Below are 46444 nucleotides of genomic sequence, written 5' to 3' on the forward strand. Positions count from 1 at the left end.
ATGTATAATGCCCATGGAGTAGGGTTGGCAGCTCCACAGATAGGGCTTTCGATTCGCTTATTTATTGTAGATGCAGCGCCTTTTTCAGACGATGAGGAATTATCAGAAGAGGAACAAAGGCAACTAAAATCTTTAAAAAAGGTATTTATAAACCCTGTAATTATTGAAGAAACAGGAGAAGAATGGGCTTTTTCAGAAGGGTGTCTCAGTATCCCTGATGTAAGAGAAGATGTTTTTAGAAAAGAGAAAATAAAGATTCGTTATTACGATGAAAACTTTAATGAGATCACAGAAGAATATGACGGCCTCGGAGCAAGGGTTATTCAGCATGAATATGACCATATCGAAGGAATTTTATTTACGGATAAACTATCTAGCCTAAAAAAGCGTTTAATAAAAAGTAAGCTGACAAATATTTCTAAAGGAAAAGTGGGAGCAGATTATAAGATGAAATTTCCTTTACTAAAGAAGAAACGATAATAAGAAATAAACCATTTGGTATGGTATTTAAGTAGTAAGATGTTTGAATTTTTAAAAGGAACTACAGATATTTGCCAAGGTTGAAAACAAAATATATGAGTTTAGATAAAATATTAGCTATTTCTGGAAAACCAGGATTGTACGAATTAAAAGCTCAAACCCGAAGTGGTTTTGTTGCAGAGTCCCTAGCAGATGGAAAAAAATTATCTGTCAATATGAGACATAATGTAAGTGTACTTAGTGAAATAGCAATCTATACAATGACAGAAGAAGTCCCGTTAAAAGAAATTTTCAGAAGAATTCAAGAAAAAGAAAATGGGGAACAAGCGATTAGTCATAAAGAATCCAAAAAAGCAATAGAAGCTTATTTTAGAGAAGTTCTTCCTGATTATGATGAAGACAGAGTATATGCCAGTGATATGAAAAAAGTGATTAGCTGGTATAATATTGTACAATCGAAAGGAATAACAGACTTTTCCGAAAAGGAAGCAGAAGCTTCGGAAGAAGAATAGAAGAAGAAAAAAAATATTGTATGAATCCTGCCATAAGGCAGGATTTGTTTTTTCTATTCTATTTGGAGTTAATTCTTACGGGAAATAAATATTGACTCAAATTTCAATAAATTGTTTCACTACTTCTTCGTACTTTTGCGCAAATTTAAAAAGACAACCCTACAAATTTTTAGTATACATGGCTAATACAAAGTATGTTTTTGTTACTGGAGGAGTATCTTCTTCTTTGGGAAAAGGAATTATTGCGGCTTCATTGGCGAAACTTTTGCAAGCAAGAGGATATAGAGTGACTATTCAGAAATTTGATCCGTATATTAATGTAGATCCGGGGACATTAAATCCTTATGAACACGGAGAATGTTATGTCACTGACGATGGAGCTGAAACAGATCTTGATTTAGGGCATTATGAACGATTTCTTAATACACCGACTTCACAAGCGAATAATGTTACTACAGGAAGGATTTATCAGAGTGTAATTGAGAAAGAAAGAAGAGGAGAATTTTTAGGAAAAACAGTACAGGTGGTTCCTCATATTACAAATGAGATTAAAGAGAGAATCCAGATTTTGGGTAAAACTGGGGATTATGATATCGTTATTACCGAAATAGGAGGAACTGTTGGAGATATTGAATCATTACCATACATAGAAGCAGTACGACAGCTAAAATGGGAATTAGGAGATACCAATGCATTGGTCATTCACCTGACCTTAATTCCATATTTATCAGCAGCAGGAGAGCTCAAAACAAAACCGACGCAGCATAGTGTAAAAACACTAATGGAAAGTGGAATTAAAGCTGATATTTTAGTGTGTAGAACAGAGCATGAATTGTCAGACGATTTAAGACGTAAATTAGCACTATTCTGTAATGTTAAAAAAGAAGCTGTAATTCAGTCAATAGACGCATCTACTATTTATGATGTGCCAAACCTTATGTTAGAAGAAGGGCTGGACACAGTGGTATTAAAACAATTAGTCCTTAGGGATGACGACCAACCGAATCTGGATAAATGGAATAATTTCCTCAAAAGACATAAAAATCCAACTTGCGAAGTGACGATAGGATTGATAGGGAAATATGTGGAATTACAGGATTCTTATAAGTCAATTTTAGAAGCATTTATTCACGCAGGAGCACATAATGAAGTAAAAGTAAAAGTAGAAAGTATTCATTCGGAATATATAGATGATCAAACCATCAGTGAAAAAATAGCCCATTTGGATGGGATTCTGGTTGCTCCCGGTTTTGGAGAACGAGGGATTGAAGGAAAGATAAAGGCAGTTCAGTTTGCAAGAGAGCACAAGTTACCGTTTTTTGGAATCTGTTTAGGGATGCAGATGGCAGTGATAGAATACGCTAGGAATGTTCTAAAACTGGAAGGGGCAATTTCCGTGGAGATGAATGAAAATACAGCACATCCTGTTATAAACCTGATGGAAGAGCAAAAAAACATTACGGATATGGGAGGAACGATGCGTTTAGGTGCTTGGGATTGTGAATTGATAAAAGATAGTAAAGTATATGAAGCCTATCAGACAAACCTGATAACAGAACGTCATAGACATAGATACGAATATAATAATGCTTATAAAGAACAATTAGAAGCAGCTGGATTAAAAACAACAGGGATAAACCCTAAAACAGGTTTGGTGGAAATTATAGAATTACCTGAACACCCTTGGTTTGTCGGAGTGCAATATCATCCAGAATATAAGAGTACCGTAGCAAATCCACATCCTCTTTTTGTAGCGTTTGTAAAAGCAGCGGTCGCATATGCTAAATCCAAATAATGTCAATCTGACATAGTTTTGGGGAATGGCTAGATAATTGACATTAAAACAATAAAAAATAATGAAGAGAGTCTTTCTTGCTATAAAAAGAAGACTCTTTTATACTTACATCAATGGAAGAAAATAAATTTGATTTAAAATCTATAATTGGATTTGTCCTGATTGGAATTATTTTAGTTTGGATGCTTTATAATAATGCTCCTACACAAGAAGAAATAGATGCAGAAAAAGCAAAACAAGAACAAGTAGATAAAAATACGGATACAGATAAGCAAACAGTCGAAACCGATTTTGTTTCAAATTCTGAAGCGATTGTAGCTACTGATTCTCTAGCACTGGAACAAGCAAAATCTCAATTAGGAGCCTTTGCTTATTCAGCATCACTTCCTTCTGCTAAGAATGCCACTACTACAATAGAAAATGAAGTGCTTCGCCTTAAAGTTAATAACAGAGGAGGGTATATTGAAGAGGCATTGCTTAAGAATTTTAAGACATACGATTCTGTTCCGGTATATTTAATAAAAGATGGTAAAAATGCCTCGTTGAATATTAATTTTGCAACTACAGATAACAGAACCCTTAATACAAAAGATTTATTTTTTGAGCCGGAACTATCTAAAAATGGAGAGAATCAAGTGCTGTCAATGAAATTGAAAGTTTCTCAAGATAAATTTTTAGAATACAGATATGAGCTGAAGCCAGGTGAATACATGGTTGATTTTGCGATTCGATCTCAGGGAATGGGAAATGTATTTAATAGTAGTCAAAAAATAACACTGGATTGGAAACTTCAGGGAATCAGACATGCTAAGAGTGCATCTTACGAAAATCGTTATACCGAATTATTATATGAGTATGAAGGAGGAAAAGATGATTATTTAGGACATAGTGAATTTACTGATGATCAGGAAGAAGATGTTAGTTGGATAGCTTTTAAACAACATTTCTTTACATCAATTTTGCTGACAGATACTCCTTTCAAAGAAGCTTCTTTTTCGTCTAAAAATATAATGCAGGCTAATAAAGAGATAGAAGATAAGGATGTGAAAGTAACCAAGGAATTTGCCGCTTCTATGCCATTAGAATTACAAGGAGGAGATCTTAATTATGGAATGGATTGGTATTACGGACCAACAGATTTTAAGATCCTTAATGGGTATGATAGAAACCTTGATGAAGTGGTACCTCTTGGATGGGGAATTTTTGGGTGGATTAATAGGTATCTCTTTATTCCATTATTCGGATTCTTAAGCAGTTTTATATCATCTTATGGGGTGGTTATCATCTTGATGACTGTATTAGTGAAATTATTACTGTCTCCCGTTCAATACAAACAGTATGTATCGCAGGCTAAAATGAAAGTATTACGCCCTGAGATCAATGAAATTAACGAAAAGTATAAGGATAATGCCATGAAAAAGCAGCAAGAAACTATGGCATTGTATAACAAAGCAGGAGCGAATCCGATGAGTGGATGTTTACCTTCATTAATGCAGATTCCTGTATTCTATGCATTGTTTAACTTTTTCCCAAGTGCATTCCAATTACGACAAAAAAGCTTTTTATGGGCAGATGACCTGTCTAGTTATGATGTAATAGCAGAATTACCATTTACTATTCCTTTCTATGGAGATCATGTGAGCTTATTCCCATTACTAGCATCTGTAGCTATATTTATTTATATGACAATGACTACAGGACAGACTATGCAAGCGCAGCAGCCAGGAATGCCAAATATGAAATTTATCATGTATTTATCTCCATTGATGATGCTATTCTTCTTTAATAATTATGCGAGTGGATTATCACTATATTATTTTGTGTCGAATTTGATTACTATAGGGATTATGTTAGTCATTAAAAATGTAATCATCGATGACGATAAAATCCATGCAAAAATTCAAGAGAATAAGAAAAAGCCTAAAAAACAAGGACGTTTTCAGAAGAAAATGAAAGAAATCATGGAACAGGCAGAACAACAGCAGAAAGCAAGAAATAAGTAGAAGCTGTTGAGATATTAAACAAAAAAGCCTCATCCTTTGATAAGAATGAGGCTTTTTTGTCAAATTAAAATATTTTAAAAAATTAATTGTTCTTGTAACATAAGAGTTCTATTTTAGATAGAAATAATTAATGGTATATTTCTTGGTAATATACTTTTACCAAAGCTACATAAGTGATGAAGTATAATTTTATTTTTTTTGTATTTATAATGATTCCGTTAGTATCCTTAGCTCAAAAGTATAATGCTTATGACCAGGAAGGGAAACGACATGGGAAATGGCTGAAGAAATATGAGAATTCAGATCAAATCCGATATGAAGGAACATTTGAACATGGTAGAGAAGTAGGAGAGTTTAAGTTTTATAAACCCACTAGTGGAAATAAACCTACTGCTATTAAGGTGTTTTCTAAAGAGAATGATACCGTAAAAGTGTCTTATTTTACATCGACAGGAAATGTGATAAGTAAAGGAGGAATGATCGGAAAAAAACGAGTAGGAGTTTGGAAGTATTATCACAAGAATTCGACAAAGATTATGATGACAGAAGTATATAAAAATGGGAAACTGAACGGAAAGCAGCTAACTTATTTTTTAAATGGTCAGTTGACAGAGAAAACAAACTATGTCGAAGGGAAAATAGAAGGAATCAGAATTGTATATGCAGAAGATGGAACCAAACTTAAAGAGTATACTTATGAAAAAGACCAGTTACACGGATCTACCAAATATTATGATGCAGAAGGTAAAATAAGTATAGAAGGGAATTATAAAAGAGATAAAAAAGATGGTATCTGGAATTATTACAAGGATGGTAAGCTATCTGAACAAAAATTATTTCCGGTAAAGAACAGAGGAATGTAAAGTACATTGCTGTATAATAGATAATATATAAAGCAATACATTAGTGTTGCTTTTTTTATTTGTTACTTTTGCCCTAGCAAAATAGAGGCTTTATAACAAGAAAATACGAGTCAAAAAGAATTGTAAATGAAGCGAGTAATTGTAGGACTATCTGGAGGAGTTGATTCCAGCGTAACAGCCTATTTATTAAAAGAACAAGGATACGAGGTGATCGGATTATTCATGAAAAACTGGCATGATGATTCTGTTACTATTTCAGATGAATGTCCCTGGTTGGATGATAGTAATGATGCACTATTGGTAGCAGAGAAATTAGGGATTCCTTTTCAGACAGTAGATTTGAGCGAAGACTATAAAGAACGTATAGTTGATTATATGTTTAATGAATATGAAAAAGGGAGAACACCAAATCCAGATGTATTGTGTAATAGAGAGATTAAGTTTGATGTCTTTTTAAAAATAGCACTGTCGCTTGGAGCAGATTATGTAGCTACAGGTCATTATTGTAGAAAAGATACCATACTTTCTGAAGGAAAGGAAGTACATCGCTTGTTAGCAGGAAAAGATGGCAATAAAGACCAATCCTATTTCTTATGTCAGTTGTCTCAGGATCAATTGTCAAAAACCTTATTTCCTATTGGAGAGTTATTAAAATCAGAAGTAAGAGAGATTGCTAAAGAGCAAAACCTGATTACAGCCGATAAGAAAGACTCTCAGGGATTGTGTTTCATCGGAAAAGTAAGATTACCTGAGTTTTTACAACAAAAATTAAAGCCTAAAAAAGGTAAAATAGTTGAAATTCCAGCATCAATAGCAAAGTATAAAAAAACAATTCCTTCTTTCGTATCCAAAGAAGAAGAATTATTGTTTAAGTCTTCTAAGTATGAATATCAGCTATCCGATGGACATGTTGTAGGAGAACATCAGGGAGCACATTATTTTACAAAAGGTCAACGAAAAGGATTGGGGGTTGGAGGAACCCCAGAACCATTATTTGTGATAGAAACAGATGTAGATACTAATATCATTTATACGGGGCAGGGAAAAAGCCACCCTGGATTATATCGAAATGTGTTGTTTATTCGTAATGATGAATTGCATTGGGTAAGAGAAGATTTGCAATTAAAAGAAGGAGAGAAGATGAATGTTCTTGCTAGAATTCGATATAGACAGCCTTTAGATATAGCTGTTTTGCATAAAACAAAAGAAGGAATGTATGTAGAGTTTGAGACAGATCAAAGTGCTATAACAGAAGGGCAATTCGTAGCCTGGTATCAGGAGGATGAATTAATTGGTTCCGGAGTTATTTCTTAAGAAGTTATATGACAATAAAATATCCTAACCAGATAAAAAATATTCATGAATAAAATAAAAGAACTTTTCAAAATACAATACCCGATTATTCAAGGAGGAATGATATGGGCAAGTGGATGGAAATTAGCAAGTGCAGTAAGTAATGCAGGTGGATTAGGGCTGATAGGCGCAGGATCGATGTATCCGGAGGTTTTGAGGGAGCATATCCAGAAATGTAAAAAAGCAACTCAACGCCCTTTTGGAGTTAATATTCCTATGTTGTATCCGGATTTAGATCAAATCATAAATATTATTCTGGAAGAAAATGTAAAAATTGTTTTTACATCAGCAGGAAATCCTAAAACATATACAGCTTTTCTGAAAGAAAAAGGAGTAACAGTTGTTCATGTTGTGAGTAGCTTAAAATTTGCGTTAAAAGCGCAGGATGCCGGAGTAGACGCTGTGGTAGTAGAAGGGTTTGAGGCAGGAGGTCATAATGGAAGAGATGAGACGACTACGTTGACGTTAATCCCCATGGTACGAGGGCAGGTACATATTCCGGTAATAGCAGCAGGAGGAATTGCTACGGGAGCTGCCATGTATGCAGTGATGGCATTAGGTGCAGATGGAGTACAGATAGGAAGTCGTTTTGTAGCTAGTGAAGAAGCTTCTTCTCATGATCTTTTTAAACAAAAAATCGTAGCAGCAAAAGAAGGAGATACTCAATTGACATTAAAAGAATTAGCACCGGTAAGACTGCTGAAAAACAAGTTTTACCAAGATGTACAAGAATTATATGGTAGAGGGACTACGGTAGATGAGTTAAAAGAATTACTAGGAAGAGGGAGAGCGAAAAAAGGGATGTTTGAAGGAGATCTAGTAGAGGGAGAATTGGAGATAGGACAAGTATCTGGACTGATTCATGATATAAAGCCTGTTTCAGAAATTGTAGAAAATCTGGTAAGTTCTTTTCAGGAAACAAAAGAGCGAATGTATCAAATAGAAATATAAAAACGGGACAGAGATATGAATTCCAGAACAGATCAATTAAAAGCAATTGACAGGTTGTTGACGATAATGGATGAGCTGAGAGAACAATGCCCTTGGGATAAAAAACAAACGATTCAATCTTTACGACACCTGACAATAGAAGAGACTTATGAGCTCGGTGACGCTATCCTGGATAATGATCTTGATGAAGTGAAGAAGGAATTAGGGGATCTCTTGTTGCACATTGTTTTTTATGCAAAAATAGGAAGCGAAACAAAAGACTTTGATATAGCAGATGTAGCTAATGAAATTTGTGAAAAGTTAATTCACAGACACCCTCATATATACGGAGATGTCAAAGTAGAAAGTGAGGAAGATGTCAAACGTAACTGGGAAGCATTAAAGCTAAAAGAAGGAAAAAAAAGTGTTTTGGAAGGTGTGCCGAGATCTTTACCAGCTTTGGTAAAGGCAAGTCGAATACAAGATAAAGTGGCCGGAGTAGGTTTTGACTGGGAAGAACCACAACAGGTTTTCGAAAAATTACAGGAAGAACTTAGTGAATTGCAAGAAGAAGTAGCAAAACAAGATACAGATAAGATAGAAGCAGAATTCGGAGATGTTTTATTTTCAATGATCAATTATGCTCGTTTTCTAAAAGTAAATCCAGAGAATGCATTGGAAAGAACCAATAAGAAATTCATAAAAAGATTTCAATTCCTAGAAGAAAAAGCAAAATCACTGGATAAGAGCCTAAAAGAAATGACACTTGCAGAGATGGACGTTTTTTGGGAAGAAGCTAAAAAACTATGATTTTTTTGTGAATAACGGCTGTTTTTTTTATATAAAAATAGAACAGAGGTTGTTTTTTAAGATTTTATTAAGAAGTGTAAGTAGTTGATTTATAGTTTTTTTAAAGGTTTTGTGTGTAATAAAATGCTTTTTTTGTAGTTAAAACACAAACACATAACTCATTAACTAATGTATTATATCATTAGTAACTAAAACTTTAACTAACAATGTACACAAACTCAACGCACCGATTAACACGGATCGGTTATCTGTGTACTCTTATTTTTTTATGTTGCACATTTCTTATAAATGCACAGGAAAAACATTACAGAGTACAAATCTATGCAGATAAAACTCAATTGACATCTTTTCACGATCAAGGTTTTGAAGCAGATCATTTTCATTTCGAAAATGGTGCTGTAATTACAGAAATTTCCGCTAAGGATTTGCAGTTTTTAAAAAAAAATAAAATAAAGCACAAAATCCTGATTCGTAATCTGGAAAAAAGAATTCCCAGAAGAAATAAAAAAATAGATAGAAAAAATGCAAAACAAAAGAATAAGGTAGCAGCCCAACAAGTTCCTACACCCTCTAATTTTTCATTGGGAAGCATTGCTGGTTTTCATTCTCATGATGAGGCAGTAGCGATGTTGGATAAGATGAGACAACTGTATCCAAACCTGATAACAGCTAAGTCTTCTATAGGAACCTCTATAGAGGGACGATCCATTTATATGGTAAAAATCAGTGACAATCCTACCCAGGATGAAAATGAGGATGAAATGCTTTTTACTTCTATTCATCATGCCAGAGAGCCAATAGGGTTATCACAGACATTATTTTATATGTGGTATTTGTTAGAAAACTATGAAACAAACGATGAAATAAAAACGCTGGTAGATAATATGGAACTGTATTTTATTCCTATTGTTAATCCGGATGGATACATTCACAATCAGAACACAAATCCTAATGGAGGAGGGTACTGGAGAAAAAATAGAAGACGCAATTCTGGAGGATCCTATGGGGTAGACCTTAATCGTAATTATGGATATAAATGGGGAACTCAATCTTCTAGTAACCCCAGAAGTGATACTTATCACGGAACATCCGGGTTTTCTGAACCTGAAACAAAAGCTCTGAGAGATTTTAGTAATCAACATAACTTTATAGCAGCATTGAACTATCATTCTTACGGGAACTTATTAATCCACCCCTGGGGATATAAAGCAAATACGTTTACTCCAGATCAGGATACCTTTGTAGCGATGTGTAAGTATATGACGGAAGAAAATAATTATAAATATGGAACACCTAACCAAACGGTTAATTATTCTGGGTCCGGAAGCTCGGATGATTGGATGTATGGGGAACAAACTTCCAAGTCTAAAATGATGGCTATGACACCTGAAGTTGGAAGTGGTAATGATGGATTCTGGCCTGCTTCCAGTAGGATTATACCTTTGTGTAACCAGGCATTTCCGTTGAATATTAAAGTAATGAGAATGGTCGCTAGGTATGCAGTAATCACTCCATCTACTACCTCTCAAACAATAACTACTTTATCCGGAAATATTGATTTTTCTATAAAACGTTATAGTCTGAAACAAGCAAATTGGAAAGTAAGCTTGGCATCAGATTCACCATATATCAGCTCCTTAGGGCAACCTAAAGAATATAGTAACCTTACGCTTTTAGGAACATCAACAGGAAGTATATCTTATCAATTGAAAGCAAATACTCCCAAAGGAACAAAAATTCCAATTCAGGTAGTAGTGTCAAATGGAAGTTGGGAATATACTAAAGAAGTGATCATTACTTATAATGGTGATGGTGGAGGAGATACACAATCACCTACTATTCCTGCGGGGTTAGAAGTAACCAATGTTACAGCTACTTCAGTTGGGTTATCCTGGAATCCTTCTACGGATAATGTTGGCGTTACGGGATATGATGTATATCAGGGGAATTCTCTGGCAACCTCAGTAACTCAGACAACAGCAGTTATAAATGGATTGTCGCCGAATACCACGTATACATTTAAAGTTAGAGGAAAAGATGCTGCAGGAAATGTATCCGATTTTAGCACAGAAGTTAGAACGACTACTACTGGAGGAGGAGCTACTTACTGTGAGGCAAAATCCAATAATGCAACTGACGAGTATATTGGGAGAGTTCAATTAGGAGATATTGATAATACTACCGCTGCAGGTAGTGGTTATAATGATCATACTGCTTTGCAAACCAATCTGACGAAAAATAATTCATATACGATTACCATCACACCAAAGTGGAAAGGAACCCAATATAGAGAAGCCTATTCAGTATGGATTGATTATAATAAAGATGGAGATTTTAAAGATCAGGGAGAGCAGGTGTGGACTAAAAATGCGAGCACTACCAGCCCCGTTAGTGGAGATTTTGTAGTGCCATCCAATGCCACAGACGGAGCAACGAGAATGCGGGTCATAATGCGCTATAGTAAACTACCTTCTTCTTGTGGAGTGTTTGATTATGGAGAGGTAGAAGATTATACAGTAGTTATAACTGGTATTGTAGGTAATGACACTCAGGCTCCTTCAATTCCTAAAAGTCTGATTGCGAATAATGTGACAGAGAGTTCCCTGTCATTATCATGGGATGCATCAACTGACAATGTTGGAGTTACAGCATATGAGGTATTTCAGGGGAATTCTTTAGTAAAAACAGAGACAACTACTACCTCTGATATTACAGGATTAACAGCTGCAACAGCATATCAGTTTAAGGTTAGAGCTAAGGATGCTGCAGGTAATATTTCTGATTTTAGTACGGCTCTTGCAGTTACAACCCAAGGAAATTCAGGAGATCCCTGTGCAGGAGTAGCCCCATATGATAGTAGTCAAACTTACCAGGTAGGAGAGCGAGTAGTTTATTTTGGAAGATTATATGAAAAAACAGCGACTAGCTGGAAATTTATAGCACTATGTGGAGCAGCTTCTAAATCGCACGCTAAAGAAATATCAGACCTTTCTTCGTTAGCAGATGAAATTATATTGTTTCCTTCTCCTACTAAGAATAAATTATTCGTAATGTTACCTTATTTGGATAAAGAAACACCGTATAAAATACTGGATCTGAAAGGGAAAGTTGTTAAAAAAGGATTTGTAAAAGAATATATAGAGTTAGAAGCAATTGCTTCCGGAACATATGTTATACAAATTAAAACAGAAACAAAAACTGTTAATAAACGATTTATAAAAGTTGATTGATAATTCAATTAGTGAAAAAGAGGCTGTAAGGGCGCAATACTTACGGCCTCTATTTATTTATTGTAAGTTAAGTTGCATAATATACTGGTCACCTATAGGACCTGTAGCAGTTTTTTGAGTATCTGAAAAACCGCATTTTAAGTAAAAATGATAAGCATCGATATTTCTTTTGTTAACAACCAAAAATACGTTCTTGATATTTTCAAAATAAGAATTGATAAACTCGGGCAATTCTAGCATGGCTTTTTTTGTAAACCCTTTTCCCTGAAAAGAAGGATTAACCGATAAAGCTCTAAGAAGTAGTACATTCTTTTGATCCGTATAGGATTTAATATCATTTCCACTATCCAAAATAAAAAGCCCGATAGCCGTACCCTTATAAAGTATAGAAATAAGCTTCTTTTGAGGGGCATTCACTATAGCGGCATCAGTTAGGAGATCACTTGGTAATGCAGTGAACTGAAGTTGCTCCTCATTCAATGTATATGTTTTTAAATCAGTATCGTGTTTTGGAGAATAGAGTTGTAAGGTAATCATTTGTCATTGGGGTTAATACAATGTTTTTTTAGAAAATTAGAAAATAATGCCTCTATAGAAGTAATTGCGTCAGTCAATCTGTGGTCTCCATTAATAAGATGTAAATCACAATGAAGTGATTGAGCAAACCGAAGTGAATGGTTAGGAGAGATAACAGTATCTTTCCACCCATGAACAATCTCAATATGTTTTGTTTTTGGTATAAAATGTTGTTTTTGATACCCGTTAATATACAAAGCAGGAGCCATCAAAAAAATAGCTTTGGGAGAAATCGTTTCAGAAGCAGCTAAGGATACATATCCCCCCATGCTGGAACCAACTAATATGTAAGGTGTTCCTTTCTCCTGTAATTGAATATACTTAATCAGAAGATCAGCTCTCTTTTCAGGGCATGAAATAGCAGTATAATCAATACTGTAGATGCCACACCCCATATCTTTTGCAATAGCAGAAAGCCTCTTTATTTTATATCCTTTCGGACCACTTTCCTTACCGTGAGAGAAATAGATATTCATTAATTAAAGAATGATAAATGTTATAGAAGAGTAACAAATTTAAGGTGTTTTTTTAATAGAGAAAACAATATTATGAATATTATCAGCATCTTTTTTATCAGTAATCAACGAGAAATTATTTTTAGTTAATAACCTCTTGGAAGCAATATTTTCTCGATGCGTATAAGCTTCTATTTTCTGAAGATTCAAAACCTGAAAACCATATGTAAGTATAGTCTGTAGGGCTTCTGTCATAATACCTTTGTTTTGATAAGTAGGGAAAAGATCATATCCAACCTCTGCGGTAGTGTAATCTTTTGAGAAATTCCATAGACAGATAGAACCGATCATTTTATTTTGCTCATCTTTCGAGGTAATCCCCCAATAGATATTCTTTTTTTGCTTAAAACCAGTTGATATTTTATAAATAAATAACTGTGCTTCTTTTTTGTTTGTAGCAGCAGGTCGAATTACATACTTATTTACCTCCTTATCAGATCGCAAACCGATAAGAGCTTCATAATCGTCAAAGGTTGTCTGTTTTAATAATAATCGTTCGGTACTTAATGTGGGGAAAGATGTAGGGATCATTTCAAATGATTGATATATTTTAATTAATGATTTTTATTGTTGTTAAGGAAACGTAGATAATAGCTATTTCTTTTGGTTTTATAGAGTTTTTTTTAAGTGTTAATTTTTTTAAGAATATTTAATATTAATGAGTAATTGACTTAATTATTGGTTAAAAACTAATGATTGTGTTTGAATTGTGTTATAAGTATTATTTTTTTGTTAAAAAAGTATGTATGCCTTCTTTGGAATGGAAGAGGGAATAAGAGATGTGAAATTAACTTTTGTTTCAAAAGTGTAATTAACAGTTGTTAGTTTTGGAAGCTTTTAGCGTCTATTTTTAGAAAAAGGTAATTGATCTAAAGTGTTATAGATACATAACCAGGGAAAATAAAACTTCAATTAAGGGCTAGGGAAGGGCTATTAAAGGAAGCAAAAAGGTAATTGTAATATTAATATATCGATGATTCAGTGGGGGAGCAAAATTTTCAATTTAAAGAAAGCGTACTGTAATATGCTATTTCTTTTAATTTTTGTAGTTTTTAGTGGTTTTAGATATGTATATAGTCAAGAAAATAAAAATACATATTCTTTTGTTTCTTCTGAAGCAGTGGTAGTTGAAAAGAATAATTTTTCATTAGACTCATTAGCTTTTTTAAAGAATATGGCATTGTATTATGCAGACAAACAAAGAGATGTTTTAGCGAGTAAGTATATAGATAAATATATTAAAAGGAGTTTAGACGTTTCTTTTCTCTCAGAGAAAAAAATTTTGAAAATAAAAAATTCCGAGAAATTTATAGAATTAGAAAAACTGTATTCAAAAAGAATAGATATATGGTCTTTACTCTGTTTTTATGTTGGTTTTGTAGGAATGTTTATAGCTATTGTATTAAATTTTAGAAAAAAAACAGATAAAGTCGCTAATTTATTGATTAGTATAATAGTACTTCAACATTCTTTAAGTATAATATATATAGGTTTTGTGTTGACTAATTATAATTTTGAATCTCCTCATTCCCTTTATGTTACTACCTGGTTTTCTATGTTGTACGGACCAATTCTTTATTTGTATTTTAAGAGAATAACAATAGGCTATACCTTGCAAAAAAAAGATATGTTACATGGTATTCCTACCATTATGTGTATTTTGTTTTTGTTACCTGTATATGGGTTATCTCCAGAAGAAAAACTACGGATTTTAATAACTAGAGATTTACCTTATAGTGGTGTACTTTCTTTATTAAAATGGGCTTCTATTACTATTTATGGAGTTATGGCAATTCAACTTTTTATAACTTTTGAAAAAAGAATAGGAGAGAACGTGAATAAAATCTGCAAATGGAAAAGGTATATTATCTTTTTTTGGGGAACATATATCGTTTCTTATACCATTTATGCGGTTCTGTTAGAAACAGATTTAGTAACAGAAGTATTGTATTATGCACAGATTGTATCAATTACTTTATTAGTAATGTACATAGGATATATGACATATATATATCCAGATATATTCGGAAAGGTGAAGCTTGAAGAGGTATCTGGAACAGGAATTAAACAAAAAGAAAAAAGCAAGTCGATAAAGAAATACAAAAATTCAGGGCTTACTAAAAATTACTCAATAGAGTTGAAAAACAGATTATTGTTTTTGTTAAATGAAGATAAAGTATTTAAAAGAAATGATTTAACTCTTCAGAAGTTATCAGAGATGTTAGGTACTAGCAGACATAATACCTCACAAATTATTAATGAGCATTTTAGACTTAATTTTTTTGAATTGATAAATTCATATCGAATAAAAGAAGCAAAGGAAATTCTTAGAAACGAAGGGTATAAAAATATAAATATTATTGATGTAGCTTATGAAGTGGGGTTTAATAATAAAGTTACATTTAATAAATCCTTTAAAAAATACAATAAGATTACCCCTTCCGAATATATAAAATCATCAGCTATTAAAAGAGTGGCGGATATGAATTCACTTTCTTAAAAACAAACATTTTTAGTTTTTAATGTAAAAAGATCAAAATAAATTATCTCGATGCCAAGTATAAGAATTGAATGTTACTTCAAAGCTTACTTCTAATAATTTACAACCTACTTGATGATCGAAAAATACACTATCCTTTATCTTAGAATTAAGTTCTGATAAGGTAGTTTAGCTCTCATTTTTTTTAATTAAAATATTACGAAACTACCTGTTTTTTCTGCAATCTAATTAAAATACTTTCTTGAAAAGAGAAATCACATAGGTATAAGTGTATACAAATTATTTGAAAAAATGAATTTTAACTTCTAGTAGGATTTTTCTTGGTTTATTTTCAGATAATAGAGTAACGATTCTTCGGGATAGGTAAAACCTGATAAGGATTCCCTTGATTATTAGTGCTTATCTTTTTTTTTGTAGCGATAGATATAAAAAAGGATTGATGAGATTGAGATAGAACACAAGACTTTGTTCTTGTTTTATCGATTTGTTTTAGTTAGCCAAAAAGAAACAACTTGTCGTCCTTATTTTATCTATCTATATACGAAAACAATAAAATGTAACTTAATTTTTTGAATTTTTTATTTATGAGAGTACATCATTACAAAATGTTGGTGCTAGCATTGTTTATGTCATGCATAACTTTTGCTCAACAGAAAAAGATTTCAGGAACAGTAACTGATGATAAAGGTCTGCCGTTACCTGGGGTCAATATCCTTATAAAAAATGTAAATAAGGGAACTCAAACAGATTTTGATGGTAATTATTCTATAGAAGTTAATAAAGGAGCGGTAATATCTTTTAGCTTTATAGGGTTTAATGAACAAGAAATTGTTGTTGGAGATCAAAATGTAATTAATATTCAATTGTCTACTGCTGCTGCAGAATTAGATGAGGTAGTTGTGGTAGGTTTTGGTTCTGTTATAGAAAAAAAACTAGTGCAAAGTGTAGGAACAGTTAGAAATTCTGCGATTGAAAATATTCCTGCAGTTACAGCACAAGAATTACTTCAGGGACAAACTAGTGGAGTTCAATTTACTCAAAGTTCAGGAATATTAGGAGCTGCCAATGTAATTCGAGTAAGGGGAGTTTCTTCTTTAAATGGAGGATCGCAACCGTTAATTGTTATTGATGGAGTACCATTAAGTGATGATAATAACACCTTTGATTTAGGAGGTAATACAGGCTTAAATCCAATTGCAGATCTTAACCCGCAAGATATAGAATCCTTTTCTGTGCTCAAGGATGCTGCAGCAACTGCAATATGGGGTTCTAGAGGAGCAAATGGAGTTATTTTAATTAAAACAAAACAAGGAATACGAAATACAGATACCCGGGTAAACTTGGATATATGGTCATCCTTTACTAATGTAACCGATGTGGTAGATATATTCTCTACAGAACAGTATACAAATTATAGATTACAAAGAGGGGTGGCAGGAGCTTCTGGAGGGATAGCAGATGTATCTGAAATTCCAACTGGAGGAACAGATTTTGTTGAGGTAGCTACACCAACAGGGTTTTCTCAAAACTATAATATTTCAGCTACCGGGGGGGGAGAAAAAACATCTTTTTTCTTAGGAGCTGGATATGCAGACTTAGAAGGAGGGGTTCTTGGTAATGAGTTAAAAAGAATTAATACAAGAGTAAATGTTGATCATAAAGCGAATTCGTGGTTAAATTTAGGAGTAAATTTATCAGTAACAAATACGATAAATGATAGAATTAATACTGAGAATTCTGTTTTTGCCCCTCTTACCTCTTCGTATTTGATATTGCCGTTTTTGGAATCAAGGGATGATGAGGGGAACTTTAATACTTTTGGATTTGTTCAAAATGTGGAAGCGATAGAGGCATTGCAAAAGAATAGAGTAAAAAACACAAGGGTTCTTGGGAATATTAAAGCAGATATCCATATAGCAAAAGATTTAGTATATCGTCCTTCTTTTGGAATTGATAGATCACAAATAGATAACTTTTTGAGAACACCGGAGGTATTAGATGCCTCGCCAGATGGAGGGATCACTCCGGGAGGATCAGCAAGGAATTTTATAGCTAATGATAATCGATTTATAACAGATCATACATTGAGTTTTAATAAAAACCTTGCTGATATACATACAATTGGTGCTATTGTGGGGATTTCATATCAAGAAACAACTTTTAATAATATTGATGTAAGATCAGAAAGCTTTTTGTCTGATGATTTAATTAATGTAGGGAATGGAGCAGTGCCTACAATTACAGACCAAAACCGAGCAAGAAGAAGTATTTATGGAGCATTTGGTAGAGTGAATTATGATTATAAAGGAAAATATTTAATAGAAGGTTCTTATAGAAGAGATGGGTTTTCAAGATTTGGAGAAAATCAACGTTTTGGGAACTTTTTTTCTGTAGCTACAGGTTGGATTGTATCTGAAGAAAGTTTTTTACAAGAAGTAGATGAAATAAACTTGTTAAAACTAAGAGCAAGTTACGGGACAACAGGAAATGACAGAATTGGAGGATCATTTCCTTCTCTTGGGTTGTTTGGAGATTTTAATTATAACGGAAATGGAGGGTTAGCACCTGTTCAACCTTCTAATCCAGACCTTACTTTTGAAAAAAGTGCTACATTGGATTTAGGATTGGAATTGGGGGTTTTTAATAATAGTATCAGTTTAAACCTTAACTACTTTGTAAAAGAAACAACTAATTTACTACTTCCTGTTCCTGTTACCCAAATTACAGGTTTTAATGCAATTAACCAAAACGCAGGAGAACTAGAAAACAAAGGATGGGAAATTGGGTTAAATACCAGGAATATTAATACGAAAAACTTTAGCTGGAATACTGATTTTAATATCTCCTTTATCGATACAAAAGTTAAATCATTACCTGGAGCAGCCTTGTCTAATGAAGGTCGTTTTATTGAAGGTAGTAATGCTCAACGTGCGATTGAAGGGTTGTCTACAAATAATTTTTATTTAGTTCGTTATCATGGAGTTAATCCGGATACTGGAGAAGCTGAATTTTTAGATAAGGAGGGAAATGTAACTACTACTCCTAATTTTACAGATGATCGAGTGGTAGTAGGTGATGCATTACCAGATTTTTATGGAGGAATTACGAATACTTTTAAGTATAAAAATTTTGATCTTAACTTTTTAATGTCTTTTACTTATGGAAATGACATTTTCTTAAGAGGGCTGCAATTTTTAGAAGCACCAAGTGCTGTAGGATCGTTTAATCAATCCCTTAATGTTTTGAATTATTGGAGACAACCAGGGGATAATGCAGATTTTCCTAGGCTGGGTAGTGCTACAGAAGCTAATTTGAGACAAAACTCTACTAGGCAATTAAAAGATGGGTCATTTTTACGTATGAGAAATCTTACTTTTGGATATACATTCCCTAAAAACCTATTTAAGAAAAGTGTATTTAATAAGATTAGAGTGTATGCGACAGCCAATAATTTATTCGTACTTAAAGGAGAAAAAGATTTTGATGGTTTTGATCCAGAAGTAACAAATAATATAGCGCCACTTCAACAGGGAGAAACATTTTTTACAGCGCCTCAAGCTAGACAATTTTTAATTGGAACAAGAATTACTTTTTAGAAAAAATAGTACAGAATTATGAATACAAATTTTAGACAATACAATATATTTTTCTTCACATGTATACTAGCATTTTTTTCTGGTTGCAATGATGAATTAGAAATTAACCCGGAAGATAACCTTACAGGAGACGTTGTTTTTTCATCAGAATTTGCCATTCGGGGAGCAGTAACGGGTTTATATGGGCAAGCTCTGGAAGGGGATGCACTAAATGGAAATAGATACGCTTATACAGGAATTCAATCTGATGAGCTTTCTTTTGTAGGTTCTTTTCCTACTTTGATTAATGTTTTTAACTATGATACACAGGCTGTAAATGGAAGTACAGCAGCATTGTGGAGTGAAGGGTATGAGATTATTAATAATGCTAATTTTATCATAACAAAAATTCCTGATATTAATATTCAGGATTTTACTGAAGAGGAAAAAGGACAGGCTATTGCAGAAGCAAAATTTATGAGGGCTATGATGTACTTTGAACTTTCTAGAATATATGGACAACCATTTCAATTTGATAATGGAAATAGCTTAGGAGTCCCTATTTCTACAATACCATTTGATGATACGGCAACTCCGGATCAATTTAATATTGCTCGTAGCTCATTAAATGAAGTGCATGGTTTCATAAAAAACGATTTAGAAGATGCAATTCAGGGATTAGCAGAATCGTCTGATAATACAAGAGCTTCTAAAGGAGCAGCTCAAGCGCTGTTAGCCAGATTACATTTATATAGAGAAGAGTGGAATGAGGCAGCAGATTTGGCAAATGAAGTGATAAATTCAGGGGAGTATGCTTTAGCTCAGGATTATACATTTTATAAATCATTATCTAATGAAAATATATTTGTATTAGCAAATAACTCTAATAATAATGCAACAAATACAGGAAATGGAGCTAGTTTGATAAATTTTGCGAATCCAACCCCGCTTCCTGGGAGAGGAGATATGTACTATTCAGATTTTTTAGTGAGTAGTTTTGAAAGTGGAGATATAGCTGCTTCTAATTCGGAAGGAAGAGATCTGAGGTTAGTGCAAGCTTCCAGAGTAGGAAATAATGCAATTGAAGAAGAACGAATCTTCCAAGATAAAGTAGCTCCGTCAGGGCTCAACCCTTTGCCTGTCATTAGAATTGCAGAGATGTATCTCATAAGAGCAGAAGCTAATTTAAGAGGAGGAACTTCTATAGGTGATACGCCGGTGAATGACATCAATAGAATAAAAGAAAGAGCTGGTTTGGAAACAATAGCAACGATTACCCTTGATGATATACTAGAAGAAAGGTTAAAAGAATTCGCAGTAGAAGGACATAGAAGAATGGATTTGTTAAGAAATAGAAGAGCTCTTAGACAACCTGGTGATGCTCAGTTTACAGTATCTCAGTTTGGAGCAGATAAAACAATATTCCCTATTCCTGCTGCACAAGTTAATATAACTCCTTTATTGGAACAAAATACAGGGTATTAAGAAGTATACGAATCATACTTTGTACAATAAAAGATTTATGTAATCACTTATTTAAACTAATTTTCATTTTAAAATAAGGTGACTCTACTGAGTCACCTTATTTTTTGTGATATACTACAGAAAGTCGATTGGAGGGAAAAGGAAAATACTATATATTATAATAAAACTCTTATGAATCTATTTTAGAAAGGTAATAAGATTTTTTGTCAGAAATAGCTCAGAAAACCCTATGTTTTTTTGTATCCATAGTAAGGTATTCTCTGAATAAAAAAAGACATGAGTAGGGTCGTTTTTATACCACCAGGTTTCGAATTTTACACCCGGTTGATAGAGAGTTGTTTTACAGAATAAGCGACCACCGGGAACTAATAAAGAATGGAGCATATTAAATTCCTTAAAAGGGGTATAAAAATGCTCCATTACTTCACAGCATACAATATAGTCGTAATTACCGGATAAAGCGTTTTGGTTTGGATCAAAATAAGGGTCATAGGTCGTAATATCATACTTAGAATCTCTAAGTAAACTTGTAATCACCGGACCACTTCCACTTCCATAGTCTAATCCTTTGTGTTGTTTTGAATAATGTGTACGTACGTCTTCTACTATAGGGCTAACAAATTTCTGGTAGCCTATATTATGGATATCATTATTATGTAATTCATACCGGGCTTTTTCTTCCTCAGCAGATAAAAAATAGATAGCATCTAAGAATACCCCATTGCATGTAGGGCAATTATAATATGTTTTTTGCTGAATTTTGGAAAAAATATCAAGACAAGCTGTATTACATAATGGACAGCACGGCATAGATATTTATAACGCTTTTAGCTTATTTAGCTTCGTTTTCCAAACCTCAAGACTTTCTCGGTGTTTCGCAATGTTTTTCTTAACATCTAATACCATAGGATTGTCATCCTTAGCATTTTTGAAGAACTGTAAGTTGTTTTCTAACTGCCGGATCTCATTGTGTACTTCTTCGATTTTTTTACGAATGAAGTTTTGTTCATTTCTAATAGCACGCTCGTCATTCTGATTAGAAAGTGCATTTAGCTTGTTTTCATACTTAATAAGTTCAGTTTCCTTTCGGCTCATATTCAGTTGACCAAATAAATCATCCAGGATTTTATTATAATCGTTCTCAATACTTTTTTTGTTAAAAGGAACTCTTCCTATTTCTTTCCAAGCAGCAATATTTTCTTTTATAGTAGCCAGATCGCTTTCAGGATTACCAGATAAAGTAAGGTCTTTTAAAGCTTCTATATGTTGCTTCTTTTTCTCATAAGCAGCAGTTTCTTCTTTATTAGCTTCGTCTCTTTCTGCATGAATACGGTCGAAATAAAAGTTACAAGCATCTTTAAAGCGTTTCCATATTTTATCACTCTCTTTTCTGGGAACATGTCCGATTTTCTTCCAGTCAGACTGGATTTTTTTCATTAGAGGAGTAGTAGAGGAGAAATCATCATTATCCTTATTGTCCTCTGCAATTTTGATCAGCTCTAATTTTTTATTTAGATTCTCGAATTGATCTTTCTTTAAATTTTTATAAAAAGCATTTTTCTCTCGGTTAAAATCCCGAATGGATGTTTTGAAGAGCGTCCAGGTTTCTTCATTGACATTACTAGGGACTTTTCCAGCTTTAAAAAACGCTTCTCTGAGAGCCTCTATTTCCTTAATTTTTTGTTGCCAATCATTATGACTTTTAGAAGGTTTAGCCGCAATTTCCTTTATTGAATTGATGATCTCAGTTTTAACTTCCAGGTTTTTTTCATAGACTTTATCCTGTTCTCTGAAATAGCCTTGTCTGTTCTCATGGATTTGTTTGGTAAGAGCACTAAATTTCTCCCAGATAGGTTCTCGGTATTCTTTTGCCACAGGACCAAGATCTTCTTTCCACATTTTATGTAAGAGCTGTAATTCTCTAAAAGCGCGATTTACATCTGTTTCCTGAGCTAATTCAGTAGCCCTTTCTATAATTTTTAATTTCTGATCCAGATTGTGTTTAAAATCTAAATCGCGAAATTCTCTGTTGAGGTGTAAGAAGTCATAAAAGTTCTCAGTATGGTGATGATACGTATTCCAGACTGTGTTATACTTATCTCTTGGGATTGCTCCGGCATTACGCCATCTTTCCTGTATACTTTTGAAATGATTATAGGTAGAATTGATATTCTCATCAGCATTGAGTAGCCCTTTTAATTCTTCTATGAGGTCAAGTCTCTTTTGTAAGTTAGCCTGAAGATCTTTTTTGAGATTTTGATAAAATGCATTTCGCTTTTCTTTATAATCAAAATACACAGAATTAAATTCTTTCTTTACAGGGGTAGAATAATAGAAATCAATCAAATTTCCACCATCAGCAATAAATTCCTCTCTTTTTTGTTCGAATTCTTCATTGAATTTATTGTTGAATTCCAGTTTTATTTCTTCTACATGTTCTTTTATTGCCTGAACCTTTTCATTTTTGATTAAAAGCCTAAGCTCTTTAATCAATTCTTCTTTGCTCATGGCATGATAATCCTTTTTTTCGATGTCATGTTTTTCGGAAATTCCTTCATCTTCACTTTCTTCAGCAACAGCATTATCCATTTGCGCTTGAATCTCATCGTTGTTTTTGTCCACTTTTTCCATTTCCTCGTCATTTGTAGGAGAAACTGCTTCAGGAGCGGTATTGTCAATATTGTCAGTTTGTTCTGCATTTGCAGAAGAAATCTCATTAGCTGAATTATCGACAGTAGCTTCTATTGTTTCTACCTTATTATCCTTATTTCCATCTGCTTCAGGCAGGTTATCATGTGTTGACATCGCTTAAAATGTTTATTGTTTGTCTTAACTTACTGATTGACTAAGATACTAACATCTGCTAAAAACTCAAAAGGAATTCTTTTATTTGGCATTTGTATCTTTTTGATTTTTATGTTCTAAAGAGGTTTTGAAGAGCTATTCTGTTACGAATTCCAGATTTCCCAACCTTTTTGTGCTTGTAAAATTAACATTTGCAAACCATTAGAGGTTGTGGCTCCCCTTTCTTTCCCTTTTTTCATGAATTCAGTCTCTTCAGGGTTGTAGATGAGATCGTATAAAACGTGTTTTTCAGAAATGAATTCATAAGGTATATCCGGGTAATTATAAATGTTAGGGTGTGTTCCCAAAGGGGTGCAATTTATAATGAGTTTGTATGCCCGAATAATATCTTCATCCAGATCTTTGTAATGAAGTTCTTTAAAATCGGGATTTCTGGAAACAAAGGAGTATTGAATGTTTAATTGTTCCAAAGCATAGGCAATCGCTTTGGAAGCTCCTCCAGTACCTAGGATTAATGCTTTTTTTATTTCGCTATGGAGTAATGGTTTTAGCGATTCGGTAAAACCATAATGATCACTATTATAGCCGATAAGCTTGTTGTCAGCAGTAAATTTGATCACATTTACAGCTCCTATTTCCTTTGCTGTCGGATCGAGGGCATCCAGAAAATGAATAATTTCCTCCTTGTAGGGAATTGTTACATTAAGACCTTTTATTTCATCCGAGTCTAATATTTCTTTTACATCATTAATTTGAGCGATATCAAAATTTCTATACTCGCATGATAAATTTTCGTTTTTGAATTTTTCAGAAAAAAAACTCCGAGAGAAAGAATACCCTATGTTCTTACCCAATAAACCAAATGTTTTCATTTTTTAGAAGATTTACGCGTTTGTTGCCCATACCATTCCAAGTATATAACGATACCAATACCGAATATGATGAAAAAGAGAGCGATATATGTTTGAAGAATTGAAAAATCTGGGAGATAACGATTGTAGTTATCCAGAATTGGGTTGCCATTCGCATCCAAGATATGAGAATTGGTAGCATCCATTTTGAAAACTTTTGTTTTCCAGGGCCATACAACACCTAAAGAGCCCGTTATGAAACCAATAATGATGGCAAAAGTAGCATTTTTATAACGTTTCAATACATATCCCAGAATATGAGAGAGTGAGACTAGACCTGTTATAGATCCCAGGCTAAATACAATAAGAACTTTGAGGAGTCGAATGCGTTCCCCGTCTTCCAAAAAAGAAGTATCCGCATTTATTAAGTCTTTGATAGTATCAAAAAGGGCATTGACAGAGTCAACGAGCAATAGTACATAGTTGCCTAGCAAAATAAGGATAAAAGAACCGGAGAGTCCAGGTAATGTCATTCCAGAAACTCCTATAATCCCGCAAATAAATACAAACCATAAATTGTCATTTTCTTTGGCAGGTTCTAATAAACTAATGCTAACTCCTACAATAACCCCTACCAGAATAAAACAAATATTTTGCTTACTCCAGTCGTTAAAATCTTTAATGATATAATAGATTGATCCGATAATCATCCCAAAAAATGAAGACCAGACAAATAATTCATAGTGAACAATTAGGTAATCTAACAGCTTAGAGACACTAAAATAACTAATCAGCATTCCTAAGATTAATAAACCTAGAAATTTTCCGTTTATATACCGCCAAAAACTGGAAAATCTAAAATTGATTAGAAGTTTAAAAGCTTTTAGGTTTATTTTTTGCAAAGAGTAAATAAACTCTTCGTAAAAACCAGCCACAAAAGCAACAACCCCTCCGGATACCCCAGGCACTTTATTAGCAGCACCCATTAATAATCCTTTTATCACTAAGAAAAATTTATCCCGAAGCGTACGAGTATCCTGTGGCATAGTAATGAGTTATTGTTCTTTTTTTACGGCAAGGCGTTCCAGTGTAAAAATTAATAAAAAACCTAAAGAAACTAGTAGAATAACCAGAAATATTTTAGGATCTCCTTCATATGTTGTAGGAAGAATACTTTTCTCTATAAATGGAACTTTAATTCCTTCTGAATTTACTCTCCAGGAAAGTACTTTTTTCCAGGGCCATAATTTATTCAGAGAACCGATCATAAAACCTGTAAGAATTGCTAATGTAATGTTCTTGTGGTTCTTAAACATCCAGTTTAGGATTTTGGAGAATAGTTTTAACCCTATAAGGGCTCCAATACCGATAATGATAATTTTACTTAGCGATTGGTAAACGGCATCAAAGTCTAGGTTGATAATCCCATTTCTCAATTGATTTAATATATCGATAAATGTTTGATAAGCCCCAAGTATTAAGAGAATAAAAGCTCCGGATACTCCCGGTAAAATCATAGCAATAATTGCTATAAACCCACAAAATAATAAATACCAGTTATTTTCAGGGGAACTTAGCGGTTCTGCAACTGTTAGAAAATAAGATAGAACTGCTGCTACAATAACACTGATTATCGTTTTTGGACTCCAGGAATTTATTTGTTTTCCTATATATAAAATACTAGCGATAACTAAACCAAAAAAGAAAGCCCATAAGAGTAAAGGCTGATGATGTAACAACCATTTTATAAGTTTAGCAAGAGACAATATACTAATCACTATCCCTAAAAATAAGGCGACTAAAAATGATAAGTTATAGGATTCCCAGGCAGAGAATAGCCCGTCTTTTCTCCAGGTTTTGAAAAATTTAATGTCCAGTCTATGAATGGTTTCTATAAGTTCTTCATAAATTCCGGAAATAAAAGCGATGGTACCTCCAGATACTCCAGGAACCACATCGGCAGCTCCCATGGCTAGTCCCTTTAATGTAATTATAAGGTAGTCCTTAAGACTTCGTTGCATTCTCTTTGTTTTTAAAGATTAAATGTCAAACAAATGTATGCAATTTTCAGGGGAAACCTCTGATGAAAAAAGAGGCTTTTTATTGAGGAGGTAAGATTTTTATACCAGAAAACTGAGGGAACGATTTACTACAGGTTTTAGCAGTATGTTTACTATGCGTAATCTTTATCTAGTTATGAGATAATTGGTATATAAACAGCTTGTGAGCTGATTCGGGTTGATACTATTTTTAATATTTGTCTATAAGATGTTTACTGATATTCAGAAATTATATTTTTTACTAATGATAGGTTGTAAACTGTTTCGAATAATTCTTCAAGAACAATGGTGTACTCTCTATCCAGGCGCAACGCTTTTCTCAAATGGGATTCTCCTTTGGACAGTTCTTGCGTTTCATAGTACATACCGGCTAATCGATAGTGGATTTCTGCGTTATCAGGATAAAACTCGATCGCTTGCTTTAGGTTGATAATAGCAGCGTTAGATTCCCCCAGAAATCGTAAAATATCAGAGCGATTGAGCCAGGTATCTAATTCATAATTTCCAAGTTCAATTGCTTTTTGGTAACCCGTTTCTGCTTCTTCAAAGAATGCGAGTCGATTATTGATCTTAGCATATCTTTTCCAATACAACACATTTTCACTATCAATACTAATAGCCTTATTTATATAATAGAGTGCTTTTTGATAATTGCGCTTTCTCATATAAAAATCAGTAATTGCAATCCAACCTTTATCCAGTAGGGGGTCTTCATGAACCGTTTTGGAATAATGCTGTATAGCCAGGTCATCACTTCCCAGTTTTTCAAAACACTTTCCTATACGCAATAAAGCAAAAGAGGTAGGGTCATCTAGTTCGAGTGTGATTCTATAGTTTTCAATAGCTTCGTTATAGCGTTTTAATTTTTCCAGTACTTTTCCTTTTTCCAGATAGGCACCGATAAAGTATTCATCACTGATGATGGCAAAATCAAAAGCTGCTAATGCTTTTTTGAACATTCCCAGGTCATAGTATTGCTTTCCTATTTGATGCCATGCGACTTCGCAATATGGGTTTTTGTCGAGAAATCGATTCAGGTATTCTATAGCTTCTTCATGTTGTTCGAGGAAATCAAAGCAATAGATGATATTGTATAAGGCAGAGTAATCTTCTCCATCAGCCTCCAGGCATTTCATGAAGTTAATTTTGGCATTCTCAAAATCATCCATAAAAAGATATTCCATTCCTAATAAAGAAAATACATCGGCTTCATTAGAAGTGTAACTCAGCGCCATAAATAATAAATCAATGGCTTCTTTATGTTTGTTTTGTTTGGAAAGGATATTTGCTTTTTGGATATAAATTTCTTCGTTTTCAGGCTCAATAGCATGGAGTTGAGCAAGTAAGGTATCTGCTTTTTCCAAGCGATCCTCAAATACCAATACCTCTACCTGTAAGAGTTTTAAATTAACGGATGAAGGATGTTGAGAAAGACTTAAGGAAATAGCTTTTTTAGCTTTGGCTATTTTTCCGTTTTCTAAATAATGATGAATAATTGATTCAAATTCATTAGAGTCAAAGAATTTGACATCATTCGATCGTAACATGGATTCGTATCGTGTAAGTGATAAGTTATCCTCTTCTTCGTGGTTAAATTTCATACATCTTAAGTATTAGGTCATTATCTAAGATGAATAGTGAAATAAAATGACTTTTAACCGTTAGGAAAAATCTAGCCCCTGTAAATATTCCTTATTAAGTTACTATTTTTATTTCGCTTTCCAAAATAAATTTTGGTGATACTGCTCTATTTCTTATTTAAAATTACAAATGATTTTTATTGAAAAATCAGCTGAATACTAATTGTTTTTAACAAACTAATTAACAAAAGATATACCACAGTTAGTCGATGTCAGTATGTATTTCATCTAAAATACTGAGAATGATATCACATCCCATTTTTATTTCCTCTTCACTTATTGTCAGCGGAGGGGTTATTCGAATTGCTTTGGGCTCGAAAAGAAGCCAGAAAAGTATGACTCCGGCTTCCTGGCATCTAAGGATAGCCTTAGAAGTAATGTCTTCGGATGGGGTCATTATTGCCAGCATAAGACCAGTGCCTCTTATTTCCTTGATTAAAGGATGGATTAGTAAGGATCGGAATAGTTTTTCTTTTTCAAGTGAAGCTGCCATTACGTCACTTTCGGTTATCTCTTGTAAAGTAGCTAGTGCGGCGGCGGCAATGACCGGATTTCCTCCAAAAGTGGTGATATGTCCTAGTTTAGGATTGTCTTGTAATAGGTTCATCGTCTTAGTGTCGGTTGTAAATGCTCCGATAGGCATACCTCCTCCCATACCTTTGCCCATAACCACAATATCTGGAACAATATCATAATGCATAAAACCAAATAACTTTCCGGTTCTTCCGAAACCAGGTTGAATTTCATCTAAAATTAACAAAGCACCTACTTCAGAACATCTATTGCGTACTTTTTTTAAGTAGTCATTTACAGGAGTTATAAAACCGGCTCCTCCCTGAATAGTTTCTAAAATAACGGCAGCAGTTTTAGTGGTGATTAGGGATAGCTCTTCTTCTTGGTTAAACGTTATGTAATTAACATCCGGAATTAAGGGTCTAAATGCCTGTTTCCGTTCTTCAAACCCCATAACACTCATGGCTCCCATAGTGTTTCCGTGATATGCTTTTTTTGCAGTGATAATCTGACTTCTTCCAGTGGCTCTTCTGGCAAGCTTTAAAGCTCCTTCGATCGCTTCTGTTCCTGAATTGGTCAGATAGGTTTTTTGAAGAGGGAATGGTAAGTGTTCTGCCAATAATTTCGTGAGTGTTACAGCTGGCTTTAGAATGTATTCCCCATATACCATTACATGCAGGTAACTGTCTACCTGCTCTTTGATAGCATTTATAACTCTAGGGTGTTGATGACCTAAACTACAAGCAGAAACTCCTGCTACAAAATCCAGATATTTTTTATGAGAAGTGTCATAAATAAAAGAGCCTTTGGCATATGATACTTCCATAGCCAATGGTGTAGAAGTCGTCTGTGCCTGATATGTGAAAAAATCCTTTTTCATTTTTTTAAAAAGCGTTTTAAAGCGTACGGTAATAAAAAAGTCAAGTCTTAATTATCCGGAGGAAGTGTTTCCTCATTTTCATCCTCGGGAGACGGATTTAGTTCTTTATTTGTCTTTTTGAGTTCTGCATCTTTTAGGTGTTGTTCCATAAGACGAGACCCTTCAGGGTTATTGTCTTCGAGTCTTTTTAATGTTTTTTCGTCGAAGAAATCCTCTTCTTCCTTTGGGAGAGGGATTCCTTTTATTTTAGTAAGTACAGGTTTTTTCTCTCCTTTGAATAAATCTTTTTTACTCATGATTTGTTCATCCCCCCTCCAGTGAAAACCGGATAGTTCTCGAGCATTTTCTGGTAGGTCAATTTCTCTATAGAGTGTGCCGTCTACATTTTGATAATAATAGACATCCTCAATTTCTCGATTGGTAAATAATAACCGTATTGAACTTGATAAAACTTTATTAATTCCAATGAGTTTTAAGTCTCCTTCACTTTCTCTTTGATAAAAGATAGTTTCTGTGTTTTTATCTATATCTACTTGATAGAGTTCGTTATCTTTGAATAAACCTGTTAGTGTTTGTCCTTTGACCTGATTATATCCTGCCTGTAAGGTGTCTTCCTGAACTAAAAATGCATTTTGATATACCAGAAGTGAATCTAGTTTTTCGGTTTCTGTATTAGATATTATTTTTATGGTATCTCCCGTCATTTGATTTTTTTCGGACCAGATGATAGGACGTCCGATTAATTTGGTATATCCTGTAGTTTGATTCACATTAATAGAATCACTTTTGCCGCTCATATTACTCTTGTATATTCTTACATCATAAAAACCATTCATGATCCGATGATTAGGTTTTCCTGTTACCATGAGTGTATCGCTATGTATGTATATAGAGTCGTTTTCCTGTAAGGTAGCTGCAAGTGCTCTTTTGGTAATAAAAACAGAGTCTTTGTCTTTAAAAACCTCGGCATAATGACCGGTAATGACCGATTTATTAGTGGTATCCAATACTTTAATATTATTAGTAGCCGAAGCAAACTGAATACTGCTGTTATAAAAAATACTATCCCCAAACACGGTGCGATTGTTATAGTCAATTCTAGCATTTTTTATCGCATATCCTACATTGACCTTTGTATCATAAAAACCCCTCTCACAATATAAAGTACTTTCTTTTCCTTTTACAGTAGAAGGTCCGTAAAGATATGTGTGACCATTTTCTGAAAAATAGTCCAAACGATCTGAATTGACTGTGTTTTCCGGGTTAATAATTTCTACATTAGTATTAAAAGAATATTGTTTTCTATCCATGTAATAGCGTCCAATCAGACTGGTCAAGGTATTAGAAGAATCTTTGACCGTTCCTCCACTTCTGTAATATGCTTGTTGTTTTAAGCGGTCAAAAAAGAGCGTATCCGTTTGCAATGTATTTGATGGGGTTTCCATAAAAACATCATCACTGGCATAGGCAAACTGAGTATTACCATTGTATTCAGCATATTTACTAGTCATGGTAATTGTATCTCCTTGTTTCATTTTTACATTACCAAGTGCTTTTACAAACTTATTTTCGCTATAATGAATTGCTTGATCACACCAGATTTCAATTCCTTCGTGTTCCATATATACTTGCTTGTCTACTTTAGCAAGGATAGTTGCTCCAGGAAAACGTTCCTGATCCTTAATAGTACGATCCGATTGTACCTTTATTTTTTTGCCTTCCTGAGCCGAGGTAAAAAAAGAACATAAAAGGGCGAATACGATAAATATTGATGTGTTTTTCAAGTCTACTGAATTTGTGTGCAAAATAACGAAAATTGTATCTAATAGATGAATGTTCCAATGGTAAAAAATGGCTTAACAACACATTAAAAACGTCACAAAACAAAAAGTGTTACAAGGAATTCAATATAAATATACGTATCTTTAGAAAGTACTGATTGTGCCGTTTATCGGTTAAAAAAACATTTTTAACGTATAAATCATGCTTAAATTTATAAATTTAACATAATTTTACGATTTGGTAATTGTGGAATTATAATTTAAAAAAAGTAGATCCTCATGAGAAAAATAATACTTGGATTGTGTATTGGTTTTAGTCAGTTGATATTTTCGCAAGTTGACGCTGATGCCATTTTTGCGTTACAGCGAGTTACTACGACAGAAATGAATGCAATTGTTTCTCCTGCAGAAGGGGCTATGGTATATAATACTGATACGGAAAGAGTTTATGAGTACGATGGCGCACAATGGTTGAAATTGATGGTAGAAAAAAGTATTATTAAGAATGTAACCGCTAATTATACATTAGTATTAACGGATAATGGATGTGCTATCACAGCTAATAGTACTACAGATATGACGATTACGATTCCGGCAGGTTTGCCAGTAGGATATAATGTTAGTATTTATCAAATTGGAACAGGGGTGGTTACTATTCAGGGAGCAGCGGGAGTTACCGTTCGACACCGATTACTTCGTTTTAAAACAGCTGGACAAGATGCAGGAGTAGGGGTGTTGTCGACTGGTACAGATACATATCATATAACTGGAGATTTGACAAAATGAAAAAGATAGTACTTTATATATGTATAGCACTTGTTATGTATGAAGGGAATACTCAGATAGCTTATTATAATCAATTCCCAACATTGAATTTACACCATGTATTAGACGATAAACTGGATAATATCAGTTTTGCTTTTTCTATGCGATTGGTGCATTCTGATTATACAGGTCCGCTGGTACGGTTGAGAAGGGTAAGTGATAATGCGGAACAAGATTTTTGTGCGGGACAAAATGATATTGTAGATATAGACTTAATCAATACCTGGAGAGGAGGAGCTAATGTATTTGTTGTGACCTGGTATGACCAAAGTGGCTTAGGAAGAAATGCAACCCAAACAGATACAAATAGACAGCCTCGTTTTTTTCCGGATGTTACAATCCCTCACTTTCAGGGTGATGGAACCAATGATTTTTTGATAATAGGAACCAGTATTCAGGTGTTGACTAATAATGGAGTTAATGGAACTGTATTGGGAGTTATGAGAGCGACTACGAAGTCACAGCACTCATTTGGAGTATTGACGAATAGAGATCGATGGTCAACTCATATTAATTGGAGTGATAACAGAATGTATTTTGATCCTGGTATTTGTTGTAATTCGAGTAGAAGTATTGCTAATGGAGCCAGAGTAAATGTATGGGATCATTATTCCTTTATGAAGACAGATACTAATGTGATTATCCGGGTAAAAGGGGTAGAGTTGCTAAATGGAGCACATACAACAGGTCGTTGTACAGTGAACACCAATTTCTCTATTTGCTGGGCTAATGGGAATGGAGTAAATAATTTTTCTACAACTTCTTTTAGTGAATTAATCATGTACAATACACATATCAGTGCGACTTTTTATGAGGGAATAGAAGATAATGCTGTTGAGTTTTGGGGGTTGTAATTAGAAAAGATAGAGATTTCTGAAAAAATAAAGGCTTTCTGAAATTCCAGAAAGCCTTTTTGTATGATAAAGGATCACTTTTTTATCTGTGAATTGTTTGTTTTCTGTCAGGTCCGACAGAAACAATTGTGATCGGTGTTTCAATTTCTTTTTCTATAAATGCTATATAGTCGTTTAATTCCTTAGGGAGTTGAGAAGCTTCAGTCATTTCTGTAAGATCTTCAGACCATCCTTTTAATTCTGTGTAAACAGGAGTTACATTTTCAGGTTCGATATTGTAAGGAAGGTGTGTGATAGGTTCTCCCTTATATTTATATGAAGTACATACTTTTAAGGTTTCAAACCCGCTAAGTACGTCTCCTTTCATCATCATTAATTGAGTGACTCCGTTTACCTGAACAGCGTATTTAAGAGCGACTAAATCTAACCATCCACATCGACGAGGTCTTCCGGTTGTTGCTCCAAATTCATGCCCTACAGTTGCCATGGTTTCCCCATCTTTATCAAATAATTCGGTAGGGAAGGGACCACTACCTACTCGGGTAGTATATGCCTTGAAAATACCAAATACATCCTTAATTTTATTAGGAGCAATTCCTAAACCAGTACATGCTCCGGCAGCAGTAGTATTCGATGAAGTCACAAATGGGTATGTACCAAAGTCAATATCCAGTAAAGATCCTTGTGCTCCTTCTGCTAATATTGTTTTTCCTTCTTTTTGCGCATTGTGAAGGTATTCTTCGCTATCTATAAATGTCAGTTTTTTGAGGTTCTCAATTGCTTCAAAAAACTTGCTTTCCAGCTCAGCTAGATTGTATTCAACTTTTACGTTGTAAAAAGCAATCATCGCTTCATGTTTATCCGCTAATGAACGATAACGATCTTTCCAGTCATCAAGCTCTAGATCTCCAATACGGATTCCGTTTCTTCCGGTTTTATCCATATAAGTAGGACCAATTCCTTTTAGAGTCGAACCAATTTTTTCTTTACCCTTTGCTAATTCTGAAGCTTTATCAAGAATTTGATGGGTTGGCAGAATCAAGTGTGCTTTTCTGGAAATAAGAAGTTTTGATTTGTAATCAATATTATATTTGTCCAAATTTATTAATTCGTTATTGAATATTACAGGATCAATTACAACACCATTACCAACTACATTAATGGCTTTATCATGAAAAATACCACTAGGGATTGTGTGTAATACATGTTTTATACCATCAAACTCCAAGGTGTGTCCTGCATTTGGTCCTCCCTGAAATCTGGCTATTATATCATAATCTTTTGTAAGAACGTCTACAATCTTTCCTTTACCCTCGTCTCCCCATTGAAGACCAAGTAATAAATTTACCGCCATTAGTTATCTTGATTTGTTGATTTTTTTTTCGTTCCGTAGAAATACAAAGAATGATTTGTAATGTCTACTTCAAAAATTTCTTCGATTGTTTTTTTTATTGATTGAATCCTGGGATCACAAAATTCCAGTACTTCTCCAGAGTCTGTGAGGATTAAGTGATCGTGTTGTCTGTCGAAATACGATTTTTCGTATTGCGCCTGACTCTGACCAAATTGGTGCTTTCGTACCAATTTACACTCCATCAATAATTCGATAGTGTTGTATAAAGTCGCACGACTCACTCTGTAGTTTTTGTTTTTCATTTTGATATAAAGAGACTCTATATCAAAATGATCGTCACTCTCATATATCTCTTGAAGGATGGCATATCGCTCAGGCGTTTTTCTATGCCCTTTTTCTTCTAAGAAGCTTGTAAATACATTCTTTACAATATTCTGATCGTTTTGTGTGTTTGATTTATTGCCCATAGACCTAAAAAATGCAAATTTACATTATTTTTTATTCTCTTACTACTTTATCTATACCACTTATCTTAGAAAGATTATTTATGGCTGTTTTTAAGGTGTTTTGATTTTTGACTCCTACCGTAATTTTACCAGTAAAAACCCCATCATGCGTATCAAAGTTCATATTATAGATTGCAAGGTTCATATTGTTGGATATGATTTGCGTTACTTCATTAACGACTCCGATATTGTCAATTCCATTCAGACGAATTACAGCTTTGAATTCTTCCTGGCTAGAGTCAATCCATTTGGCTTGTATAATTCGATATGCGTAATTGCTCTGTAATTGGAGTGCGTTAGGACAGTCTTTTTTATGAACCTTTATTCCTTCATTGACAGTAATAAAACCAAAGACATTATCTCCCGCAATCGGATTACAACAGTTTGCTAGCTTATACTCTAATTTATCAGCATCTTTTCCAAAAACAATTAAGTCATATTTAGAAGTGATTTCTTCTTTATGAAGATCATTCGAATTATTCCTTCTCATTTTATTCTTGATAAAATTCATGAAGGCATTACTCTTAGTGGTCGCGAATTCTTTGATCTTTTTATTGTCTATTGTACCAATACCAACTCTGTAAAAAAGGTCAAGACTGGTTTTAAGTTTAAAATACAATACGAGCTCATTAACTACTTTTTCATTAAGGGTAATTTTTTGAGATCGCAGTTTTCGTTTTAAAATGACTTTTCCTTCTTCAGCAATATGTTTTTTCTCTTCTCTTAGTGCTGATTTAATTCTTCCTCTTGCTCTGGCGGTGGTTGCATAATCCAACCAGTTAGAAGATGGTTTTGATTTTTCAGAGGTAATAATCTCTACCTGATCTCCACTTTTTAATTCGTGGCTGAGTGGCACGAGTTTACCATTAACTCTGGCGCCTCTGGTTCTAAGACCTATTTCTGTGTGGATAGAAAAACCAAAATCTAGAGCTGTAGCTCCTTTTGGAAGGGATTTTAAATCTCCATTCGGAGTAAAAACAAAAATTTCTTTGGCATAGAGATTCAATTTGAATTCCTCGACAAAATCCACCGCATTTGCTTCTGAATTTTCCAGGGCTTCTTGAAGTCGATTTAACCATTCATCTAATCCTCGATCTTGTTTTTCTCCTTTGTTCTTGTATTTGTAATGAGCAGCATATCCCTTTTCAGCGATCTCATGCATTCGCTCACTTCTGATTTGTACTTCTACCCACTTACTATCAGGTCCAATAACAGTGATGTGAAGAGCCTCGTATCCCGTGGATTTTGGTTGTGAAATCCAATCTCTTAATCGTATCGGATTAGGACGGTAATAATCAGTGACAATTGTATAGATTTTCCAGGCAATAAATTTTTCGTTTTCTAAATCCGATTTGTAGACAATTCGAATCGCAAATTTGTCATATACTTCATCAAAGGCAATATTTTGCTTCACCATTTTTCTCCTGATAGAGAAAATAGATTTAGGGCGTCCTTTGATATCATAATTAAGCCCTTCCCGGTCTAAACCTTCTTTGATTTTGTCTGAGAATCGTTTTATATATGCATCCTGTTCTTCTTTGCTTTCTGTTATTTTTTCCAGGATATCATTATATACTTCTGGTTCAGTATATTTTAACCCCAGATCTTCCAGTTCTGTCTTGATGTTATATAAGCCAATTCTGTGTGCTAAAGGAGCGTATATATACAGCGTTTCAGAGGCTATCTTTACTTGTTTGTCAGATCGCATAGCATCCATTGTCTGCATGTTGTGCAATCGATCTGCTATTTTGATAATAATAACCCGGACATCATCATTTAATGTGAGAAGCATTTTTCTGAAGTTCTCTGCCTGAAGTGAAATGTCCTTATCCTTTTTTAAAGAAGATATTTTAGTAAGACCATCTACAATTCGAGCTACGGTTTCCCCAAACATTTGTTCAATGTCTACCAGTGTATATTCCGTATCTTCTACAACATCATGTAATAATGCAGCAGCAATAGAGGTCGCATCAAGACCAATTTCACTGGCAACTATTTTTGCAACTGCGATAGGGTGAAATATGTAGGCTTCTCCACTTTTTCTGCGTTGATTTTTATGTGCATCAACGGCAATATCGAACGCCTGTCTGATTAACTTTTTGTCTTCTTTAGAAAGGTCACGATAACTAATGCGTAGCAGTTCTTTATACTGTTTGGCTATTTGTTTATTTTCTTCTTCTATATCCGCTTCTGTCATACATAAAAATTTCTTAGAAAGCCATGGTTAGTTGTTAGATGATTTGTGAAAATGTATCTAAAGTTAAAATAAAGTTAAACCTTCAATTAAGGAAGGTAAAATATTTATAGATAAATGTACGATTAAGAATCGTAACAACCAAGTTGCTTTTATAAGGTTTTACTTGTTTAAATTCCGAATTCGCTGCAATAGTGTTGGGTGTGAGTAATGTACGAAAACCGTTGCAGGGTGTGGGGTGAGGTTACTTAGGTTATTTTTGGATAATTTTTTTAAACTACTGATTAGCGCGTGGGCATTATAGGTTTCTTTGGCAAAATCATCGGCCTGATATTCAAATGCCCTGGAGATATAATTCATAACAAGTCCGGTGATTTCAGAAATTGGGCTATACAGTACCCCGAATGCAACTAGTCCTATATGGAATGAAGGTTGTTCAACCCCTAATGCTTCTGAGAGTATCGGATTATTTATAAATAAAGAAAGAATCCAAAGTGTAATTCCTGTTACAATGATAGATAGTACAAGGTTGTATATGATATGTTTTTTCTTGTAATGTCCCACTTCATGTGCCAGTACGGCAACGATTTCTTCATTAGAGAGATTTTTGATAAGTGTATCGTAAAGCGTAATTCGTTTTTCACTCCCTAAGCCTGAAAAATAAGCATTCGCTTTTGTACTTCTTTTAGATCCATCGATAACAAATATATTTTTTAATCGAAACCCTACTTTTTCGGAATACGCTTCAATTATATCTTTTAATTCTCCAGCAGCAAGAGGTGTTTGTTTATTAAATAGAGGCACGATAATTTTTGTGTAAAACATGTTCATGCATAATGTAAATAATGAAATCAATAGCCAGGAGTATATCCAGAATTGTTCGCCTGTTAGTTGGTAAAACCAAATTACCAGAAATAAAATTCCTCCTCCGATGAATATAATCATCAGGACTTCCTTTATTTTGTCAATAAAAAAAGTTTTAGTCGAAGTTCTGTTGAAACCAAATTTCTCTTCAATTACAAATGTTCTGTAATAAGAAGCAGGAATTGATAAAATATCACTAGCTACCATTATAATACCGAAGAAAATAAGACTAACGATAGTAGGGTTGGTAGAGATGCTGCGGGCAATAGTATCCAACCAGGAAAAACCATCCAAAAAGAAAAATAGTAAGGTAGCGATTAAGGTAATACTGGATTGTACTATTTTAAACCTGAAGTTCATTGTTTTGTAGGCAATGGATTTTTGATATTCTTCTTCTGGGTAGATGTCTTTTAATTCGTCAGGGATTTTGTTATTGTAATGACTGGCATTGAGTATATCCAGAATAGTGTCGAATAAAAATACGACGACTAGTATCATAATGAGTAGGTAGAAAAGGAGGTTGGGGGTCATATTTTTTGGGTTATGGTTATTTGTATTTAAGAGTAATCTTTTATGCTGATATTATATATATTAAAATTCAAAATTTCTTTGGCGCTTTGCCTCATAAATGAGAATACCGGCAGCAACCGAAACATTCATGGAATCGATTACACCATTCATCGGAATCTTTACATTTTTATTCGTGTTCTGTAACCACATGTCAGAAAGACCTGTTGCTTCTGTACCAACGATAATTGCACTAGGTTTAGTATAATCAATTGAATAGCAATTTACGGCATTTTCCAAGGCTGCCCCATATATATTAATATTTTGTTGCTTTAGAAAGTGGATAATTTCTTCAGAGGAACCTGTTGCAATATGATTTGTGAATATACAACCAACACTCGATCGTATAATATTTGGGTTGTAAATATCGGTTTTAGGGTTGGCAATAATCACTGCATCAATATTGGCAGCATCTGCTGTTCTTAGGATGGCTCCGATGTTTCCAGGTTTTTCAGGGGATTCAGCAATCAAAATAAGTGGAGTCTTGTTTTTGAAAGAGAGTGTGTTAATAGCATTGTCTTTGGATTGTGCAATGGCAATGATTCCTTCAGTGCTATCCCGATAAGCAACTTTTTTATACACGGTTGAAGTAATTTCGAATAAGGGAAGCGAAGCATTTTCTTTTTTTACAAGCGCAAGTGCCTCTTCTCTAGGGAGAATATCAGGGCAATAAAAGACTTGTATAAGAGTGTACCCTCCCTCAATTGCCAGAGTGATTTCTCTTTTGCCTTCTATGACAAAACAATTTTCTCTTTTTCGGACTCTGGATTTCTCTATTAACTGAGATAGAAATTTAATTTTACTATTCTGTGTACTGGTGATTTGTTCAAGCATATGACAAATATAGGCAGAGAATGCTAAAAAGAAGATGTTGAGGCTAAGAGTTTCTTTCTGTAAGAAGCGTTTTTATTTCTTGAATGATTAATGGGAAATCAGAATCTAATTTTTTTATTAATAAAGAATTCTTGTCTTGAGAAGTGATATTTTCAGAAGAATGTTCAATTTCTTTGAGTATTTCAGCTTCTCTGTTGAGACCTAGTGTTTTAAAGCTTGATTTTAATTTGTGAGCCATGCTTTGAGAAGTTAAGAGGTCCTTATCTTTGATCGCTTTCTGAAGAGTCTTGTAATCTTTGGTGCTTTCTTCTAGAAATATGTTGAGAATAGATTTTATAATGTCAGGATCATTGTCAAAAGTCTGTTCCAATGAAGAGAAATCACAAAATGTTCTTGTAGAAATAGTACTAATAGTGGTATTGGGGGATAACGCCTTTTTTTGCAAAAGGGGAGAAGGGGACTGCAAACTTATGATGATCTCTTCCAGTGCTTTTTCACTAATAGGTTTGGTTAAATAAAAATTCATTCCTGATTCGATGGCAGCTTTCTTTGATTCGGGAAAAACATCTGCGGAACATGCAATGATTGGAATTTGATTGATTTTTGGATTGCTGGATTTTCGAATATTTATTGTTGTTTCTGGTCCATCCATAACAGGCATATGCATATCCATTAGAATTAGATCGTATGTATTGTTTTCTAATTTTTTTAAAGCAATTTTTCCATGATCCGCTATATCTGCTGCGATGTTCCAATTAGAAAATAATTGTTTGATAAAAAACTGATTCATTTTATTGTCTTCTACAACTAAAACATTTAGACCGGATAGATGTGAAAAATTAGAAATCTTTTGATTTTTTGATTTTTGATTTTTAATGTATGTCGATAGTTTACTTTTCTTATAGGTAATAGAAAACTCAAAAACAGATCCCTTGCCAGGCTCGCTTTTTACATTGAGATATCCATTTTGTAACTCGATCAATTGTTTAGAAATAGACAATCCAAGTCCAGTTCCTTCTATTTTGTTTTTACCCGGTTTATGAACCTGATAAAAACTTCGGAAGATGTTTTTTAACTTGTCTTCTGGGATACCGACCCCAGTGTCTTCTACAGCAAAATTAATAGTACAGGTGTCTTTTTCCTCCTCTTTGGTATATACATTAATACTAACTTCTCCTTTGTGGGTGAATTTAATAGCATTACCTAGTAGGTTTGTTAGTATTTGATTGAGACGAAACTGATCTCCTATGATAAATTTTGGGAGTTTAGAATCGATATTGGTGGTGTAGGTTAAGCCTTTTTCCTCAGCTTTTATGCTAAAACCTCTCGATAGGTTTGTGATTAATTCATGAATATTGAAATCCGTTTTATGTAGGGTGAGTTTCCCTGCTTCGATTTTAGAAAAGTCCAAAATATCATTAATGAGAACTAATAAATTCTCTGCGGAGAACTGAATTCCCTCTAGATTTTTTTTATCTGATTCAGGGTCTTCAAACTGTCCTTTTTTAATGATACTGGTAAGACCTAAAATTACATTAAGAGGGGTTCTTATTTCGTGACTCATATTAGATAAAAAAACAGATTTGGCCTTTGCAGATTTTTCAGCAGATACTTTGGCCTCCCTTATTTCATTATCAATAGTTTTCTTATTAGTAATATCTCTAAAGAACGCATTAAATAAGTAATCGTCTTTGATTTTTATAGCGATGATGGTAAGCTCTATATGAACAGTGGTTTTGTCTTTTCTTTGTACTGAAGTTTCAACTCTTCTGTTGATCAAGAGGTCATCTCCGGTATGGATGTAGTTATAAATACTACTTTTTAATTCTTGCCTGAGCTTGTAAGGAACTAGAGAGTATATACTTCTTCCAATGGTTTCTTTTCTTTTTACTTCTAAAATTGTCTCTGCCTGCCTATTCCAATTGAGTACTATTCCTTGACTATTGACCAGAATGATTCCATCCATAGCAGTTTCAAGGATATTAGCCTTTAGATGTTCACTGTGCTTTAATTCCTCTTCGATTTTCTTGCGCTCTATGATTTCTTTACTCAACTGATCATTTATATCCTGTAAATTATGCAATTGCTTTTTTAGCATTTTCAGCATTTGTTGTTTACTAGGGAAATTGATCAAATCCTTACTTAATATTTCCTCTGGGATTACATTGAGCGTGGCTGTAAAAGAGTCTAATAAGTGATAAGACTGAAAATGTTTTTGATAAATGAGTAAGTATATATTAGCAATTACATTTTCTCCCAGGGAATCTTTTATTTTCGAAAAAATTAATAACGAGTAATTGAGGAGTTTCTTCCGTTCACTGACCAGGTTTGTTACAAGTCCGTCATGTTGAGTAGTCAGGTATTGTTTGATTTGTAATATTTCGGAGTCATTAAAACTTCCGATTAATTCAGAAGCTTTTTTTAAAACTTCCGATAAAAAAATCTTACAGATAGTTAGTTCTTGTTCCTTTAGAGGTTGGAAAATAAGCTTGAAATTGGTGTATTTCCTTAATTCGCCATAAGAGTCTAGTACTTTTGTTCGAAGTTGTTGTTTGGAATAACGCTGAATAATGTTTTTTTCTATAAGATGTTCTTCCAGTAATAAATATATTTCGGTTAGTGAATCTATTTTATGGGTAAAAGATAATTCTTTAAAATAAGAAATTTTCGTTTTTAAATTTATGGCGTTAGAAGGTATGTCGATTTCTTTCCAAAGAAAGTCAATAAGTTCAATTATCTTCTTTTCTTCTGTGTTCTTTGGAAAGTCAACATTTTTATTGGGTGTTATGATTTTTCGAAACCAACGTCCAATCATAGAGGTGTCATATTTTACTGGCTTTATATATCTTATAGAATCCTAACGCTGAAAGTCCCCAGGTAATTATAAGAGCAATAAACCATACATAGTTGCCCAGTGTATCTCCCAGAAGTGTTTTGAATAAATTATATCCAAAAATATGAGCAATTTGCATATGTAGATGCCCAAGGGCCATAACAACAAACCCCCAGGCTAATAGAGCCATTCCTGCTCCTAATTTCCCGCCCTTTAATCGGGTTGCTGTAAGAAAACTAAAAATAAGCGCGATAGCTAGGAAGGGGAGTTCGAGTAGACCAAAAATTTGCTCAGCTCCAAGAGTGCCTTTCTCGTGTAATGATCCTGAATCTTGGGCGATTATGGGGATGCTGTTTAATAGCGAAAGTAATAATACAGGTAAGAGGTAATTTTTTTTCATACGATTCAAGTTTAGTTAAATGTAAGAAAAAAAAGTGTATAATGTGCTATGTTTAATAGATAAAACGCATGTTTTATCCGATAAAATGCATTTTTTTAAGATGAAATACAAAAAAAATCCTGTAGGTTTTACAGGATTTTTTTCTAAATGAGATTATATTTTTATTAAAAAAATTACTTTATTTTATCCGCAATAGCTTTAAAAGCTTCAGGGTTATTCATTGCTAAATCAGCAAGAACTTTACGATTAAGTTCTATGTTGTTAGCTTTTAATTTTCCCATAAATTGAGAATAAGATAAACCGTGTAAACGAGCACCTGCATTAATACGAGTGATCCATAGTGCACGGAAAGTTCTTTTCTTATTTCTACGGTCTCTATAAGCATATGACATTGCTTTGTCAACCGCATTTTTTGCTACAGTCCAAACATTTTTACGACGTCCGAAGTAACCTTTTGCTTGCTTAAGAACTCTTTTTCTTCTAGCTCTTTTAGCAACTGAATTTACTGATCTTGGCATAATTTTAAATTTTTTAGTAGTAGGCGTCTGCTTGCGCAGTACTTTTGTATATCATTTTTTTGATAAGAGCCTAACTCCTGGGTTTATAATAATTCTAACCGGATTAAAGAAGAAATTACTTAATACGTAATTGTTCTTTAATACTATTTTCATCGCTTTTGTGCACTAACGTAGAGTGCGTTAAAGCAAGCTTACGCTTTTTAGATTTTTTAGTCAATATATGACTCTTAAAAGCGTGCTTTCTTTTGATTTTACCAGTACCAGTAAGCTTAAAACGCTTCTTAGCACTAGATTTCGTTTTCATTTTAGGCATTGTATCCTTGTTTTTATAATAATCTCACTTATTATTTTTATTCTTTGTATTTAATGAAAAATAAAAGAAGGTTATTTTGTTTTCTTAGGTGCGATGAACATAATCATTCGCTTTCCTTCAAGTTTAGGCATTTGCTCTACTTTTCCATATTCCTCAAGTTCTTGAGCAAGTTTTAAAAGCAGAATCTGACCTTGGTCTTTGTAGATGATAGAACGTCCTTTAAAGAATACATAAGCCTTTAATTTGGAACCTTCACTTAAGAACTTAATAGCATGTTTCTTTTTAAACTCATAATCATGCTCATCTGTATTGGGTCCAAACCTGATCTCTTTGACAACAACTTTTGTTGCTTTAGATTTTAGGGCTTTGTCTCTTTTTTTCTGTTCGTATAAGAATTTTTTATAATCCATTATTTTACAAACAGGGGGTACTGCTTTTGGTGAGATTTCTACCAAATCTAATTCTTGCTCTTCAGCAAGTGCTAGAGCTTTTTTGGTAGGGTATACACCTACCTCTACGTTATCACCAACTAGACGTACTTCATCAACTCTAATTTTATGGTTGATTCTGTGAGCATCTTCTTTGATTACTCTTAGTGGCTTTTGAGACCTTTTTCTTCTTATTGCTATGACTTAAAAATTTAAATTAAACTTAGTTTATATTAAACATCAAATTTCTTCAATGTCTTATCAATTTCTTCTTTTATAATATTAGAGAACGCTTCGATATTAACAGTACCAATGTTCTCTCCTCCATGTTTACGAACAGAAATTGTTCCGTCTTTTTCCTCTTGTTCTCCAACAATGATGATAAAAGGGAACTTGTTCATTTCTGCCTCTCTGATTTTTTTACCAATCGTCTCATTTCTATGATCGGCAAGGGCGCGAATTTCGTTATTTTCTAACAAATTTAAAACTTTTTCCGCGTATTTTTCATATTTCTCGCTGATAGAGAGGATAATGGCTTGTTCAGGCATAAGCCATAATGGGAAATTTCCACCTGTATGTTCTAGTAAAATTGCGATAAAGCGTTCCAGACTACCAAAAGGTGCTCTGTGGATCATAACAGGTCTGTGTAGCTCATTGTCACTGCCTTTGTAAGTGAGGTCAAATCGCTCAGGTAGGTTGTAGTCAACCTGAATAGTACCGAGTTGCCAACTTCTGCCCAAAGCATCTTTTACCATAAAATCAAGTTTAGGGCCATAAAAAGCAGCTTCTCCTTCTTCTATGACGAAATTAAGTTCCTTGTCTTTTGCAGCATTAATAATAGCTTTTTCTGCCTTTTCCCAATTTTTTGCTTCTCCTATATATTTCTCCGGTTTCTTCGGGTCTCTTATAGAAACTTGTGCTGTAAAGTTCTCAAAGCCTAAAGAACCAAAAACGTACAATACTAAATCAACAACTTTTTTGAATTCTTCATCTAGTTGATCAGGGGTACAAAAAATATGTGCATCGTCCTGAGTAAAACCTCTAACTCTGGTTAATCCGTGTAATTCTCCACTCTGCTCATATCTATATACGGTACCAAATTCAGCGTAGCGTTTCGGAAGATCCCTGTATGACCAGGGGTTATTGTTGTATATCTCACAGTGATGAGGACAATTCATAGGTTTTAATAAAAACTCTTCCCCATCAGCAGGAGTATTTATTGGCTGAAAGCTGTCTTCTCCATATTTGGCATAATGACCTGAAGTTACATAGAGCTCTTTTTGACCAATGTGTGGTGTTACGACCATTTCATAGCCTGCTTTCTTTTGGGCTTTCTTTAAGAATTGTTCCAGGCGTTCTCTGAGTGCAGCACCTTTAGGGAGCCATAAAGGAAGTCCTTGACCTACTCTGGATGAGAACGTAAATAAACCAAGCTCTTTACCTAATTTTCTGTGATCCCTCTTTTTGGCTTCTTCTAAAAGTTCTAGATATTCTTTAAGCTCTTTTTGTTTAGGGAAAGAAGTACCATAAACACGAGTCAATTGCTTGTTATTTTCATCTCCTCTCCAGTAAGCACCCGCTACACTCATGATTTTTACAGCTTTGATAATTCCAGTGTTAGGAATGTGTCCTCCACGACATAAATCAGAGAATGTATCATGGTCACAGAAGGTAATGGTGCCGTCTTCCAGGTTTTCAATTAACTCTACTTTATACTCATTTCCTTCTTGCTTGTACTTTTCTAAAGCTTCCGTTTTTGAAACAGCTCTCATTTTAAACTCGTGTTTCCCACGGGCTATTTCAAGCATTTTATCTTCGATTTTTTTGAAATCTTTTTCGGAGATTGTCTGATCGCCAAGATCTACATCGTAATAGAATCCATTTTCGATTGCAGGACCAATAGAAAGTTTTACGCCAGGGTATAACTCTTCCAAAGCTTGTGCAAGGACATGAGAGCTTGAATGCCTAAAGGCATTTTTTCCTTCGTCATCTTTCCATGTGTATAAAATAAGATTACCATCGGTTGTCAATTCGGTAGAGGTCTCAATGGTATTGGTATTGAATTTAGCAGAAATAACATTTCTTGCGAAACCTTCACTGATGTCTTTAGCAACTTCCATAGCGGTTATTCCGCTGTTGTATTCTCTAACCGAGCCGTCTGGCAACGTAATTTTAATCATGTTTTTATTATATTATAAGAGACAAAGATAATACGATATTAAAATTCATACAACACTTAGGGGTTACATTTATTATATAAATGATTGATTTTTTTTACAGAAAACATTTAGTTTCTTACGAAGTGTATATATATTAAGGTAAAAGGAGCAGTTTTTGTTTTGGTTTGATCTGGAACTTTTTTGTGTAAAGCTAAGTTTTTGTTTGATAGCGGATTGCTAAATAATTTAAAAAAAACGCAAAAAAAGTATTGCTGAATATGAAAAAGGTTGTATGTTTGCACCCGCTTAGCCGAGGGGCTGATGTTCATTGAAAACGGGGATTTTAAAGGAGTAAGTATTTAGAAATACTTGCTTTAAAAAATCATTAAAAAGCACACTTTTTTGTTTCGGTAAAATACATATTTTCTTGTAAGAGTAGGTGTGAGTTATCGAGTAATTATAGCAAGTTTTTTGTTAGGTAAACTATGGTTTATTTAAGATTTAAAAACTGTTATAAAAAAGTAAAAAAAACTTTAAAAAAACTTTAAAAAAAGTTTTGTCAGAAACAAAAAAGGTTTGTATGTTTGCACCCGCTTATCGAAAGGATAAGAGTTCATAAAAATAGTTATACTGGAGTA

Annotated in this window: 36 protein-coding genes (1 of these 36 cut by a window edge); 14 read left to right on the top strand and 22 right to left on the bottom strand. The window is 33.8% G+C overall.

The annotated features are described in order from the left end of the window. From def to ACFSTE_RS15575, 9 genes are all read left to right on the top strand, one after another. Positions 1-480, top strand: partial view of a peptide deformylase gene (def, locus tag ACFSTE_RS15535; protein ID WP_176026937.1) — the 3' portion only. It extends 111 nt beyond the left edge of the window; 480 of the gene's 591 nt are visible here — the last part of the coding sequence; the start codon falls outside the window, past its left edge; it ends in the stop codon at positions 478-480. 95 nt (positions 481-575) lie between these two features. Then, positions 576-992, top strand: a complete 417-nt coding sequence (locus tag ACFSTE_RS15540) for a DUF5606 family protein (protein ID WP_176026936.1) — start codon at positions 576-578, stop codon at positions 990-992. 178 nt (positions 993-1170) lie between these two features. Then, positions 1171-2787 (top strand): CTP synthase, encoded by a 1617-nt coding sequence (locus ACFSTE_RS15545; RefSeq protein ID WP_176026935.1) that lies wholly within the window; start codon positions 1171-1173, stop codon positions 2785-2787. A gap of 113 nt (positions 2788-2900) precedes the next feature. Then, positions 2901-4790 carry a membrane protein insertase YidC gene (yidC, locus tag ACFSTE_RS15550; protein WP_378253799.1) on the top strand — a complete coding sequence of 630 codons (1890 nt, stop codon included), beginning with the start codon at positions 2901-2903 and terminating at the stop codon, positions 4788-4790. Positions 4791-4966: 176 nt separating this feature from the next. Then, entirely contained in the window at positions 4967-5653 is a 687-nt protein-coding gene (locus tag ACFSTE_RS15555; protein ID WP_176026933.1) for a toxin-antitoxin system YwqK family antitoxin, read from the top strand. A 126-nt stretch (positions 5654-5779) separates the two neighbouring features. Further along, a complete protein-coding gene (gene mnmA / locus ACFSTE_RS15560) occupies positions 5780-6967 on the top strand; it encodes a tRNA 2-thiouridine(34) synthase MnmA (RefSeq protein ID WP_176026932.1) in 1188 nt (395 codons plus the stop codon). A 45-nt stretch (positions 6968-7012) separates the two neighbouring features. Beyond that, positions 7013-7957 carry an NAD(P)H-dependent flavin oxidoreductase gene (locus ACFSTE_RS15565; RefSeq protein ID WP_176026931.1) on the top strand — a complete coding sequence of 315 codons (945 nt, stop codon included), beginning with the start codon at positions 7013-7015 and terminating at the stop codon, positions 7955-7957. Positions 7958-7972: 15 nt separating this feature from the next. After that, entirely contained in the window at positions 7973-8746 is a 774-nt protein-coding gene (gene mazG, locus ACFSTE_RS15570) for a nucleoside triphosphate pyrophosphohydrolase (protein WP_176026930.1), read from the top strand. 206 nt (positions 8747-8952) lie between these two features. Further along, entirely contained in the window at positions 8953-11976 is a 3024-nt protein-coding gene (locus tag ACFSTE_RS15575; protein ID WP_378253800.1) for a M14 family zinc carboxypeptidase, read from the top strand. A 57-nt stretch (positions 11977-12033) separates the two neighbouring features. Here ACFSTE_RS15575 and ACFSTE_RS15580 read toward each other — a convergent pair whose 3' ends face one another. The 3 genes from ACFSTE_RS15580 to ACFSTE_RS15590 are packed head-to-tail and all read right to left on the bottom strand — an operon-like array spanning position 12034 to position 13598. Continuing rightward, on the bottom strand, positions 12034-12513 hold the full coding sequence (locus tag ACFSTE_RS15580) for a GNAT family N-acetyltransferase (protein WP_378253801.1): 480 nt from the start codon (positions 12511-12513) through the stop codon (positions 12034-12036). Next, entirely contained in the window at positions 12510-13028 is a 519-nt protein-coding gene (locus ACFSTE_RS15585) for an alpha/beta hydrolase (RefSeq protein WP_176026927.1), read from the bottom strand. The genes ACFSTE_RS15580 and ACFSTE_RS15585 overlap by 4 nt, the downstream gene beginning before the upstream one ends. 39 nt (positions 13029-13067) lie before the next feature. Continuing rightward, on the bottom strand, positions 13068-13598 hold the full coding sequence (locus ACFSTE_RS15590; RefSeq protein ID WP_176026926.1) for a GNAT family N-acetyltransferase: 531 nt from the start codon (positions 13596-13598) through the stop codon (positions 13068-13070). Between the two features lie 493 nt (positions 13599-14091). Between ACFSTE_RS15590 and ACFSTE_RS15595 the strand changes: the two genes are divergently transcribed. The 3 genes from ACFSTE_RS15595 to ACFSTE_RS15605 all read left to right on the top strand — a co-directional run bounded on the left by ACFSTE_RS15595 (position 14092) and on the right by ACFSTE_RS15605 (position 20627). After that, a complete protein-coding gene (locus ACFSTE_RS15595) occupies positions 14092-15567 on the top strand; it encodes a helix-turn-helix domain-containing protein (RefSeq protein WP_378253802.1) in 1476 nt (491 codons plus the stop codon). Positions 15568-16151: 584 nt separating this feature from the next. Beyond that, positions 16152-19163 carry a SusC/RagA family TonB-linked outer membrane protein gene (locus ACFSTE_RS15600; RefSeq protein ID WP_378298249.1) on the top strand — a complete coding sequence of 1004 codons (3012 nt, stop codon included), beginning with the start codon at positions 16152-16154 and terminating at the stop codon, positions 19161-19163. An 18-nt stretch (positions 19164-19181) separates the two neighbouring features. Continuing rightward, complete coding sequence (locus ACFSTE_RS15605; RefSeq protein ID WP_378253806.1) at positions 19182-20627, top strand: RagB/SusD family nutrient uptake outer membrane protein; 1446 nt, start codon at positions 19182-19184, stop codon at positions 20625-20627. Positions 20628-20804: 177 nt separating this feature from the next. Here the strand turns inward: ACFSTE_RS15605 and ACFSTE_RS15610 are convergent, their stop codons facing one another. From ACFSTE_RS15610 to ACFSTE_RS15645, 8 genes are all read right to left on the bottom strand, one after another. Further along, positions 20805-21437, bottom strand: a complete 633-nt coding sequence (locus ACFSTE_RS15610) for a class I SAM-dependent methyltransferase (protein WP_176026922.1) — start codon at positions 21435-21437, stop codon at positions 20805-20807. Positions 21438-21443: 6 nt separating this feature from the next. Beyond that, the gene (locus ACFSTE_RS15615; protein WP_378253808.1) at positions 21444-23432 is read right to left on the bottom strand and encodes a DUF349 domain-containing protein; all 1989 of its coding nucleotides are present in this window, start codon (positions 23430-23432) and stop codon (positions 21444-21446) included. Positions 23433-23575: 143 nt separating this feature from the next. Then, on the bottom strand, positions 23576-24304 hold the full coding sequence (locus ACFSTE_RS15620; protein WP_378253810.1) for a shikimate dehydrogenase family protein: 729 nt from the start codon (positions 24302-24304) through the stop codon (positions 23576-23578). After that, a complete protein-coding gene (locus ACFSTE_RS15625; protein ID WP_378253812.1) occupies positions 24301-25329 on the bottom strand; it encodes a DUF368 domain-containing protein in 1029 nt (342 codons plus the stop codon). The genes ACFSTE_RS15620 and ACFSTE_RS15625 overlap by 4 nt, the downstream gene beginning before the upstream one ends. A 9-nt stretch (positions 25330-25338) precedes the next feature. Beyond that, positions 25339-26304: a DUF368 domain-containing protein gene (locus ACFSTE_RS15630; RefSeq protein ID WP_378253814.1), complete on the bottom strand. Its 966-nt coding sequence runs from the start codon at positions 26302-26304 to the stop codon at positions 25339-25341. A gap of 251 nt (positions 26305-26555) precedes the next feature. Beyond that, entirely contained in the window at positions 26556-27944 is a 1389-nt protein-coding gene (locus ACFSTE_RS15635; RefSeq protein ID WP_176026917.1) for a tetratricopeptide repeat protein, read from the bottom strand. 241 nt (positions 27945-28185) lie between these two features. Then, the gene (locus tag ACFSTE_RS15640) at positions 28186-29376 is read right to left on the bottom strand and encodes an aspartate aminotransferase family protein (RefSeq protein WP_378253816.1); all 1191 of its coding nucleotides are present in this window, start codon (positions 29374-29376) and stop codon (positions 28186-28188) included. A 47-nt stretch (positions 29377-29423) separates the two neighbouring features. Continuing rightward, positions 29424-31160 carry an OstA-like protein gene (locus ACFSTE_RS15645; RefSeq protein WP_176026915.1) on the bottom strand — a complete coding sequence of 579 codons (1737 nt, stop codon included), beginning with the start codon at positions 31158-31160 and terminating at the stop codon, positions 29424-29426. Positions 31161-31436: 276 nt separating this feature from the next. Here ACFSTE_RS15645 and ACFSTE_RS15650 point away from each other — a divergent pair, with 276 nt between their 5' ends. Next, the gene (locus ACFSTE_RS15650) at positions 31437-31943 is read left to right on the top strand and encodes a hypothetical protein (RefSeq protein ID WP_176026914.1); all 507 of its coding nucleotides are present in this window, start codon (positions 31437-31439) and stop codon (positions 31941-31943) included. Then, on the top strand, positions 31940-32836 hold the full coding sequence (locus ACFSTE_RS15655; protein ID WP_378253819.1) for a hypothetical protein: 897 nt from the start codon (positions 31940-31942) through the stop codon (positions 32834-32836). Before ACFSTE_RS15650 ends, ACFSTE_RS15655 begins: the two co-directional genes overlap by 4 nt. 82 nt (positions 32837-32918) lie before the next feature. On the opposite strand, the gene ACFSTE_RS15660 is transcribed toward ACFSTE_RS15655, so the two are convergent. The 11 genes from ACFSTE_RS15660 to thrS form a co-directional block, all read right to left on the bottom strand. Next, entirely contained in the window at positions 32919-34190 is a 1272-nt protein-coding gene (locus tag ACFSTE_RS15660) for an adenylosuccinate synthase (protein ID WP_176026912.1), read from the bottom strand. Beyond that, positions 34190-34657: a Fur family transcriptional regulator gene (locus ACFSTE_RS15665; protein WP_176026911.1), complete on the bottom strand. Its 468-nt coding sequence runs from the start codon at positions 34655-34657 to the stop codon at positions 34190-34192. The genes ACFSTE_RS15660 and ACFSTE_RS15665 overlap by 1 nt, the downstream gene beginning before the upstream one ends. 31 nt (positions 34658-34688) lie before the next feature. Continuing rightward, positions 34689-36893 carry a RelA/SpoT family protein gene (locus ACFSTE_RS15670; RefSeq protein ID WP_176026910.1) on the bottom strand — a complete coding sequence of 735 codons (2205 nt, stop codon included), beginning with the start codon at positions 36891-36893 and terminating at the stop codon, positions 34689-34691. 159 nt (positions 36894-37052) lie between these two features. After that, positions 37053-38285 carry a M48 family metallopeptidase gene (locus ACFSTE_RS15675; protein ID WP_378253822.1) on the bottom strand — a complete coding sequence of 411 codons (1233 nt, stop codon included), beginning with the start codon at positions 38283-38285 and terminating at the stop codon, positions 37053-37055. Between the two features lie 60 nt (positions 38286-38345). Then, the gene (locus tag ACFSTE_RS15680) at positions 38346-39155 is read right to left on the bottom strand and encodes a TrmH family RNA methyltransferase (RefSeq protein ID WP_176026908.1); all 810 of its coding nucleotides are present in this window, start codon (positions 39153-39155) and stop codon (positions 38346-38348) included. 43 nt (positions 39156-39198) lie between these two features. Beyond that, positions 39199-41970 (bottom strand): PAS domain-containing hybrid sensor histidine kinase/response regulator, encoded by a 2772-nt coding sequence (locus tag ACFSTE_RS15685; RefSeq protein WP_378253824.1) that lies wholly within the window; start codon positions 41968-41970, stop codon positions 39199-39201. A 7-nt stretch (positions 41971-41977) separates the two neighbouring features. Next, positions 41978-42388, bottom strand: a complete 411-nt coding sequence (locus tag ACFSTE_RS15690) for a hypothetical protein (protein WP_176026906.1) — start codon at positions 42386-42388, stop codon at positions 41978-41980. Between the two features lie 173 nt (positions 42389-42561). After that, positions 42562-42906, bottom strand: a complete 345-nt coding sequence (gene rplT, locus ACFSTE_RS15695) for a 50S ribosomal protein L20 (protein WP_176026905.1) — start codon at positions 42904-42906, stop codon at positions 42562-42564. 115 nt (positions 42907-43021) lie between these two features. After that, positions 43022-43219 carry a 50S ribosomal protein L35 gene (gene rpmI, locus ACFSTE_RS15700; RefSeq protein WP_176026904.1) on the bottom strand — a complete coding sequence of 66 codons (198 nt, stop codon included), beginning with the start codon at positions 43217-43219 and terminating at the stop codon, positions 43022-43024. A gap of 71 nt (positions 43220-43290) precedes the next feature. Further along, on the bottom strand, positions 43291-43806 hold the full coding sequence (infC, locus tag ACFSTE_RS15705) for a translation initiation factor IF-3 (protein WP_303246390.1): 516 nt from the start codon (positions 43804-43806) through the stop codon (positions 43291-43293). A 74-nt stretch (positions 43807-43880) separates the two neighbouring features. Then, positions 43881-45827 carry a threonine--tRNA ligase gene (gene thrS, locus ACFSTE_RS15710; RefSeq protein WP_176026903.1) on the bottom strand — a complete coding sequence of 649 codons (1947 nt, stop codon included), beginning with the start codon at positions 45825-45827 and terminating at the stop codon, positions 43881-43883. Positions 45828-46444 lie beyond the last annotated feature (617 nt).

The sequence above is a fragment of the Aquimarina hainanensis genome (assembly GCF_042684685.1).
Classification (GTDB): domain Bacteria; phylum Bacteroidota; class Bacteroidia; order Flavobacteriales; family Flavobacteriaceae; genus Aquimarina; species Aquimarina hainanensis.

Bases quoted from the DNA above. Each gene is read 5' to 3' on its own strand.
- ACFSTE_RS15625 (WP_378253812.1), bottom strand. From the start codon at position 25,329: ATGCCACAGGATACTCGTACGCTTCGGGATAAATTTTTCTTAGTGATA.
- ACFSTE_RS15575 (WP_378253800.1), top strand. From the start codon at position 8,953: ATGTACACAAACTCAACGCACCGATTAACACGGATCGGTTATCTGTGT.
- ACFSTE_RS15655 (WP_378253819.1), top strand. From the start codon at position 31,940: ATGAAAAAGATAGTACTTTATATATGTATAGCACTTGTTATGTATGAA.
- ACFSTE_RS15600 (WP_378298249.1), top strand. From the start codon at position 16,152: ATGAGAGTACATCATTACAAAATGTTGGTGCTAGCATTGTTTATGTCA.
- ACFSTE_RS15670 (WP_176026910.1), bottom strand. From the start codon at position 36,893: ATGACAGAAGCGGATATAGAAGAAGAAAATAAACAAATAGCCAAACAG.
- ACFSTE_RS15595 (WP_378253802.1), top strand. From the start codon at position 14,092: ATGCTATTTCTTTTAATTTTTGTAGTTTTTAGTGGTTTTAGATATGTA.
- ACFSTE_RS15585 (WP_176026927.1), bottom strand. From the start codon at position 13,028: ATGAATATCTATTTCTCTCACGGTAAGGAAAGTGGTCCGAAAGGATAT.
- rpmI (WP_176026904.1), bottom strand. From the start codon at position 43,219: ATGCCTAAAATGAAAACGAAATCTAGTGCTAAGAAGCGTTTTAAGCTT.
- ACFSTE_RS15680 (WP_176026908.1), bottom strand. From the start codon at position 39,155: ATGCTTGAACAAATCACCAGTACACAGAATAGTAAAATTAAATTTCTA.
- ACFSTE_RS15635 (WP_176026917.1), bottom strand. From the start codon at position 27,944: ATGAAATTTAACCACGAAGAAGAGGATAACTTATCACTTACACGATAC.
- ACFSTE_RS15650 (WP_176026914.1), top strand. From the start codon at position 31,437: ATGAGAAAAATAATACTTGGATTGTGTATTGGTTTTAGTCAGTTGATA.
- ACFSTE_RS15580 (WP_378253801.1), bottom strand. From the start codon at position 12,513: ATGATTACCTTACAACTCTATTCTCCAAAACACGATACTGATTTAAAA.
- ACFSTE_RS15630 (WP_378253814.1), bottom strand. From the start codon at position 26,304: ATGCAACGAAGTCTTAAGGACTACCTTATAATTACATTAAAGGGACTA.
- rplT (WP_176026905.1), bottom strand. From the start codon at position 42,906: ATGCCAAGATCAGTAAATTCAGTTGCTAAAAGAGCTAGAAGAAAAAGA.
- mazG (WP_176026930.1), top strand. From the start codon at position 7,973: ATGAATTCCAGAACAGATCAATTAAAAGCAATTGACAGGTTGTTGACG.
- yidC (WP_378253799.1), top strand. From the start codon at position 2,901: ATGGAAGAAAATAAATTTGATTTAAAATCTATAATTGGATTTGTCCTG.
- ACFSTE_RS15610 (WP_176026922.1), bottom strand. From the start codon at position 21,437: ATGCCGTGCTGTCCATTATGTAATACAGCTTGTCTTGATATTTTTTCC.
- ACFSTE_RS15685 (WP_378253824.1), bottom strand. From the start codon at position 41,970: ATGATTGGACGTTGGTTTCGAAAAATCATAACACCCAATAAAAATGTT.
- ACFSTE_RS15665 (WP_176026911.1), bottom strand. From the start codon at position 34,657: ATGGGCAATAAATCAAACACACAAAACGATCAGAATATTGTAAAGAAT.
- ACFSTE_RS15615 (WP_378253808.1), bottom strand. From the start codon at position 23,432: ATGTCAACACATGATAACCTGCCTGAAGCAGATGGAAATAAGGATAAT.
- ACFSTE_RS15690 (WP_176026906.1), bottom strand. From the start codon at position 42,388: ATGAAAAAAAATTACCTCTTACCTGTATTATTACTTTCGCTATTAAAC.
- ACFSTE_RS15545 (WP_176026935.1), top strand. From the start codon at position 1,171: ATGGCTAATACAAAGTATGTTTTTGTTACTGGAGGAGTATCTTCTTCT.
- ACFSTE_RS15555 (WP_176026933.1), top strand. From the start codon at position 4,967: ATGAAGTATAATTTTATTTTTTTTGTATTTATAATGATTCCGTTAGTA.
- ACFSTE_RS15620 (WP_378253810.1), bottom strand. From the start codon at position 24,304: ATGAAAACATTTGGTTTATTGGGTAAGAACATAGGGTATTCTTTCTCT.
- ACFSTE_RS15605 (WP_378253806.1), top strand. From the start codon at position 19,182: ATGAATACAAATTTTAGACAATACAATATATTTTTCTTCACATGTATA.
- ACFSTE_RS15640 (WP_378253816.1), bottom strand. From the start codon at position 29,376: ATGAAAAAGGATTTTTTCACATATCAGGCACAGACGACTTCTACACCA.
- mnmA (WP_176026932.1), top strand. From the start codon at position 5,780: ATGAAGCGAGTAATTGTAGGACTATCTGGAGGAGTTGATTCCAGCGTA.
- ACFSTE_RS15675 (WP_378253822.1), bottom strand. From the start codon at position 38,285: ATGACCCCCAACCTCCTTTTCTACCTACTCATTATGATACTAGTCGTC.
- ACFSTE_RS15540 (WP_176026936.1), top strand. From the start codon at position 576: ATGAGTTTAGATAAAATATTAGCTATTTCTGGAAAACCAGGATTGTAC.
- ACFSTE_RS15660 (WP_176026912.1), bottom strand. From the start codon at position 34,190: ATGGCGGTAAATTTATTACTTGGTCTTCAATGGGGAGACGAGGGTAAA.
- ACFSTE_RS15565 (WP_176026931.1), top strand. From the start codon at position 7,013: ATGAATAAAATAAAAGAACTTTTCAAAATACAATACCCGATTATTCAA.
- ACFSTE_RS15590 (WP_176026926.1), bottom strand. From the start codon at position 13,598: ATGATCCCTACATCTTTCCCCACATTAAGTACCGAACGATTATTATTA.
- thrS (WP_176026903.1), bottom strand. From the start codon at position 45,827: ATGATTAAAATTACGTTGCCAGACGGCTCGGTTAGAGAATACAACAGC.